This window comes from Stenotrophomonas aracearum (genome assembly GCF_031834615.1).
Taxonomy (GTDB): domain Bacteria; phylum Pseudomonadota; class Gammaproteobacteria; order Xanthomonadales; family Xanthomonadaceae; genus Stenotrophomonas; species Stenotrophomonas aracearum.
Map to the genome: position 1 here is coordinate 3,915,399 of NZ_CP115543.1, position 57,671 is coordinate 3,973,069.

Here is a 57,671-nt window from a genome sequence, read left to right on the forward strand (position 1 = left end):
CCCACCGCCGCCAGCGCAGCAACGGCGGGGCCTGCCGCACCGTACGGCGGTTCTGGCAGGCAAACATGAATGGGTGGCGGAAGCGCCGCGCCGGCTCAGGCCTCCGGCGGCAGCGGATCGTCGTTGCGGATCGTGGTGCGCACCTGGAACAGCTCCGGGAAGAAGGTCAGCTCCAACGCCTGGCGCAGGAAGCCCACCCCGCTGGAGCCACCGGTGCCGCGCTTGAAGCCGATCACCCGCATCACCGTACGCATGTGGCGGAAGCGCCAGAGCTGGAAGGCGGTTTCCAGGTCCACCAGGTCTTCGCACAGCGCGTACTCGCGCCAGTAGCGGTCGGTGTTCTGGTAGATCCGCTCGAACACCGGCAGCAGCGTGTCGTCGGACACATGCGGCGACTGCCATTCGCGCGCCTGGTAACCGGCCGGGATGTCGTGGCCGAAGCGTGCCAGGTAGCGCAGGAACTCCTCGTACAGGCTGGGCGCGTCCAGTACCTGCTGCAGCTGCGCCTGCCCCGCCGGGTCATGCGAGAACACCTGCAGCATCTGCGCGTTCTTGTTGCCCAGCAGGAACTCGATGTAGCGGTACTGCAGCGACTGGAAGCCCGACGACGGGCCCAGCACGTCGCGGAAGCCCATGTATTCGGACGGGGTCAGCGTTTCCAGCACCGACCACTGTTCGGTGAGCTGGCGCAGCACCTGCTTGCTGCGCGCCAACACCTTCTGGCACTGCCAGACCTGGTCGTTCTGCAGGAAGCCGATCGCCGCGCGCAGCTCGTGCCCCAGCAGCTTCAGCCACAGCTCCGAGGTCTGGTGCTGGATGATGAAGAGCATCTCGTCGTGGTGCGGCGGGTTGGACAGCGGCTGCTGCGCCGAGAGCAGCTGGTCCAGCCGCAGGTAGCCGCCGTAGGTCAGGCGGCCTTCCAGGTCGGTGTGGATGCCGGCTTCCAGATCGCGTTGGTTCTTGTCGACAGACATGGCGGGGACCGCTTGAGGGGCAGAAAGGGTAGCGCAGTGGCCGGGTCGCTGGGCAGGCCGCACCCTACGCTGGCGTGTGGAACCGGCGGTGTCCCGCGTTCAGCGCGGACGGCGGCCGGGACCGGCTTGGGCGGGGCCGCAGGCGGCGAACCGCTCATGCGCCGTTGATACAACTGAATACGTTGATGTTATTGGCGTTGGGGGTCCTTCCCGGGGTATACCGGGGTGCTGCCCGGAGCAGTTCTTGCTGCGCCGCAGGACGGCTTTTTCATACGCCTTCCTTAACATGGCAATTCATATCATTTGTAACTTCCTGTCGAAGGTGCAGTACGCAATGACGGTTGCCGCTGAGTTCAAGATCGAATACCTGCAGTACCTGGACACGGACGGCACGCTCGTCCGCGATGACCTGCCCGAAGCCCTGCGCGACCCGCGCGCGCTGCTGCCGATGTTCAAGCAGATGCTGTTCGTGCGCGTGTTCGACGGCAAGTCGATCGCGCTGCAGCGTACCGGCAAGCTGGGGACCTACGCCGCCTGCCTGGGCCATGAGGCCGCGCACGTGGGCATCGGCGCGGCCATGCAGAAAGACGACGTGTTCGCCCCCTCCTACCGCGAGTATGGCGCCATGTTCATGCGTGGCGTGCGCCCGCGCGACGTCCTGATGTACTGGGGCGGCGACGAGCGCGGCAACGACTACGGCGGCAATGCGGCCAAGGACTTCCCGTTCTGCGTGCCGATCTCCACCCAGTGCCTGCACGCCGCCGGCGCTGCGCTGAAGTTCAAGCTCAACCAGGAGAAGCAGATCGCCGTGGCCGTCTGCGGCGACGGTGGCAGCTCCAAGACCGACTTCTATGCTGCGCTGAACTCGGCCGGTGCCTACAAGCTGCCGCTGATCCTGTGCATCGTCAACAACGGTTGGGCGATCTCGGTGCCGCGTTCGGCCCAGACCGGTGCGGAAACGCTGGCCCAGAAGGGCCTGGCCGGTGGCCTGCACTGCCTGCAGGTGGACGGCAACGACCTGATCGCGGTGATGGCCGCCATGCTGCAGGCGCGCGAGCGCGCGCTGGCCGGCGACGGCGGCACCGTGCTGGAACTGATGACCTACCGCCTGTCCGACCACACAACCGCCGATGACGCGCGCCGCTACCGCGACGATGCCGAGGTGAAGGACGCCTGGCAGCGCGAACCGATGCTGCGCCTGCGCAAGTACCTGATCGGTGCCGGCGTGTGGAGCGATGAAGAAGAACAGGCGTGGACCGTCGAGTGCGGCAAGCGCGTGGACGAAGAAGTGAACCTGTACCTAAACACGCCGGTGCAGCCGGTCGAGGCGATGTTCGACTTCCTGTATGCCGATCCGCCGCAGGACCTGCTGGCCCAGCGCGCCCAGGCGATTGCCCTGGAGCAGCGCCATGGATGAGATCAAGAACGGCGCCTCCGGCGCGCAGACCAACGCCGCCGACAGCGCCGCCGTCGCGCGCGGAGAAGAAACGATGACCAGCACCCCCATCACCCTCATCGAAGCCATCACCCAGGCCCTGGCCTGGGAGCTGGAGCACGACAAGTCGGTGCTGGTGCTCGGCGAAGACGTCGGTGTCAACGGCGGCGTGTTCCGCGCCACCGCCGGCCTGCAGCAGCGCTTCGGCGCCGACCGCATCCTGGACACCCCGCTGGATGAAACCACTATTGCCGGCCTGACCATCGGCCTGGCCGCACAGGGCATGAAGCCGGTGGCCGAAGCCCAGTTCGACGGCTTCATGTACCCGATGGTGGACCACATCGTCTGCCACGCCGCGCGCCTGCGTTACCGCACCCGTGGCCGTCTGCACTGCCCGATGGTGCTGCGCGTGCCGTGGGGCGGCGGCATCCGCGCGCCGGAACACCACAGCGAAGCCAACGAAGCGATCTTCACCAACGTGCCGGGCCTGCGCGTGGTGCTGCCTTCTTCGCCGCAGCGCGCCTATGGCCTGCTGCTGGCCGCGATCCGCGAACCGGATCCGGTGATCTACATGGAACCCAAGCGCATCTACCGCCAGTACAAGGAAGTAGTGGTCAACGACGGCGAAGCGCTGCCGCTGGACGTGTGCTTCGTGCTGCGCGACGGCACCGACGTGACCCTGGTGACCTGGGGCGCGCAGGTGAAGGAAGCGCTGGAAGCGGCCGACAAGCTGGCCGGCGAAGGCATCAGTGCCGAGGTGATCGACGTGGCCACGCTGCGTCCGCTCGACTTCGCCACCATCGCCGAGTCGGTGGCCAAGACCGGCCGCTGCGTGATCGTGCAGGAGGCCCCGAAGACCGCGGGCTTCGGCGCTGAAATCGCCGCGCGCCTGGCCGAGGAATCGCTGTACGACCTGCTCGCGCCGGTCGAACGCGTGACCGGCTACGACACCCACATTCCGCTGTTCCGCCTGGAAATGAAGTACCTGCCGAGCGTGGACCGGATCGTCAGCGCGGCCAAACGCGCGGTGGCGGCAGGCTGACATGCGGGCCCGTCTCCTAGGCCCGTACCGCAGCCAGTACCCCAACCCGCTCCGGTTCCGCACCGGCCAGATCGTCGAACTGGGTGTTCGTGACGAGGAATGGCCGGCGTTTGCCTGGGTACGCACCGATGACGGGCGTGCCGGCTGGGCACCGGTAGCGTGGTTGCAGAGGTTGGACGAGGGTCGCGCGGAAGCACTGCGCGACTACGACGCCCGCGAACTGGACGTGGACAGTGGCGAAATGGTCAAGCTGCATCATGAACACGGCGGCTGGTGGTGGTCCGAACGCGCAAACGGCGCGACGGGCTGGCTGCCGGCCCGCGATCTCGAACTGCTGGAAGAGAACTGCACATGAGTGAGAACAAGAATTTCCACCTGCCCGACCTCGGCGAAGGCCTGCCCGACGCCACCATCGTCGAGTGGTTCGTCAAGGAAGGCGACGTGATCAAGCTGGACGAGCCGCTGGTCTCGATGGAGACCGCCAAGGCCGTGGTTGAAGTGCCCTCGCCGTTCTCCGGCACGGTGCTGAAGCTGGCCGGCGGCGCCGGCGACATCATTCCCACCGGCAGCGTGCTGGCCCAGTTCGTACTGGACCCGAACCTGCCGCAGCGCGCCGATGGCCAGGACACCGGCCACAGCCACAGCCACGGCCACGCGGCGCCGGCGCCGACACCGAGCACCGGCCAGACCGCCCCGGCGCAGCCGGACAAGGTGGTGGCTTCCGACGATGGCGGCGAGATCGCCAAGCCGGGCGCCGAGCGCGAAGACGAAGGCACCGTGGTCGGTGCGATGCAGAGCTCCAACGCCGTGCACGCCGAACAGGCGGTGGCGGTAGGCGGGGTCAAGGCCGTGCCGGCGGTGCGCGCCACCGCGCGCAAGCTGGGCGTGGACCTGACCCGCGTGCGGGCCACCGGCGCCGACGGCGCGGTGACCATGGCCGACGTCAAGCAGGCCGCTGCCGACGGCAGCGCCAAGGTCGGTGCGGCACCGGCACCTGCGGCGGCAGCCCCGGTGGCGGCAGCCGCCCCGGTCGCGCGCGCCGCTGAAGCCCGCGCGCCGTTGTCGGCCGCCGGCAAGCCGATGCGCACCCAGCCGCCGGGCGTGGTCGCCAAGGGCCAGCCGGAGCAGCTGAAGGGTGTCCGCCGCAACATGGCACGGGTGATGGCCGACGCACACAGCAAGGTCGTGCCGACCACGCTGAACGACGACGCCGATATCCACGCCTGGGCGCCGGGCAACGACATGACCGCCCGCCTGGTGCGTGCGATCGTGGTCGGTTGCCAGAAGGTCCCGGCGCTGAATGCCTGGTTCGACGGCGACGCCCTGACCCGCACCCTGCACGCACACGTGGACGTGGGCATCGCGGTGGACACCGACGACGGCCTGTTCGTGCCGGCCCTGCGCAATGCCGACGTGCTGGATGCACGCGGCATCCGCGAAGGCGTGAACCGCCTGCGTGAGCAGGTCGAAGCGCGCTCGATCGCGGCCTCGGAGCTGAGCGGCTACACCATCTCGCTCTCCAACTTCGGCATGTTCGCCGGTCGCTATGCCACCCCGGTGGTGGTACCGCCGTGCGTGGCCATCGTCGCCGCCGGCCGTGCCCGCCACCAGATGACCCCGGTCATGGGCGGCGTGGAAGCGCACAAGGTGATCCCGCTGTCGGTCACCTTCGACCACCGCGCGGCCACCGGTGGCGAAGCGGCCCGCTTCCTGCGCGCGATGCTGGACGACCTGGCCCTGGCCAACTGACCGGCTCCACGTGAGGAAGTGACGACGGCCACCGCAGGGTGGCCGTCGTCGTTTTGGGGGGGTTCAAGCCGGGCCCCGCCGCGCCGATACTGTTCCAACCTCACCCTGTCCCAAGACCGCCGCATGAAGGACCCGCAGGACGCCCTCCCCAGCCCCGGCCCCGGCACTGCCGTGGGGCGGCTGCTGTCGCGCCGCCTGGGCGCGGCCAAGGCGACCGGGGATACGGTGGACACGCCCGTCGCCAGGGGCGGCAGCAGCGCCCAGCTGCAACGCCTGTTCGCCGGCGCCGAGCAGCCCGAACCGCTGCTGGCGGCGTTCGCCGACGGCATGGCCACCCTTCCCGGCGAGCTGGGCGACATGGGCCAGCGCCTGCAGTCGGCCCAGCGCAGCGCCGACTGGGTCAGCTACGGCCGCGCCATGCGCCAGCTGATCGACAAGTACATCCGCACCATCGAGCAGGACAGCCCCGACGGCCCGCCCGACAGCCTGCGCCTGCGCGAACTGCTGCGCATGACCCTGGGCGTGACCGTAGCCAGCCTGCTGCAGAACATGCCCGAACTGAAGGACGAGCCGGTGCAGCTGGCCGCCGAGCTGCGCCACTGGCACCCCGGCCAGCCGCTGCAGCCGCTGGAGCTGCGCCTGCGCGAGCTCACCCACCAGATCGGCGTGCGCAGCGACGGCTGGCAGGAACAGCAGGAACTGCTGCTGAGCCTGTTCGACCTGCTGCTCGAGAACATCGGCGAACTGCTCGACGACAGCAGCTGGCTGCATGGTCAGCTGCATGCCGTACGTGCGCTGATCGGCGGCCCGCTGGACCGTGACTCGGTCGAGCAGGCGCGCGCCAACCTGCGCGAAGTGATCTACAAGCAGGGCCTGCTCAAGCAGGGAATCGTCGATTCCAAGGCCGCCATGAAGAGCCTGATGGGCGACTTCATCGAACAGCTGGATGGCATGGCGGTCAGCACCGGCGAGTACCACGATCGGATCAGCAGCTATGCGCTGGCGCTGAAGGAAGCGCGCAGCATTGCGGACCTCAACCAACTGCTGCAGGACGTGCTGCAGGACACCGGCCGCGTGCAGGAACAGGCGCTGCAGGCACGCGACCACCTGGGCAACGCCCGCCGCGACGTGGAACAGGCCGAAGCGCGCATTGCCGAGCTGGAACAGGAACTGCGAGACGTCTCCGGGCTGGTGCGTACCGACCCGCTGACCGGTGCATTGAACCGGCGCGGCTTCGACGAGCTGCTGGAACGTGAACTGACCCGCGCCGAACGGCACGGCCACCCGTTGGCGCTGGCGCTGCTGGACCTGGATGACTTCCACCAGACCAACAGCGACCACGGCCACCCCGGTGGCGACGCGATCCTGCGTCACCTGGTCACCGTGTGCCAGCTGCTGCTGCGCAGCTCGGACACCATCGCGCGCATCGGGGGCGACGAGTTCGTGCTGTTGATGCCCGAAACCCCGGGCGCCGACAGCATGTCCACCCTGCAGCGGCTGCAGCGATCGCTGGCGCAGCGGCCACTGCAGCTGGACGGCCAACGCGTACCGGTCCACTTCAGCGCAGGCCTGGCCCAGTGGCAGCCCGGCGAAAGCGGTGACGCCCTGCTCAAGCGCGCCGATGCGGCGCTATACGCCGCGAAACGGGTCGGTAAGAACAGGGTACAGGCGGGGTAGAGCCACGCCCTGCGTGGCTGTCGCGATGCCGCACCCCGCGTAGCGACACGCCACGCGTGTCCCAAGCAGTGCCGGATTCAGTGCGCGGTCTTGCCGCGCGCCTTCTGGATCCCGGTCACCACCGCCAGCACTACCGCGCCGGCAATCACGCCGACCACCACATTCCCCAGCGCGCTCACCAGCCAACCCCACTGCCCATCCCCGCCCAGCCCCTGGACGAAGTGATGCAGCGCCGGCACGTTGTGCACCAGGATCCCGCCACCGACCAGGAACATCGCGGCGGTACCGGCCACCGACAGGAACTTCATCAGCCACGGCGCCGATACCAGAAGACCGCGACCGAACGCCGCCAGCGCCCCACCCTTGCGCGACAGGTACAGCCCCGCGTCATCCAGCTTCACGATGCCCGCCACCAGCCCATAGACGAACACCGTCATGCCCAGCGCGATCACCACCAGCGCGGTCAACTGGTTGAGGAACGGCGCGGCCGATACCACGCCCAGCGACAGCACGATGATCTCGGCAGACAGGATGAAGTCGGTGCGCACCGCGCCTTTGATCTTGTCCTTCTCCCACGCCACCATGTCGACCTTCTCATCGGCCAGCGCAGCGACCCGTTCGGCCTTCTTCTGCGCGTCTTCTTCCTTCGAGTGCAGGAAGCGGTGCGCCAGCTTTTCCACACCCTCGTAGCAGAGGAAGGCGCCGCCGATCATCATCAGCGGCACCACGATCGGAATCGGATAGCCCTTGCCCTTCAGCCACGCTTCCAGCGCGCTGATCGCCAGCGCCGCCGGAACCAGGATCGCCTTGTTCACCAGCGAGCCCTTGGCCACCGCCCACACCACCGGCAGCTCGCGGTTGGCGCTGACCCCGGTGACCTGCTGAGCGTTCAGCGCCAGGTCGTCGCCCAGCACGCCGGCGGTCTTCTTCGCCGCCACCTTGGTCAGGATGGAGACGTCATCCAGCAGGGCGGCGATATCGTCGAGCAACGCAAACAGGCTGGCACCGGCCATGGTCATCCAGGAATCGAAGGGTGGCAGCGATTCTGCCCGATCCGGCCGCGTTCGTCGAAGATCGCCGGGATTCACCAGCCCACCACTTCCCGGCGGCGACACTGCGGGTCTGTATCGCCCCGGAGCCCTGCTTGACTACCACGCCCCTCGTCCCCGGCTCACCCTCGCTGGTCAAAGGCATGAACCGCCGCAGCCAGATCCTGCGCCTGCTGCTGCGCTACCGGCACTCGGGCGTGTTTTCGGGCATGAACCTGGACGCACGCGCCGTCCACGACCTGCCGCCGGAAGGAAATCCGGAGCAGTTCGTCACCGACCTGGAATCGCTGGGCCCCACCTTCGTCAAGCTGGGGCAGATGCTGTCCACCCGCCCGGACATGGTGCCGGTGGAATTCGCTACCGCGCTGGAGCGCATGCAGGAAAAGGTGGCGCCGATCCCGGTCGAGCGCGTCTACGGCATCATCGAGCAGGAACTGGGCGCGTCGGTATCCAAGCTGTTCGCCAGCTTCGACCCGGTGCCGCTGGGCTGCGCCTCCATCGCGCAGGTGCACCGCGCGCAGCTGCATGACGGCCGCGAGGTCGCGGTGAAGGTGCAGAAGCCGGAAGTGGCCGCACAGCTGCGTTCGGACCTGGAAGTGCTGCGCAGCTTCGCGCTGGCCGCCGACCACCTGACCCAGGTGGGCCGCCGGGTGCGCCTGCGCGACTGGCTCAACGAATTCGCCAAGACCCTGATGCAGGAGCTGGACTACCAGGCCGAAGCCGAGAACCTGCAGCGCTTCGGCCAGCACCTGCGTCCGTTCAAGCCGCTGTGGGTGCCGCAGCCGATCTGGGACTACTGCAGCCACCGCGTGCTGACCATGGAACTGGCGCAGGGCGTGCGCGTGGACATGATCCCCGACGTGCGCCGCACCGAAGAACCGATGGCACCGCTGGCCGCCGCCCTGATCCGGGGCTACATCGACCAGATCTTCGTGCACGGGGAGATCCACGCCGACCCGCATCCGGGCAACCTGCGGGTCACCCCCGACGGCCGCCTGGCGATCTTCGACCTGGGCATGGTCGCGCACATGCCGCCGCGCCTGCGCGAGCGCCTGCTCAAGCTGCTGTTCGCCGCCGTCGACGGACGCGGCGAGGAAGTGGCCGATGAGATCATCGGCATCAGCACGCGCCTGGAAGCCTTCGACGAGGAGCGTTACCTGCGCGAGACCGGCCAGGTCATCGCGCGCTATGCGGCCAGCGGCACGTTCTCCGAGGGCCGCGTGGTGCTGGACCTGGTGCGGATCGCCACCGCCAGCGGGTTGCGCACGCCGCCCGAACTGAGCCTGCTGGGGAAGGCGCTGCTCAACCTGGAAGCCGTATGCCGGCTGCTCTCGCCCGACCTGGACACCCGGCGCATCGTCGAACGGCAGCTGCAGCACGTGATGCGTGCTCGCCTGAAGAAATCGCTCTCTGCCGCCAACCTCGCCAGTGAGGCGATGGAAGTGCAGCAGCTGTTGCGCGAAGGCCCGCGCAAGATGTCCGACATCCTCGCCCTGCTGGCCGAGAACCGCCTGCAGATGAAGGTGACTGGGCTGGAAGAATCGCGCCTGATGGAGAACCTGCAGAAGATCGCCAACCGGGTGTCGGCGGGCATCGTCACTGCCGCGCTCATTCTTGCTGCGGCGTTGATGATGAAGGTGGATACCGGCTGGCATTTCTTCGGCTATCCCGCGATCGCATTCACCTTGATGCTGATCGGCGTGATCCTCGGGCTCGGCATCATCCTCAGCGCACTGTTGTTCGACCGACGTGCGCGCTCGCGGGAAGAACGCGGTCATCGCTGAGCTTTCACGCGCGCTTTACCCTTTGCAACACGATGCGGTGTAGGCATCCAGCGCGCGTTTTCAACAAACATTTCAGTCAGGTTCGTGCATGCATGATCGGGTCATCTGCCTGTCATGTGGGTGTGCTTGGCAGCCGGTTCGTCTCCGCTGCCGATGATGCCTATGCCCTGGATCCTGCTGCTGTCGCTGTTGCTGCTCACCTGGCTGCTGCTCGCCTCGGGTCGCTGGGCATGGTGGAAGGCCAGCTTGATGTCGGTGCTGTTGCTGGCGCTCAGCGCGTGGTGGCTGATCAACAAGTTGTCCGGGGACGGACTGAATGCAGCAACGCTGTACCACCTTGGCGCCGACATGGAAGGCGCCGGTGTATCGGACTTCAAGGGCTACATCGCCGGCTTCATCGCACTGGTCCTGCTTTCGCTGCTGCCGCTGCTCACCCCGCGGATCAAGCGCTGGCACCGCACCGCACACGGCCGCAGCGTGTTTGCCGGATTCCTTGCGCTGTGGGTGGTGGCGATCGGGGTCAGCCCGCTGTACCGCGACGGCCAGCGCCTCTACCAGCAGACGCGTCCGGTCGACTACAGCATGGTGGCGCCGGAGTATCGCGTCCTGCAGCAGGCGTTGCGTACGCCGCGCAACATTGTGTGGATCTACGGCGAAAGCCTGGAACGCACCTATCTGGATGAAACCGCATTTCCGGGGCTGATGCCCAACCTGAACCGCCTCGCCGGCCAGTCGCTGGACGTGCGCGGCCTGGTGTCGGCCGAAGGGGGCGGCTGGACCATCGCCGGACTGGTGTCGTCCATGTGCGGCGTGCCGCTGACCACCGCGCAGGGCGATGAGAACAGCATGGACCGCATGGGCAGCTTCCTGCCCGAAGCAGTGTGCCTGGGCGACTACCTCAAACAGCAGGGCTACACCAACCACTACATGGGCGGCGCCAACGGGCTGTTTGCCGGCAAGGGCCAGTTCCTGGCCACGCACGGTTTCGACGCAGTCGACGACCTGGCGTGGTTCAAGCAGCAGAAGATCGCGCGTTCGCACTTCTCGCCGTGGGGCGTGCACGACGATGTGCTGCTGGACAAGGCCTTCGACCGCTTCATGCAGCTGTCCAAGGCCGGCCAGCCGTTCATGCTGACCACCCTGACCATGGACACCCACCACCCGGCCGGCCACCTGCCGGTGGCGTGCAAGCGCACCCGCTACCAGAGCGAGTACGGCAACATCGGCATGCTCAATGCGCTCAAGTGCACCGACGTGCTGATCTCGAAGCTGGTCGACCGCATCCAGGCCAGCGCCTACGGGGATGACACCCTGATCGTGATCGCCTCCGACCACCTGGCCATGCCCAATGACCTGAGTCACATCCTGGCCAGGCAGACGCGCGAGAACCTGCTGCTGTTCCTGGGCAAGGACATCGCGCCGCGCCAGTTGGCCGCGCGCAATGGTTCGACCCTGGATTCGGGCGCTACCCTGCTCAGCCTGGTCGACCCCGGGATCGGCGAGATCGGCTTTGGCCGTTCGCTGCTGCACCCGGAGCAGTCCAACAGCGCCAGTGCCGCCGCGTTCCGCGAGGGTGGCAAGGACTTCCCGCGCTACCTGGCCTTCTCGCGCTCGCTGTGGCTGGGCGACAAGACCCGCCAGCTGCGCATCGACGAGGACAACCAGGTGGTGATCGGCCTGCAGCACGTGCAGCCGCCGGTGCTGCTGGAGTACGACAAGACCTGGGACCTCAAGTCGGTCTACCTGGAAAACACCTCCAAGCAGTTCGACCTGGCCGACCCGGCCAACACACTGGCGTACGTGGATCGCTGCACCGCCTTCGAGGACGGCTCGGCCGACGGCGACTGGTGCGCAATGCTGGTCAATCGCGACAAGGGCATCAAGCTGTATCGCGACGACCAGCTGCGCCAGGGCTTCGCCGTGGACGCGCCGCTGGACCCGTTCAACGGCCCGCGCCCGAGCATCCGCCAGGCGCACATGATTACCCAGAAGGGCCGCCGCACCCGCGCCGGCCAGTACATGCTGCAGCTGGTCGCGAAACAGTCGCCCGACCGCGGCTTCTGGATCGAAGCGGTGTCGTCCAAGCGCAAGGTGGTGGTGGCCCAGCAGTGGGTACAGCCCGATGCCGACGGCCGCATCACGGTGCCGGTCGGGCTGGACCACGAAGTGGATGACCTGGAAATCCGCGCCTGGTTGAACCATGCCGAGAAGCTGGCGGTGGACACGTTTGCGCTGATCCCGTCACGACGTGGCAATCGCGGCTGAAAGTGGCGCTGCGGGCTGTACAGCGCGCCCGTTCTGCGATGACACGCACAGCCTGATCGACGCTGGATCGGCAGAATCGGCGCCCGCCGCTGTCGATCCGGGGAGCACATCATGCTGGGCACACTGCAGGGCGCGGGCCGCACCTCGGCGCCGCCGCCCGTTGCTGTTCCTGCACCGATGGAACCGACACCCGGCGTTGCGCCCGTCAGCCTGCGCAATGGGGCGTGGGGTCATGGCAATGACACGACCGACGTCCCACTGTCCCCTGCGCTGACGCGCCTGTTGCGACGCTGCCCGCTGCTTCCTTCCGAGCTCGCCCGGGTCGAAGCGCGGCTCAATGAAGCGCTTGCCGCCACGTCGCCAGACGCGCTGGGCACGCTGTTGGCAGCCGCGCTGAGAGATGCGCCGCTGCCAGCCCGACCCACGGCGCTCGACAACGCGCTTGCCGCCCAGCCCACCGTGCCGATGCCGGTGGCGGACGCGTGGCAGCGGGAATGTGCCCGGGTCGTAGCGGCCCTGCTCAGCGGGCTGGGCCAGCTGCAGTGCAGGCGCGCGGCCGGCATGGCGCTGTATGCCGTCAGCAATGCAGCTTTGGGGCCGGAGGGCGCGCGCCTGCTGGCGTGGTCGCAGCAGGCAGCGGCGCTGCCACAGGTGCTGCAGGCGCGGCGCGTGCTGCCCTGGCTGGAGTGGCTGTGCCAGCTGCCGCTGCCCTCGTTGCGCGGTGGCGCGTGGGTCGAACCGCTGATCGCGTTGCTGCCGCACTGGCTGGAGGGCGTGCTGCAGCAGGCCGCTTCCGGACATCGCATGCTGCACCGGACACTGGAACTGCCGTCCACGCCGTTGCGCCTGCTGCTGCTCGGCACGGCGTGGGCCCTATGGTTCCGGCAGCAGCCGACCGCAGCGCCGGCCACGACGACCGGGCAGCGCCTGGCGCGATTGCCCGCGGCGCTCGACCAGCTGGACCGGGTCGGCACCGGCGCACGCGCGCTGTTCGAGCCTGCCAGGTCCGAACTCCCGGATGCCGCGTCGGCGCCCCGGCACTGCACGGCGCTCGCCGCCACGGGTGCATCTGCCTCCACGAAGCTGCTGCACCCTGCGCTGCCTGTGGCCATGGCCGGCGCAGCCACCGTGCCTGCGTTGGCGCGGCAGTTCGGGCCGCGACGGGGTGTAGCCCTGGCGGCCGGCGTGGCCACCGCCACGGCCGGTGCCGGCCTGGCTGTGTGGGCGTTCAATGCTGCGGCCACGTCGGCGCCCCGCACCGGCAGCGCGCGGTTCGAACCGTTGATGCGGGCTGGAGAACCACGCGACGTCGACACTCGGCGCGAAGCGCCCCGACGACCGACGCGTTCGCTGGATCCGTGGGCAACGGGGCAGAACGAAGCGGCGGCACAGGACCAGGTCGCCTTGATCGAGTCGCTCTGGACGCTGCGCGATGCCGCCGTCACCCAAGGCAGCGTAACCATTCCGCATACCGCGTTCAGTCCCGCGATCGGATCACCGTTCGCGGTGGCGCTGCTGGCCATACGGGAGCAGCTGGGCTGGCTCTACCGCCAGGACGACTTCCAGCAACGTCTGTACGCCGAGCGCACGCCGCCCTCGACGATACGGGTGGCCGACGGCCAGGTGCATGCCGCACGGGCGACCTCGGGCACGGTGATCCAGCTGCATCCGCAGTTCGATGCGGACGGTATCAACACCTGGTCGACGCCCACCGAAGTGCTGCTGTTGGACCTGCAGCGCAGCGTGCGCACGGCTGGCGGCTGTTTCGACAATGCCGTTCCCGGCCGCCTCGACTGTGCGCTGGGGTTCTACCTGGGCCACCCCATGTCCACCAGCACGCAGCGACCGCTCGCGATCGACAGCGCCATCCAGCAGCTGGAGCGGCGCCTGCAGTTGCCCGACGGGCAGACCGCCACGACCAACGAAACCACGATGCTTCGGGAGCTTCAGCACCAGGTCCGGCAGCTCAAAGCAGCGCCGATCCGCGGGCTGGAACCGATCTGGCGCAGCTGGCGGCCCGATCCGCGCTCGCACCTGGGCCACAACATGGCACTGGCGCGCAGCCTGCTGCTGCAGGTGTCCCAGCACGCCGAGGTCATCGCGCTGTGCTGGCACCACCACGCCGACCCGGCCCAACTGGAGTATCCCGCGCACGGTCCAGTGCTGGCCCGCGGCCTGCAGGACACGCGCGCCGTACCGCTGTTCGACGCCGGCCAACCGCCTGCGGCGTTGGCCGCCATCGACAGCCTGCTGCGCGGCCTCTCCACCCTGCTGCATGCCCCGGTGCGCTCGGATGGTCGGCTGCGGATGCCGGAGATGCTGGCCTACTACGCCGCACCGCTGCCTGCGGCGCCGATCGACGACGCACCGTTCGACGCCTGCCTGGCCGCGCTCGACCGGCAACTGGCGCCACCTCCGCCACCGATGCCGCAACCCCGTCGCGTGGAGGTCGAGTGGGACGAACGCACCGACGCTTTGGCGCAGCAGGATCACCAGCGGCTGCTGAACCACCTGTGGGAGCGCTTCGATGCACGGCCCCACAGCTGGGAGGAAGCGCTTGAACAGCAGAGCCTGGCGCCCACCGCGTCCTCGCCGCTGCTGGCAGCATGGCGCAAGGCACAGCAGCAGCTTCGCCAGGTCTACGAGCAGCCTGTGATCTGGCTGGACATGCGCCGCCAGAACGCCACCTTCCCTACCCTGCGGGTAGGGACCGACGGGCTCACCGCACAGGTGCGCGGCGGCGGGCGCAGCGTGATCATCGCCGACGGCCTGGCCAGCCGCATGGCGCCTCCGCTGTCGGACTGGCTGGAAGCGCTTTACCGCATGACCGACCGGTTCGGCCGGTTCTCGCCCGGTACATCGGTACCGCTGGCAAATGCCCTCCAGTTCCACGGCGCGTTGCCGCCGCTCTCGACAGCACCCTGCGCGATGCCCGTACTCTGCACACAGGCCCGCCTGCTGCTGGCCATCGCGCGGGTGCACGAGCGCTGGCTGCGGCAAACCCCGATGCAACCGGCCTGGCGCCAGGCGAGCAATGAGCTGCAGGATCTCGCCCAGCTGCTCACGCATCACCCCGACGCAACCGGCGAGGACCATCGTGCCGCACTGGGCACCGCTACTACGACAAACCTGCATCCGGCACTCCATGCCTTCGCCGGACTGCTGGCCTCGCCTGGGCTGCAGGCCACGCTGCAGCGTCGGCAGCTGGTGCCGCGCTGGCTGGGCGTGGATGTCGAAGGCAACGTGGCTGTGCAGGATGCGGCAGGCGTGCTGCATCCGCTCGACCGCAACGACACCTGGCAGCACGACCCTGACGCCATACCGCAGCTGGCCACCCTGCGCGCGGTCGCGTACCAGCTGGGTAGCCAGGTCCGTTCCGACGGTCGGGTCAATGTATCGGACATCCTGACCGCGCATGGCGGCTGCGGGCCCGAAGAGGAAACCCACTACGACGGTGCGGCACGCTGCGTGGAGCGCCTGCTGGCGGAACTGCGGCTGGGTATGCGCGCGGACCTGCTGCATGCGTGGGATGTACTGGATGCCAGCGACCTTGCCCAGGTTCGCGCCACCACTTCTGACTTCCTTGCGCAGCGCGCTCCTGGCGACCAGACCCTGCTGGAGTATCTCGCCCGGCCGCTGGTCGAACGCGGCGAGATGGCCTGGGACCAGGTGCACCGTGCCAGCCATTTTGTCGCCGCCATGGCGCGTACGCCGCGCGCGGAGGTGCTGCAGACCGCGTTGCTGCGCGCGCTCGGCTGGTACCAGGGCAGCCTCCATGCGCCCACCTCGCCGACGCTGCTGGCCAGCCTGATGCGGGTGGCGATCGTGCTGGACCTGGGTCCACCCTCAAACCGCGATGCGCGGGTGCTGCTGGGCTACCGCCTGCACAAGCCGTCCAACTGGGGGCGCACCTTCGCCGAGATCCGGCTGGACTTCCTCGATTACCTGCGCAGCATGGGGCGCGTTCCCACCTCGATGCTCGGCATGGCGACGACACTGGCCCTGCAGGACGCGGCGCCGGAACTGCTGACGCGCGATGTGCCGCCCAATCTGGTGTATGCCAACACCATCGCTTCGATCCATTTCGTCGCGGGGGTGCACCTGGCCGAGCGCATCCGTCGCGGACTGTCGCAGCAGATGCGGTTCAGTGAACTGCTGACCCTTTCGGCCGACCTGATGGAGGGCAAGGACGTGCCCGAGCTGGTCAAACGGCTGACCCTGCAGGCACGACGCCTGCCAACCCACGACTGGTACGTGTTCCGCCAGCTGGACCGGGGATCTTCGCGACCGATGCGCCGCGCCGAGCGCATCGAGGCGGCCCTGCTGGCCTTCGACCATCGAGTGGCCGACATCGAGCGCGCGGTAGCCGACGTACTGGCCCCGCTGCCTTACCGCATGCCGTTGGTGGAGGCGGAAATCCGCCGGCTGTTTCCGCGGTTCCCCGGGGTGCTCGCCGAACATGCATGGAATTCCACCGGCTTCCTGCTCTGCCACGACGACAACCACTTCGGCCGCAGCTTCCCGTTCTTCGAGCTGGTGGCTGGCGGTGCGCTGCGCAACAGCAGCGACCGTTGGCGGCCGTGCCGCACCTTCGTTCCCGACACGCCGCTCAACCACGCACAGGGTAATCCCCGCTACGAGGCCGCACTGCAGAACGCTTATGCGCGCATGAAGCCGACGCTGCCACGCCTGGCAGACATCAACGCGCGCTATCAGCGTCGCTTCGACGCGTACTTCCGCAACGCGCAGCGTGGCTACGGCGTGCTGATCGAAGAGGCGCTGTACCAGCGACCCGAAGAAGAGCGCGATGCGTTGCGGCGCGGCGATGTCCAGGTGTTCACCCTGCGCACGCATGAGCCCGACCTGGAAGCCCGGCAGGAAACCCGCAACGACACCGACCCGTATCGTGGCCGCTTCGGCGTGGTGTATACCCTGAACATGACCGGCCAGCTGCGCCACTTCCAGCTGTTCCCGCTGCAGAGCCGGATCGTGCCGTTGCCGTTGGACGGGGCCCTGCCGCTCGGCGGCGAACTGCAGAAGCGCAAGGTTCGCCTGCGCAGCGGCAACATGGCCACCGTGCACGTCCGCCGCGGCACGCCGCTGCCAGTGGACTGGGACGCGTATGCCAGCGACAAGGCACCTGCCGCCGGCAGGCTCTCCAACGTGATCGTCGAGCCGCTGCTGGTGCCTCCCCGCACGGGCGACCGCGACAATGTCACCCGCTCACCGTTCCATGCGCTGATCGAACCGGTCCAGTACGGGTTCTTCTGGCTGGACAGGGAAAGCTTCGAAGGCGAGGGCATGGCCCTGACCGGTTACGAGATCTACCTGGGTGGCGCGCCCTTCTGGCTCAGCGCCGTGGACTTCATCGTGCCGTTCGTGGAGAACCTGCGCCGGATCTCGTCGAAGAACCGCAACGAGTTCGCCATGGCCGCCTTCGGGCTATACCTGGAAGCGATCATCGTGGTCGGGCCGGTGGCCAGCGGCATGGTGAAGGTGCTGGCCAGGCCCGGGATGAAGCTCACCGTGCCGCGCCTTGCCGAGCTCTCCAAGGTGCTTGGCCGCGGCACCGTGGACGCGCTCAACCCGGCCGCCGGCAGCGTGGCACTGCTTCGCGTGGGCGTCAGCGTGGTCCAGCGCACCGCGCGCGGCAGGCTGCGCTTCCTGTGGAAGGTGATGGGTCGGCAACCCCCGCCCGCCCGCGCCCTGGGCATGCGCTGGGCGATGCGCGAAGGCATGGCCATTGCAAAGGAAGGCAGCTCGCTCGCTTCGCCGTTGTATGAGATCAAGGTGCGCACCGTGGATGGCATTCCCGGCGCAATGGTGTCGCCCCCGCCCATCGCCAGCGGCAGTCGCACCCTGCACCTGGTCGACCCTGCCACGCTGACCCTGTACGGGCCGGCATTGCAGGAACGGCTGGGCGAAGGCGGCAACGCGGCCGGCATGCTGATCAAGGTAGGCGGCAGCCCGCGCACCCCGCACGTGTCGCCGGGCAAGGCGCTCAAGCCGATCAAGCAGGGCGGCAAGGCCTCCGACGAAGACGCCGACGACGAACAGGGCGAGCTGCAGCCGCCTGTGGTGATCCTGCCCGACCACCGCGCACTGGGCGTGCCGGCGGCCCATCGCTGAGACCGGCCGCCGGCGCTGGTCAGGGTGTTTCCGGAGGTGGCGCCGGATCCCGGACCAGGTGGATGTCGGTCGGGGCCGACAGCGCGATGCCTGCTGCCGCGAACTTCTGCAGCATGGTGAAGTACAGGTCGCTGCGCACGCCGTAAACCGCACGCGGTCCCGAGGTGTAAGCGAAGCTGTTGATCGCCACCTGGCCGTTGGCGATCGAATCGATGAACACCGACGGCGCCGGGTCGGCCAGCACGCCCACGTGGTCGGTGTACGCATCGAGCAGGATCTGCCGCACCAGCGCCACGTCTGCGCTGAGCGGTACCGTGAACTGGATCTGGATCCGGCCCTGCGCGTTGCCCATGGTCATGTTGCGCACGGTCTTGGTGATCAGCTCGGAATTCGGCACGATCAGGGTCGACTTGTCGCCGACCTGGATCTCGGTGGAGCGCACGTTGATCCGCTTGATGTCACCTTCCTGGTCGCCCAGCTTGACCCAGTCGCCGATCTTCACCGGCCGCTCGGCCAGCAGGATCAGGCCCGATACGAAGTTCTGGGTGATCGCCTGCAGGCCGAAACCGATACCCACCGACAGCGCGCTGACCACCAGCGCCAGGCGTTCGAAGCCGATCCCCAGCGCGGTCAGCGCCCACAGCACCGCCGCGATGATGCCCAGGTAGCGGGTCACGGTGCTGATCGAATTGCGCGCACCGGCGTCCAGCTCGGTCTTGGGCAGGTAGGTGTCGCTCAGCCAGCGCTGGAACGCCTGCATCACCCCCCACACCAGCAGGAAGGCGAGCACCGCATAGAGGATGTTGCTGGGTTTGAGGGTGATGTTGTCGCCGATGCTGATGCCCTTGGACAGGGTATCCAGGCCACCGTACAGCGCGCTGAGGTTGCCGAACGGCGCAGTCAATGCAATCACGGCCAGCAGGATCACGCCGATGCGCAGTGCTGCCGACAGCAGCACGCCGGCCTGCACGACGCGCGATTCACTGAGCCCGGTGGTCAGCAGTACGGTGCGGCCCACGCGGCTGGTGGGGCACAACAGCCACGTGGCCAGGTCGTCGACGAACTTCATCAACAGCGATGCGGCCATCAGCACCACTGCGCCCCAGACCAGCTGCTGGCCCACGAACAGAGCCAGGTTGAGATACCCCAGCAGCGTGGCAATAACCGCCGCGGCCACCACCAGGTGGCCGGCCAGCCGCGCCACCACGATCCAGCCACTGCGGCGCGGCGGACCCTTGGGCTTGGCATTCGGGTCGGCCTGCGCCTGCGCTTCCAGCTTGGCTTCGGCCTCGTCGGTCTGGCGGCGGTGCAGGCGTGCCAGCGACACCAGGATGGCGATGATCAGCGCCATGTAGGTGATCGCGATCAGGCCATCGACCGCCACGGTGGTGATGGTGCTGGTGCGCGCGGCGCGGTTCAGTGCGACCAGCACGATGCTGATCCAGGTCAGCCCGGCCGCACCCCAGGCGTATTTGCGCAGGCGCCAGGCAGCGGCGTCGTCCAGGTTCAGCAGGCGCCACGACGGGCGCTTGGGTACCAGCAGTGCAGCGCTCAATGCGGTGATGAAGGCCGCGATGAAGGTCGCCACCTGCAACATGAGGGCCACGTTCTGGAGTCGCGGCGGAATGGCCCCGATGGCGTCCAGCGAGCCCACCACCACCACCCCCGCCAGCCCGGGCAGCAGCGTACCCACCGCCAGCAGCCACACCGCCAGGCCCGAGCGGCGCAGGCGACCGTCCGGCGCCCGCTCGGACGCCGCGTAGCGGCGACCCGCCGCACGCAACCACAGCCGCTGCGGGAAGAACATCAACAGCGCCACAGCCAGCCCGGTCAATGGCGCGCTCCAGCCGTGCTGGGCAATGGCCTTGCGCGCGGTGCTTTCGCCCTGCCGGTACAGCGCGCCCAAGCGCGTCAGGTCAGCCGGCACGTCCTTGGCGAACTGCCGCCACAACGTGGGCGACAGCGGCGAATTGACCTTGCGGGCCAGCTCTTCGCTGAACTGGGTGACGCGCATCTTTTCGATGTCCGCGCCCAGCTGCTTGGCATCCACCGCCAGCAACTTGGCGCGCGCGATCGCGGCGGCGATATCGGCGCGCTGCTGGGTCAGCGACTTTCGCTGCTGGGCCAGCTCGCGCGCCTCCACGGTGCCTTCCGGAACGGTGCCCAGCTGGGTCAGGCGATTGTCGAGCTGGTCCAGCTCGGGCTGCAGGCCGCCCTGGGCGGCGTCGGCGTCGCGCTGCACCTTCATGGCGCGGTCGAACAGCGAGCTCAGGGTCTCGCGGGTTTCGGCGTCGGCCAGCGCGTCGCGGATCGCGTCCAGTTCCTTGCCGGCCTGGGACAGCTGCGCCTTGGGCTGTGCGGTGGGATCGTCGGGGGCCTGCGCCCAGGCCCCGGGGGCCATGCACAGCCAGACACTCAGCAGCATCGCGGCCAGCGGCCGCAGCAGGGAATTACGAGGACGGAAAGACAAACCTGCACCTGGAGTTCACGCGGACCACCGCGCCTGCCGGGACTATAAACCGAGCCCTGTTCACACGGAGTATGCGTGTGTAAATCGCATCGTTCAGGCTTCACCCGGCCATGGCGGCAGCCCCGGCATCGTGGCGTCCACTTCCACTACGGGGCCCGCGATGACCACCCATGCCGAACTGAAAACCGTTGCCGATCTGCAGCTGCCGCGCTACGTCGGCACCTGGTACGAACTGGCCCGGCTGCCGATCAGGCACGAGCCTGAAGACTGCACCGACGTCACCGCCCATTATTCGGTGAAGGACAATGGCAACGTCAAAGTGGTCAACCGCTGCATCGTCAATGGGGAAGTGGAGGAAGCAGAGGGCGAGGCCCGCCGGGTAGACAACGATCCCGCACGCCTGGAAGTGAGCTTCCTGCCGGCGGGCCTGCGCTGGATCCCCTTCACCAAGGGCGACTACTGGGTAATCCACGTAGCGCCGGACTACAGCGTCGCCCTGGTCGGCAGCCCGGACCGCAAGTATCTGTGGTTGCTGGGGCGCGAGCCCACGCTGGATGCCACCACGGCCGAGCACTACCTGGAAGTGGCGCGCCTGCAGGGCTTCGACCTGACCCCGCTGATCCGCACTCCGCACACCGGCCATCCCACTGCCTGATCGCGCATGGACCTCAAGAGCGGCTATCCCTTCTGGGCGGTCAGCAACGGGCTGATGCATGCCTTCCCGCCGCTGCGCGAGGACCGCAGCTGCGACGTGCTGGTGGTGGGCGGTGGCATCAGTGGCGCGTTGATCGCCAATGAACTGTGTGCGCACGGCCATGACGTGGTGCTGGTGGAGCAGCGCGACATCGGCTGGGGCAGCACCGCCGCCAGTACCGCGCTGCTGCAGTATGAAATCGATACGCATCTGATCGACCTGGCCAAGCGCTTCGGCGAAGCCGATGCGGTATTGGCCTACCGCGCCTGCGCAGAGGCGATTCCTGCGCTGCGCGCGGTGGCCGCCGGCTTCCGCAGCGTGGATTGCCACCCCATGCAGAGCCTGTACTACGCCAGCAAGCGCCGGCACGGGCCGGTGCTGCAGGACGAGTACGACCTGCGCCGGAAGCACGGCTTCGACGTACGTTGGCTGGACGCGGAAACGGTTCGGGCGGAGTACGGCGTGCCCGCACCGGGCGCCATCCTCAGCGCGCTGGCCGCGCGGGTCGATCCCTACCAGCTCACCTACCGCCTGCTGATGCGCCTGGCCAAGGCCGGCTGCGCGGTACACGACCGCACGGTGCTGCACCGCCTGGAACCGACGGCGCGCGGGGTCACCGCCACCACCCCGGAAGGGATGCGCATCCGCAGCCGGCACGTCGTGCTGGCCACCGGCTATGCGGGACAGCGCTGGCTGAAGCAGAAGGTGGCGCGCAACCGCAGCAGCTACGCCTTCATCACCGACCCGATCGACCCGGACCTGCTCGGCCCGCTGGCCGACACCATGGTCTGGGAGTCGGCGCGCCCGTATCTGTACATGCGCAGCACCAGCGACCACCGGCTGCTGGTCGGCGGCGAAGACGACGCGGTGGACATTCCCGCCCGGCGCGACCGCCGCATCGCGGGCAAGACCGGCACCCTGCTCAAGCAGGTGGGAAAACTGTTCCCGCACCTGCCGCTGCAACCCGCCTTCTCATGGGCGGGCACCTTCGCCGAGACCGAAGACGGGCTGCCGTTCTTCGGCCCGCACCCGCAGTGGGGACCGCGGATCCTGTTCGCCATGGCTTACGGCGGCAACGGCATCACCTATTCGATGATCGGTGCCGAACTGCTGCGGGCCCGGATCGAGCGCCGCCGCCACCCGCTGGCCGGCCTGTTCGGGTTCGAGCGCCTGGATCGCTGACCCAAACGGCGCCACTACAGGCATCATTCAAGCAACGGCTGCTAGCGTCAGCGCTGTCGGCCGCCTTGCCTTGCCCCGGAGCCCACCATGATCCGCCCGCTTTCCCTGCTGCTGTTGCTGATGGCCCCCGGCGTCGTGCTGGCACAGTCCGCGGCCGGTGCCACCGGCCCGCAGTCGGCCACCGACCTGGACCTGTCGCTGCCGCAGCAGCCACTGCAGTACCTGAACGACCCCAGCCTGCGCGGCGACCCGCCGGGCACCTTCTATGGCGACAAGAGCGGTCGCCGTGCGGTCCAGCGCGATGCCGCCGGCAACCGCATCGCCGACGTGGTCGACGACAAGCTGCGGGTCAACGGCAGCATCACCACCGGCATCGGCTATGCCAAGAACTTCGGCAACACGCACTACAACGCGGCCGAGTTGAACCTCAACAAGAACTACACCAACGACGAAGGCAAGACCCGCAACATGAACCTCAACATCCAGATCAGCGAGGGCAAGGGCCCTGGCTTCTATGGACCGTATGGGGCGGGTTACGGCGGCTACGGCCCCGGTTTCTGGGGCGGTCCGCCGCCGGTTGGCTGGTAAGCCGGCTCAATCCCACCAGTTGTCGCGCTGGGTGGAAATGATCCGCCCGTCATGCCCGCTCATGCGCACGTCCACGCGCTGGTTGCGGGCATTGCGCGCTTCCAGGGTCCAGGTGGCGCCGTCGCGTTCCACCGACTCGATCTTCGTCAATCCGGCCTTGCCTGCCAGGCTCAGGATCTGCCCGGCCTCCAGCATCGGACGGCCGCTGAGCGGATCGAAGATCTCGCCGTTGGCCGGGTCGACGATCACTTCGGCCAGGCGGCCGTCGGCGCGGATGACATCGGCCTCCCACACGCCATCGTCGCGCTCGAGCTCCATGACCTGGGTGTAGCCGGCGGCGCTCAGCTTGGCCTGCACCTCGGCGGCGTTCAGGGAGGCGGCAAATGCCGGGGCGGTGGTGAAGGTGGCCGCCAGCGCGGCGGCAAGGATCAGCTTGTTCATGGGGGTGTTCCTGAAGGTGACCGGATCATCCCGGCGCCGCCAGTCTGGCAAGCGCCCTTAAGCGGAGCATGAGGCCCGCTGTTAGGACCCGTTTAAAGGCCCCGCGTATACCGTATGGCCATGAATACCCTCTCGCTGCTGCTGCCCCTGTTGTTGAGCGCCTCGGCCCAGGACCCCATGCGGGTGCTGGACGGCGGCGCACGCCAGCAGGACGCCGTGCGCCAGGCGGTCAAACAGGGCCGCTATGTCCCGCTGGAAACCGTGGTGCGCGACGCCCTGCGCCGCTACCCCGGGCAGCTGCTGGAAGTGGAGCTGGACGACGGCGAGTATGAGATCGAGATCCTCGGCCCCAACGGCGTGGTAATGGAGCTGGACTATGATGCGACCAGCGGCCGCCTGCTCAAGATGGAAGAGGACTGATGCGACTCCTGCTTGCCGAGGACGATGCCCTGCTCGCCAGCCAGCTGCAGCTGCTGCTGGAAGACGCCGGGTACGTGGTGGTGCACAGCGGTGAGGGCGTGGATGCCGAGTACCAGGGCCAGGTGGAAGACATCGCCGCGGCGGTGGTCGACCTTGGCCTGCCGGGGCTGGATGGCCTGAGCGTGATCGAGCGCTGGCGCCAGGCCGGGCGCGATTTCCCGGTGCTGGTGCTGACCGCGCGGACGCGCTGGCACGACAAACTGGCCGGCTTCGACGCCGGTGCCGACGACTTCCTGACCAAGCCGTTCCAGCCCGAGGAGCTGCTGCTGCGGCTGCGCGCGCTGATCCGGCGCAGTGCCGGCCATGCCAGCCCGCGCCTGCAGTGCGGCCCGCTGCGGCTGGACGTCAACGCCGGCCGCTTCGAACTGGACGGCGTGCTGCTGCCCCTGAGCCCGCAGGAACACCGCATCCTGAGTTACTTCATGCACCACCCGGACGTGGTGATCAGCCGTTCGCGGCTGGGCGAGCATGTCTACGAGTCCGGCTTCGATCCCGACTCCAACACCCTGGACGTGCTGATCGGCCGCATCCGCCGCAAACTCGGCAGCACGCTCATCCACACCCATCGCGGCCAGGGCTTCCGCCTGTCGGCGCACCCATGAACACCCGTTCGTTGCGCAGCCGCCTGCTGCTGGCCGGTGGATGGGGCATGGTGCTGGTCTCGGCACTGGCCACCTGGTGGCTGGGCGCGATGTACGAGCGCTCCGCGCAGGCCACCCTGGACCAGCAGCTCAACGCGGACCTGCTCGCGGTGCTGGCCCTGCTGGAGGTGGACGCGCAGGGGGCCGTGCAGGTGCGCGACGAGCTGCGCGGCGAGCGTTACCGGCGGGTGTTTTCCGGTGCGTACTGGCAGTTGCTGGATGCGCAGGGGCAGCCACTGGGACAGTCGCGCTCGCTGTGGGACGAAACGCTGCCTGCGCCGGCCACGCTGCGTACCGGCCCGGCCCGGTCCTTCGATACCACCGGCCCGCTGCAGCAGCCGCTGCGTGCGATGGCGCAGCAGGTCACCCTGCCCCGTGCGGCCCTGCCGCTGCGGGTGATCGTGGCCACCGACCGCAGCCAGCTGGATGCCCAGGTCACGGCCTTCCGGCAACGTACCGCGCTGGCGCTGATGGTGCTGATCGCGTTGTGGTTTGCGGTGCTGGTCGCCCAGGTGCATTACGGGCTGCGTCCACTGAAGCAGCTCGGGCGCATTGCCGAGCAGGTGCGCAACGGCGAGGACGTGCGTTTTCCGCAGCAGGGCCTGGTCCGCGAAGTCGCGCCGCTGGCCGCCGAGCTCAACGCATTGCTCGACCACCACGGCCGCATGGTGCTGCGCGCACGGCGCAGTGCCGAAGACCTGGCACATGCCCTGAAGACGCCGCTGACGGTGCTCTCCACCGAAGCCGCAGGTGCCGGCACCGACTGGCGGCAGACGCTGCGCAGCGAAACCGCACGCATGCAGGCCAGTATCGACCGCTACCTGGCACTGGGCGTGGCCGCCGACCATCAGCAGCGCACGCCGGTGGCGCCGGTGGTCAGCGCGCTGTGCGGGTTGATGCAACGCGTGCACGACGAGCGTGGCGTGGTGTTCACCTGCGCCGCCGACGCACCGGGCGTGTTCGCAGGTGCGCGCGAGGACCTGGAAGAAATGCTGGGCAACCTGCTGGACAACGCCGGCAAGTGGGCGGCGCAGCGGGTGGAGGTGGGCGTTGCGCTGGCCGACAAGCGGCTGCGGATCACCGTCAGCGACGACGGCGACGGCCTGCCCGAAGAAGACCTGTCGCGGGTACTCGGTCGTGGCGTGCGGCTGGACCAGCGCGCGCCGGGCAGCGGGCTGGGCTTGGCGATCGTGGCCGATATCGCCGAGAGTTACGGCGGCGGGTTGGTGTTGCGGAATGGGACGCGCGGGTTGGTGGCGGAGCTGGTGTTACCCGCGGGCTGATCCCGCGTGCATGAGCCAGCAATCCATCGCATCCAGCACGATGTGGATCATCAACCCGATCCCGAACAACCGCGTCTTCTTCGGAACGCACAACCCTGCATACACCGCGATCGCCGGCGCCGTATGCAGCGGATGGAAACCGATGCTGCAGCGGTTCGGCGCATAGATCGGATCGGCCAGCAGGTGATCCAGGTCGATGATCCAACCGAGCAGCATCAGCGCCCACGCCGACAGGAAGCGCTTGCGCCAGAACATCCACGCCAGCAACGCCGGTATGGCGGCGTGCAGGAACAGGTGGACGATGGCGCGACTGCTCAGACCAGCGGCTCGTCAGACAGGTACGTGTAACCGGTCAACCCGGCTTCCAGTGCCTCGGACAGCTCCTGCGCGCGCTCCGGCGACAGGTTCGCCGCGGCCACGCGCTCGGCGTAGCTGGCACGCAGATCGGCCAGGCTGTAGCCCACGTAGTCCAGCATCACGTCGGTGGTGTCGCCGCGGCGTTGCTGGGTGATGGCGTAGCCATCGGCATCGGCCAGCACTTCCACCGCGTCGGTGTCGCCGAACAGGTTGTGGATGTCGCCCAGGATTTCCTGGTACGCCCCGACCATGAAGAACGCGATGCGATAGCTTTCACCCGGGCGCACCGGATGCAGCGGCAGCGAGGTATCCAGGCTCTCGTTCTCGACATAGGTCTTCACCATGCCGTCCGAATCGCAGGTCATGTCGGCGATGATGCCGCGACGCTGCGGCACTTCGTCCAGGCGCTCGATCGGCACGATCGGGAACACCTGGTCGATCGCCCACGCATCCGGGATCGACTCGAACACGCTGAAGTTGACGAAGTACTTGTCCACCAGGCGTTCGTTCAACTCGTCCAGCGCCGGGCGGTGGCTCTTTTCGTCATAGCTCAGGCGCGCCCGCACCGCATGGGCGATGGCGTAGAACAGGTCGTCGATGCGCGCACGCTGCGGCAGGTCGATCTGGCCCAGCGCGTAGCTGGCCAGGCCTTCGGCATGGAAGTGCTGCGCTTCCTGGAACAGCTCCACCGCCGGGCGCTGGTCCAGCTCGCCATGGATCTCGCGCAGGTGGCGGATCGCCGCCGGCTCGTCGTCGTGCTGGTCCGGCACGCGGCCTTCCTGCGCTTCTTCGACCTCGGAGACGTTGGCGATCAGCACCGCGTGGTGCGCGGTCATCGCGCGGCCGCACTCGGTGACGATGCGCGGCGGGGTCAGGCCGTGCTCTTCACAGGCATTGGCCAGCGGCTGCACGATGTTGCCGGCGTACGAATCCAGCCCGTAGTTGATCGAGCAGAAGCTGCGCGAACGGGTGCCTTCGTAGTCCACGCCCAGCCCGCCACCCACGTCGACGTGGGTGATCTTCGCGCCCAGGCGCGACAGCTCCACGAAGTAACGGGTGGCTTCGCGCATGCCGTTGGCGATGTCGCGCACGTTGGAGATCTGCGAGCCCATGTGGAAATGCAGCAGGCTCAGGCAGTCGGCGTACTCGGTGTCGCGCAGCGACTTCCACAGGTCAAGCAGCTGGCGCGGGGAGAGGCCGAACTTGGCCTTGTCGCCGCCGCTGTTCTGCCACTTGCCCGCGCCCAGCGAGGCCAGGCGCATGCGCACGCCCAGGCCCGGCTTCACGTCCAGCGCCTTCGCTTCCTCCAGCACCAGCTTCAGCTCGGACGGCTTCTCGATCACGATGAAGGTCTGCAGGCCCAGCTTGCGGCCGATCAGGGCCAGCCGGATGTACTCGCGGTCCTTGTAGCCGTTGCAGACGATCAGCCCGCCCGGGCGCGACAGCGCCAGCACGGCCATCAGTTCCGGCTTGCTGCCCGCTTCCAGGCCGAAGCCCTCGCCATGGTGGCTGGCCAGGGTGCCGGCCACGCCCCGGTGCTGGTTGACCTTGATCGGGTACACGGCGGTATAGCCGCCCGGGTAGTCCCAGTCGGCCTGGGCCCGGCCGAACGCGGCCTGCAGCTTGCCCAGACGCTGCCCCAGGATGTCCGGAAAACGCACCAGCAGCGGCAGCTTGGCCCCGCCCGCGCGCGCGGCGTCCACGATGTTGGGCAACGACACCACCGGGCCGTCCTGGCCAGTCGGTCTCACCACCATGTGTCCAGCCTGATCCACGTCGAAGTAGCCATCCGCCCAATGCGGAATCGAGTAGGTCTTGCGGGCTTGGTCGAGGGACCAATCGGTCATTTCAGTGGGCCTGGTTGGTAAAAAAGGGGGTGCATGATAACGCCTAACAGGCGACAGCTCCGTTATCATGCGCGCCCGCGCCCGACCCCGGGGATTGAACCTGAACAGGCGCGGACCCCGGCTCCACCTTCTCCGAACAGGACTGTTACACCATGACTGACAACACCAACTGGTACATCGAGCATTTCGAGCGCACCGGCTCGGCCATCGGCTATCGCCTGAAGGGCAAGCTGGACGAGGTCCAGTCCCCGTTCCAGAAGATCGAGATCTTCGCGACCACCGACTGGGGCAACCTGATGACCATCGATGGCGCCATCATGCTGACCAGCAAGGACAACTTCTTCTACCACGAGATGATCAGCCACCCGGTGCTGTTCACCCACGCCGCGCCCAAGCGCGTGGTGATCATCGGCGGCGGCGACTGCGGCACCCTGCGCGAAGTGCTCAAGCACAAGGGCGTGGAGAGCGTGACCCAGTGCGACATCGACGAGCAGGTCACCCGCATGGCCGAGAAGCACTTCCCGGAGCTGTGCGATTCCAACAACGACCCGCGCGCCGAGCTGATGTTCGACGACGGCGTGGCCTACATGGCCAACTGCCCGGCCGGCAGCGTGGACGTGGTGATCGTGGACTCGACCGACCCGGTCGGCCCGGGTGAGGGCCTGTTCAACAAGGCCTTCTACGAGAGCTGCTTCAAGGCGCTGAAGGAAGACGGCATCCTGGTGCAGCAGTCCGAGTCGCCGCTGATGCAGCTGGACCTGATCAACGAAATGCGCACGGAAATGGGCAAGGCCGGCTTCCAGTCGTTCAAGACCCTGCCGTTCCCGCAGCCGTGCTACCCCACCGGCTGGTGGAGCGTGACCCTGGCGCGCAAGGGCCAGAGCAGCTTCGACTTCCGCCAGGCGGATTCTGCCTCGAAGGGCTTCGAGACGCTGTACTACACCGCTGCGCTGCATACCGGCGTGCTCGTCACCCCGCCGTTCGTGCAGGCTGCGCTGAAGAGCTGAGGTTACGGAGGAGCCGGCCGGCGGCCGGCACTACAAGAAAAAACCCGCGCCGGTGACGGCGCGGGTTTTTTTGGCTCCGGTAGTGCCGGCCGGCGCCGGCTCCAAGCGGTCCTAGATCGCCCAGATCCCCGCAATCACCAGCACCACCAACCCCCACTTGATCGCGTGGTAGGCGAACGCACTGCGCGCACGCAGGGCCTTGGCCTTCAGCCGCACCTTGTACAACCCACCAAACGCCTTGTTCACCCCGCCGGTCGGGTCGCCGGGGAAGTTCGGCGAAGCGCCGCCGGCCAGCAGCGTGGCGGCCACGGCGCGGTTGAACAGGCCCGGCAGGCCGAAGCGCAGCGGGCGGGCGATGTCGCAGAACAGGATCACCCGGTCCTCTTCGGTTTCATTGTGCGCGTGGTGCACATAGGTTTCGTCGAACATCATCCACTCGCCGTCGCGCCAGCTTTTGCGGATGCCGTCGACCTCGATATAGCAGCGGTCGTCATTCGGCGTGGCCAGGCCCAGGTGCAGGCGCAGCGAACCGGCGAACGGATCGCGGTGCGGGCGCAGCTCGCTGCCCGGCGGCAGCTGCGCGAACATCGCCGCGCGCACGTCCGGAATCGACTCCAGCAGCGCGGTGGTCTGCGGGCACAGCGACCTGGCCGACGGGTGCGACGGTCCGTACCACTTCAGGTAGAAGCGCTTCCAGCCACGACGGAAGAACGAATTGAAGCCGGCGTCGTTGTACGAGCTGGACGCCGCGATCTTCTCCGCATCGCGCAGCGCCAGCGCCTCATCGCGGATCATCTTCCAGTTCGCCCGCAGCGGTTCCAGCTGCGGGAACTCCTTGCCCGGGTCCAGGAACGGCGTGGTCGGCACCTTGGAGAACAGGTACATGACCACGTTGATCGGCGCCATGAAGCTGGAATGGTCGAGCAACTGGCGCGACCAGCGCGCCCGGACCTTGCCGCGGTAGTGCACGTACAGCACGCAGGCCACGAACAGGGCCACCACAATAATCTTGATCATCAAGCATCCACCGGCCACTGCCGGAACCCGAAGGTGTAAGGGGGAGAGCCGGGCGCGACGGAGACGTGCCGTCAGGTGCGGGACTGCCGCGCGGGCGCATTCAAGCCCGCTATGGTCCGGGCCAGCCGGTCCCGGGTCAAGCCAGTCCCCACGGGACATTCAGACGCGCGACGCTCTGTTCCACCCCCGGCTACGACATTTTTCCGACAAACACTGGTTTCATGTACTCCCGAGTACTAAAATTAACGAAACCTTCATCCATCCCCCATTCAGTAGCACCGGTACGCCTGACGCTTTGCGCCGACCGCCGGGTCGCCTTGGAACGTCATGACTACCCCTGTTGCTGCGTGTGTCGACGACACCGCCCCCGCCGAGCTGCTCAAGCGCGGCGAACGCCTGTTGGAACCCGATGTCTACCGCACCTGCCTGAACGGGCAACCGGCCGTGGTCAAGGACTACACCCGTTACCGCGGCACCCCGCTGTCCCCGGTGGCCCGCCTGCTGGTCCGTCGTGAGGCCCGCATCCTGCAGCGGCTCAGCGGCTGGAAGCACGCCCCGGCCCTGCTCGGCACCATCGGCGGCCTCGCGCTGGGCATGGAATTCATTCCTGGCCAGACCCTGAGCGCGGCCCAGTCGGTCGGCATCGAGGTGTTCGAACAGCTGCAGCATGCGCTGAGCCGCCTGCACGCGGCCGGCATCACCCACAACGACCTGCATGGCACCAATGTGATGGTGAGCGGCGGCGTGCCGGTGCTGGTGGATTTCACCTCGGCCTGGCGCAGCCCCCGCTGGCTGCCGGTGCACCCGGTATCGCGGCAGCTGCGCCGCAGCGACATGAAGAACCTGCTGAAGATGCGCCAGCGCCTGACCGGCGCCCGCCCCAGCCCCGCCGAAGCAGCGCAGGTGGCCGACCCGCGCTGGGTAGCCGGGGTGCGGGTGGCGTGGAAGCGGTTCTATCGGTGGTTCAAGGGCTAGAGCGCGTCCGCGTCCAACTCGCCCGTACGAATCCGCACCACGCTGCCGAGGTCGTACACGAACACCTTGCCGTCGCCGATCTTGCCGGTGCCGGCCGCCTTGACGATGGCTTCCACCACCTCCTCGACCTGCTCGTCGGTCACCGCCACCTCGATCTTCACCTTCGGCAGGAAGTCGACCACGTACTCGGCGCCGCGGTAGAGCTCGGTATGCCCCTTCTGGCGGCCGAAGCCCTTCACCTCGGTCACCGTGATCCCGGTGACACCGCGCTCGGCCAGCGCCTCGCGCACATCGTCGAGTTTGAACGGCTTGACCACCGCCATGACCATCTTCATCTATCGGCTCCTTTGATCTGCGGCGCAAGGATAACGCTATCCTAGTGCCTGGCCAGCCCCACCCGCAGAGATCCCCATGATTGACCTCAACCAGCTCGATGACCTTGCACGCCGCCTGAGCGACATGGTCCCGCCGGGCCTGCGTCAATCCCGCGAGGAGCTGCAGGCCACCTTCAAGAGCGCCTTGCAGGCCGGCCTGGGCAAGCTGGACCTGGTGACCCGCGAAGAATTCGACGTGCAGCGTGCGGTGCTGCTGCGTACGCGGGAGAAGCTGGAAGCGCTGGAGAAGACCGTGGCGGCGCTGGAAGCCAGCGCTGCCGCTCCGGAGCGTCCGGCGCCCTGATCCTCGGTGAAGCGTCGCCACTGAGGTAGCGCTGCGGCTTCTTCTGAATTGCCCGCGCGGCTCCAACCGACAGGCATCTCAAGCGCCACCGGGCAAGCTCGCAGATTGTTGAGTCAACCCGGAAACCTGCATGAGCCTTGCGCTGGTGCACAGCCGCGCGCGCGTTGGCATCGCTGCGCCGGCGGTACGTATTGAAGTGATGTTGAGCGGTGGCCTGCCGCATACCACCATGGTCGGCCTGCCCGAGGCCGCTGTGCGCGAATCGCGCGACCGCGTGCGTGCCGCGCTGTTGTGCGCGCACTTCGACTACCCGCAGCAGCGCATCCTGATCAACCTGGCGCCGGCCGACCTGCCCAAGGAGGGCGGGCGCTTCGACCTGGCCATCGCGCTCGGCATCCTGGCCGCCAGCGACCAGATCGACCGGCACCTGCTGGCCAATTACGAGTTTCTTGGCGAGCTCGCCCTCACCGGCGAACTGCGCGGTGTGGATGGCGCCCTCCCCGCTGCCATTGCCGCCGCCCAGCAGGGGCGTACGCTGATACTCGCGGCCGGCAATGGTGAAGAGGCGGCACTGGCCCAGCATGCGGACGTACGCGTAGCCCGCACCCTGCTGGAGGTCTGCGCCTCCCTGGCCAGCCGCTCGCTGCCGCATGCAGTACCCGCACCTGTCACGCCGTTGGCGGTCGCCGACCTGCGCGACGTGCGCGGACAGCTGCAGGCGCGTCGCGCGCTTGAAGTGGCAGCGGCCGGCGGGCATCACCTGCTGCTGCTCGGTACGCCGGGCTGCGGCAAGACACTGTTGGCGTCACGCCTGCCCGGCATCCTCCCCGATGCAACTGAAGACGAGGCGCTGGAAACGGCGACCATCGCCTCGTGCAGCGGCGCAGGTATCGACGCAGCGCGCTGGCGACACAGGCCTTATCGCGCCCCGCACCACACCGCCAGCGCGGTGTCGCTGGTCGGCGGGGGCACGCATCCACGACCGGGTGAGATCTCTCTTGCGCACAACGGTGTGCTGTTCCTGGACGAACTGCCCGAGTGGAGTCGCCACACCCTTGAAGTACTGCGCGAACCGCTGGAGTCCGGCACGGTGATGGTCGCGCGCGCCGCGCGCACCGATCAGTTCCCTTCCCGCTTCCAGCTGGTGGCGGCGCTGGAAAGTAGTATATAGACATGTTCCAGATGCAAAAGCTCCCGCTGTATAGGCCAAAGACCGATTGATATCAGGAACGCGAACCGAATAGGATCAGACGTGACCACTTACTCGTTCAATGTCTACAGGAGTCATCTAGGAACAACGCGAACATACGTGACGCACATTCTCTATGCGTCGCCGCCCTCGAGCCTAATATCTCGGTCGTTGAGCGAGATGGCCAAGTCAACCCGCAGACGCAAGATGTCCAGTACAACTATCAGCCAGTTGCGTCGCCTCTTGGCCTCAGCTTCGCTGGATACGAAGCGGTTACTAGCTTACGAACCCAACGTATTTGATGACAAACAACTGTTGCGCTTGCTTAGCTCGACCTTCAACGACCTGGAGGATCGCAAAAACATAAGCCTAAGCGCAAAGCAACAGCTTTTCAGAGCACTGCTAACGTGCCTTTCAAACAGCAACCCACCCTTGCTCAATGGAAGATTTCTCGCTTGGTCCGAACAGAACCTGCCGCGATTTAGGAGGACCGCGCGTGCGCGCCCCTCCCCGCTCCTTGATCTCATCCCACAACAAGCCGCGCAAGGCCTCACGCCTGACTTCAGCCCTGCAGCCGCGCTTGACCACGTCCACGATCAAATCGAAAACGCTTGCCGAGCAGAAATAGAAGAATATCGCCAGATGCTACTAGATCAGCACGCCCTGCTGAACAGCGTTAAGTGCAACGACATCAGTGAGGATAGCTCTCATGATGGCTACCTAGAAAATCCGCGATTACGCAAGGCTCACAGGGACGCGCTGGAGCAGTTCGTAGGCTGCGTAGAGAACAACGAGCCGCTCCCAGACCCGCCCCTCAACCTGCTGCCGGCCTTGCGGAAAAGGTACCAATTACCGAGCAAGAACGCACGACCTTGGCTGCTTGCGCAGTACCGGCTCCCAAACCAAACGCTGCATGCGATATTCATACTTGTCGCGCTCAGAACTGGCTGGAACCCCCAGAGCGTCGCGTCGCTGACGATAGACAATCTGGGCGGCGAGCCAGGTGGAAGTCTTTTGCTTCAGTCGTTCAAGCTAAAGACAGACGACAAGACGCCGGCGGTTGCCATATCGCGCAAAGACAAGCTAGCACAAGATGCAATAGGTCTACTTCGATCCAACCTTTACTGGGCCAAGAAGCTAAAGATGGTGCCGGCGAATGAGAATCGTCTCTGGATTGGCTGGAGCTCCAAGCCAGATGCCCGGCAGATAGTTGCAGACGGGCATCTCCTGCGCAGATTCATAGATAGGCACAATCTCACTCCTTTTCGACTGAAGGATCTCCGCAGCCTTCGTGTCTCCATTGCGTACGTTAAGCACCGAGACCTAGATCAGGTACGTCTGATTCTAGGACACCAGTCCTTCTCCAGCATCGATACTTACCTCCGATCCACCGTAATATTCAAGCTAAACGAGTCTAATATCCTCAGATTTCAGCATCTTCTTGAGAAGGAGTTGCTCTCCAGCAATCAGCCTCCGCCACAAACCTTCTCCACGGGTGACGGCGGACACTGCCGCGATTCTTCAAAAAGCCGCTTTGCAGGAGGTATGACCCCGTGCGACGGAATGGGATGCCACATCGGGACGACCTGTGAAAACTATACCCTTCGCCCTACGAAAGAGTCCGTGGCAGATGCGCTAAGAACTCTCCACTCTTACAGAGAATGCTGGCAGGCACTCGCAGATCAGCAACCCGACCGATTTTGGGATATCCACCTGCCACGGATCGTGCATATTCACGTCATGCTTGAAGCAATCCGAGACCTGCGTCCAGATCTTCTGCCCGAAGGGATGTGGAAATGAACTCCACCAAAGCGAACCGCTCCGCACCAGCCTCTTGTGAAGAGACAAGTGACTATGATCTCGACCAAGCACGTCAACTGCGTCTGCAAGGATCACTGCTCTTGCACCAATCAGGCGCAGATTTGTGGTCCTTAGATTTGAGCCAGATCCATTTTAGATCTGCCAGAGACCCGGCGGCGGCCACATCCCTGTATAACGAAGAGCCAGCCCGTCGAGCCGCACTCTGCTTCACGCAGAACGTCATCTCCAGCCGCCGCAGCTTCATACCAGACAGGCGATCGATCACGCGACAGATCTACCTACTAAGAAACGTCTATGACTGGCTAGCACCCCAGGGCACCGATAGGCTTAGCCGAGCGACGCAAGATCAACTCAGTGAGATGATGGCGAGCTTTGCAGAGCTCGGGTGGCCGCACTCGCTGGGGATAGTATCGCGATGGACAAGCGCGGCATCTCTTTTCAACGAGGATGACACGGAACTGGCGTTTCACTTTCACTCTGAGGGCGGCGCACGCTGCATCAATGCGATCAATCAAGGCTACTGGCGACCCCGATTGGGTTGGGGAGGTGGTGTTCCTGTGCCCAGGGAAGTTCGCATGATGCTGCAGGACATAGTTGGCGCACGATACAGCCGAAAGTGGGCATCAACGGACGGAAATTATCTTCCACCAAGCAAAAACGTGCTACGAAACACGATTGCATTCATTAATCAGTGGCATTCAGTCCAAGAGGATTGTGATAAACCCAGTTTTCGCATTTCCCGGAACTCAAATCGTATGGCAAGCCGTCTCGCCAGACGTAGTTCCGCAAAGACTGGTGTTCTCACTGTGACCGACGCAGGATCATTGATGAAGTCCGCGACATTCGTCATTGATGAAGTTCTGCCGCTGCTAATCGAGCTCCTCAATGAACCATTCACAGCTAACCGTCGCTCGCGGCATCGGAGGGTTGCCCAACGCGCTCTGGAGACCAGCTCCGCAAGAGAAGCGATCGAGACTCTGCTCTCACGGCCTATCGTCCGATGGCTTTGGTCCGGATCACACGGACGAAACCCAGAGGAGCTATGTGTAGACCAGCTAATTGCAGCAGTACAAGGCGCAGCCTTCATTATCATCTGCGCAATGAATGGACGTCGGTCTGGAGAGGTCTGTCATCCGACGACCGGATTGCGGACAGACTCGCTCATCGTTCTGGACGAAGACTTGCTCATAGCTAAGATGTCATTCTACATAGAGAAGACGCGCTTCTGCAGAGAGGATTTCTATGTCAACGCGCTTACTGTCCGCGCGTACCAAGCTCTGCTTAGCCTCAGAGCGCACCTAGGCCAAGGAGAGAGTGTCAGCGAGACGCCTGAGAGCATCTTCGCACTAGCTCGTAGAAGCGAGTCGAGCCTTCCAGACAGCAAGAGGCCGCACTTCTCACCCACATCGGACACAAAACGAACGCGCACCCTGAACAGCTTTTTCGAGGTCGCCGGAGAGCGTTGCACGGTTGCCAACTTGGCACCGCATAGCCTGCGGCGATGCTTCGCACTCCTTTACTACTACAGGTTTGAGCAGTCAGATCTACTCAGTCTCCAACAGCACCTCCGCCACACCACAATCTCAAACACAATCCACTACGTCACGGGGGACACTGGCTACTTCTTCCCAGATGTTGAGAGGCGGCTATTCCATCCAATAGACAAATCTGCGTTTCCCTGCCGCGAACTTCAAGACGTTTCGTACGAAATCCTTGTGGAATCTATCCACTCTATTCTGGCCGGCACGGGCGCGGCGGGCGGATTTGTGAAGTTCGTCCGGGCACTCTACCGACAAATGGTAGACGCATTGACGGAAGGAGATAATGCAGCTGCTCTGATCGCCGATCGGCTAAGGTCAAATGAGCATGTACTGAGGCCCATGCCATTCGGACAGTGCCATTCGACCCGGCGGCGATCATCTATAGGGAACTGTAGAGAACGAGGGAGACTACATCATGAGCACGCCTCGCCCGCCTTGTGCTTCTCTTGCCCGTTCCACTTCACATCTCCGGCCTATTACAAGTCGGTCTCGCTGATCAAGACGTCTATGGAGGCCGCCAGGAGCCAGGCCGCAGAGGGCTCGGTCCAGGCGGGTTACCTGAACCGGCAGATTGAGCACCTTCAATGGCTATTGCGGCATGTCTCACCACAAGGGGAATCGGCCCAATGACTCATATTTCAATCCAGCGAAGAGATCGCGCTAGGCACAACATTCAAATAAAGATCAACATTCTGAGTGGCTGGATCATGCACGGAGTGCCGAAGCACCCCACAACAGGACTCGCAGAGTACTTCCCAACTACTCTGCGGCAGTTCAAAGCGTGGGACGGCTTACTCAACAGCGAGGACCTCAGGCTACAGCTACCGTCGATAGCGAGAATCGGAAACGACACCCTTGACGCCAATCAGGATCTGAAGGCCTCAGCCAGCTCCATAATCGCGCTCCTAAAGGCCCGCTCCGTATGTGCTTCGAAAGTTAAGCAAGCAAGTGCAAGCAACAAAGAGCAGGCTCAAGTTCTTCTTAAATTGTTAAATATCCGAAACTCTGAACTGGTAAGCCAGCAGCGCGAAATCCGGCGACTGAAAAGCCAGATCCAGTTGCTTGAGCGACGTCTGGAGGTCCGATGACACTCATTACAAATGGACCGAGACTCTCTCGATCTGATGCGTACTGGCATCTGTCAGGGTCCGATGGCCGAACTAGTTGGCCTTGCTTGGATTACCTCATCGACTGTGTCGACAGGCAGCGCCTTCGGCCTGCAACAGTAGAGCTTAGAGCGTATGCACTGAAGATGTGGATTTCATACCTAGAGCAGCAGAATGTGAACCTACTGCACGCTTCGGATGCAGAACTCATTGACTTTGCAAGTCACAAATACTTGCGCCAAAGTGGAGGCGCATTCGGCGACTCCCAAGCGAGGAAGAGGAGCATAAATCAGATCGTCAGGTCCATCTACCGGCTCTACGCGTGGCTCCAGTGTTCGAGTTACGGAGAGGGCCTAGCGTTGCTAGGACCGTCTAGATGCCAGTTTATAAGCACTCTGAACGAACCGGGCAAGCAGCGGTCACGATCAGACTTTCCATGTACGTTTCGCTTCGCTGGAGAGCGTAGTAAGCACAACCGCTATCACATCCCGGATGATGCGGACCGTGCAAGGATGGTCGAGCATTTCTACAGCAAGTACTCTCAAGGTGTCGCACTAAGGAACGCTCTGCTTTTGGATATCGCCTTGAGCACCGGCTGGAGGCGCGGCTCAATCGCGTCACTTTCTGTCGACCAGTTCTCTGCAGAAGTGCTCGATTCCGAACATATCTTGGTCACTCCTCCAGAGCAGAAGTTTGGGTACACACTTTCATTCAGTATAAGCAGCACGTTAGCGACTAGGATCGGCGCATACATACGAGGCCCGCGTTCGGAGATCGTTCGCCGCACTGGCACAAGCTCAGTGAAGGTCTTCTTGAGCGCAAAGCGCGGCACTCCGCTGACCGCCGCTGGTATCACTAAGGTTTTTTCAAATGCACGCAAGGCGTTAGGGCTCCCGCCAGGAGTCGGCATTCACTCTTGGAGACGCGCATTTGCGAATCGGGCAATGGCTCGGGAAGTCGAGCGGCGGCGACGAATAGGGGTCAATGGCACGTTCAGCGATGTAGCAGCGGTGGTTGCAAGCCAACTCGGCCATGAATCGTTAAAGAGTCAAGAGGCGTACATTAGAGGGCATGGCTCGCTCGAGGCCAACGATGGGGCCGGCCACGGGAACACCTAAGATGTTGCGCCTCGAAGCAGCGTTTGGCGTGAGCTGACGACCACATTCATCTTCAGGAAGTGTTGTCGAGTAGACCGAATCATGTGTCACGTCCATTCTTTTGCTCCCGGCGACGATGTTGACCGGCGTGCCCGACGTTTCCCTCTGCGCCACCTAAGTCGAGTTCACGGGGGCGCGCGTAAAGTGGGATGCCCTGAGCAGCGAATTCTCGATCGAGCTGCATGCGCACTTCTTTGCTGAAGGCTGTCATTGTCTACACCACCGACTGAAATCAGGATCTAGATTGCAACACGCCTTGGTTCCACGGCGCAATTCCGCATCGCCGCTCAGCCTGGGAACCGACAAGCAGCGCAAGGCCAGAAGGTGCCGCCGCCCTGGCTCTTAGGACGCTCAAGGACGAAAGAGGTGCGTTCAACCTAGCTTAGTAGTCAGGTAGTCTGGGACTGCCTGCAGCTTCATTACATCCGCTCTGCGCAGACGGTTGAGCTAGGCTGTAGCAAACCCCGTGAGTGGGAGTGGCCACGGAGGCAGTACTCAATCTCCTGCACGGTGTACGGGCTGCACCGATCTAGACGTCAGCGGCGATGTCAACGGTGGCCGCCGTGAAGTCTGATCTCCTCTGCCTGCTGGAGGATAGCTTCGGTGTGGCTGACCAAAAACAATCAAAGTAAGAACGGTGTCGTAAGAATGTTGAACTCGAGCGTACGTAACCCCTCGTTCAGAGCCGCCAGACAGACCCTGTGTGCGAAAAATGTCATAAATAAGTGAGGATGGACGGATAGCTGAACGACAAGGACCACAGACCTTGGTGTTTTTTTATTTCTTATCGTAGACAATGCGCACACACGGACGGCCGCCAAGGTCCGTCTCCCGCCAACGGCTGATCATTTAGCTAATGCATCGACGTCTTGCTTCTATCATTCGGTTCTTGGCTGCACTGCTTCTTGCGGTGTGCCTAGTGGTGCCGACGGTCGAGGCCATGACATGCAGCGACCAGATGGATGAGGGCTCCTCGCAGGAAGTGCCGAAGCCGTCTGATCAGAAGAAGGATCAGCTTTCGGCACACGGACACTGTCATCATGGTGGCGCGCTTCATCCGCCTTTCCTCTTTCCGCTAAGAGATGTTGTGGTGGCGGATGAGCCAATGACACTTGTGACCGCCGGAAACCTTCCGTCGGATAGGCTCGACGGTTTGATCCGTCCCCCCAGGGGCTGACAGCGATTCCTTTGCTCATTTTGTGAGCGAATGAACCGCCGCGTCTCCCCGCATGACTGGCAGCTCGTCTGCTGCTCTTCGAATCGTGCGTTGCGACCATTGGAGTCGCTGGGTGACCAGGCACTCTTGCTCCGGATCCGCCTGCGCGCGGTACCCGCTGCTGCACCTTTGATATTCCGGGTATATCCATGTCCACGTTCATGGCCTGTGCGTATAGTGCGCTCGGGGCCGGTCTTCCTGCTCTTCAGGTTCCTCCTGCGCAGCCAACTGGAGGCCTCGAATGAAGAGCGCTTCATGGTGGCGCAATCGCCCAGAAGTCGGTCAGACATGGCTGATCATCGCCGTCTCTCTCTACTTCACGGTGGTCTTCAACAACGCGTTCGTTCGGTTCATTCTTGGAGCCTCGAACCACGAAGGAACTGCGCAGGCGCTGGTAATGAGCACCGCGCTAGTGTTCATCACCGGACTCCATGTGTTGCTCTTGTCCTTGCTCGGGTGGCGTTGGACGCTCAAGCCTATCCTGCTGGTGATGATTCCGGCATCCGCCGCCGCCGCCTACTATTCGGACAACTACGGCATCTTCTTTGATGCGAGCATGGTGCGTAACGTCTTCAGGACGGACACTGCGGAAGCAGGCGAGCTAATGACTTGGGGGTTTGCAGGCGCGATGCTCTTAAAGAGCGCGCCGCCGTTACTCGTAGTTGTCTGGATTCGAATTCGTAAGGAGAGCAGCATCCTTCGCCTGCTGGTGAAGAGGGTGCTACTGGTTGTCGCCACCTTGGTCATCACTAGTGGCGCAGTTATGTCGCAGTTCGACGATCTCTCATCGCTGATGCGCAACAATAAGTCCGCGCGGTACTTGATTACGCCTGAGAACTACATCGTATCCAGCATCCGCGTCCTACAACAGGATCGGCGCGCACCACGCGGACCGCTGTCCAAAGTGGCCGAGGATGCCCGATTGGACCCTCATCCGATTGGTTCCAAGCCTCATCTACTTGTGATCGTTGTAGGCGAGACTGTCCGCGCGCAGAACTGGGGCCTGAGTGGGTATGCGCGTCAGACGACGCCAATGTTGGCCAGGCGTGATGTGGTCAATTACGTGGACGTGACCGCCTGCGGATCTAATACCGAGGTTTCCGTCCCTTGCATGTTTTCCGTGTATGGGAGGCGCAGTTATGACCGGGACAAGATCAAGCGGTCCGAGTCGCTTCTGCATGTGCTGGAGCGGGCGGGCGTTAAGACTCTCTGGCGCGACAATCAGTCCGGCTGCAAAGGCGTCTGCGCGGATCTTGCATTCGAATCGTATAGGGAGCCGCCTGATCATCCCTTGTGCACGAACCAAGCGTGCCGTGACGAAGTGATGTTGAGTGGACTTCATGGCGCCATTGACGACAACCCCGGTGATGTCGTGGTAGTCCTGCACCAGCTGGGGAACCATGGACCGGCCTACTTCAAGCGATACGGCGAAGAGTTCAGGACGTTCACCCCCGACTGCCGCAGTGCTGATCTTGGCAAGTGCACTCGAGAGGAGATCGTCAACGCATACGACAACGCAATTGTCGCCACTGATGACTTCCTCGCTAAAGCTATTGACATGCTGGCTGCGGACACTTCACACGACACCGCGATGATCTACGTATCAGACCATGGCGAATCGCTGGGAGAAGGAAATCTATATCTTCACGGACTCCCTTATGCGATCGCCCCGGCAACTCAGGTCAAAGTCCCAATGGTGGTGTGGTTGTCCGAGGGCATTCAGCGCGAACGCGGAATCGACCCGTCCTGTCTACGGGCGCAAGCCGGCAGCTCCATTAGTCACGACAACCTGTTTCATTCGGTGCTTGGCCTTATGGAGGTTCAGACAGAGGTCCGGGACGAAGGTCTAAACCTGTTCGGGAGATGCGAGAAGCCGAATGCGGAGACCGAGACGCCCACATCCGGCCAGTCGAAGAGGTCCGGAACGTCAAAGATTGCTGAAGTTCTGGGAGATGAACATGGCTGACATTTACGGCCACAAACCTCGCGGCCCTCTGGGGGTTATGAAGGCTTTTCGGTGGTCTCTTCTTGGAATACGGGCAGCTTGGCTGCATGAGTCCTCGTTTCGGCTAGAGGCGGTCATGGCGCTGCTGCTCGCTCCGGCAGCCTTCTGGATTGCCGATTCGCCAGTTGAGCTCGTACTGCTTATAGGCTCGCTGTTGATCGTTTTGGCAGCAGAACTGCTTAACTCAGCCGTCGAGGCGGTCATAGAGCGGTACGGGCCTGAGTACCATGAGCTGGCCGGGCGAGCCAAAGACATGGGTTCGGCTGCCGTATTCATGACGCTCACCAACGCAGGGGTGACCTGGATCGCCATAGCGGCCATGTGATGGGTCTCACGCCACAGCCGCTTAAACCGCGGCGGTAGAGCACGGAAGCTGTCCCAGAAGTGAATAGCTCCGTGCTAATGGCGTATCGCCGCCGATTGTTATTGTATCCCCTCTCAAGTGGTTGATAGCCTTTGAAAATGCGCCACGTCTCCCGGAAAATTGGGTTCGTTCTACTGATGCTGCTGATGGCGGCGTTCGTGGTCGTTCCTATTTCCGACGCGTTGGCGTGCTCGGCTGAGCCGCATTCAGCGGCCAGTGCCCCGCAGGATGCGGCTGGGGACTTGGATGGGAAGTCGGACCATGAGGTCCCGGGGGCCGGATGTAGCCACGGCCACTGCCACCATGCCAGTGCCAGCCTTCCTTTGGAAGCCGCGACCCCGCCGCAGTTGACGCTTCCGGCGGTTTGGAACGCTCATACCGGCGCTAATGGCGATGCGGTTGTTCTAGACGGGCTAACGCGCCCACCCCAGGGCTGATCAGAGCTTGACCCGCACATTGCGGGATCTGGTTTCTTTTCATCTCTGGAAAACTCTACATGTCGACCTCCACACGTCGGCCGCTGCATGCGGCCGGGCTGTTCGTGGCTGTCCTGCTGGCGCTCGCGCCGGCGGGGCCTGCCGCCGCGCAAGCTTCTCCCTCCTATGACGACCTGCTGGGTCGTCTTGATCAGTTGTCTGGCACCATTCAAGGCGTCGCATTGTCTGAAGCCGCCGATGCGCGTGTTCAACAGGCCCGTGCGCTTAAGAACCCCACGGTTTCTTACGACCTTGAGAATGCCCAAGGTACTGGCGCGTACCGTGGTACCAGCAACGCTGATTCGATCATCACCCTTTCTCAGCCGCTGGAGTTGTTTGGCCAGCGCGGTGCACGTGTGCGTGCGGCACAAAGCGAAGCCCAGGCTGCGGGACTGCGTAGCGAGCTGAGTCGGAGCGAAGTGGCCGCACTGCTCGCAACGACCTACGCACAGGCCGAAAGCGCACTGCGACGCTATGATCTAGCCAACGAGGCACTCCAGCTGATTCAGGAAGATGCCGCCGCCACGAGCGCCATGGTCCAGCAAGGTCGCGAGCCTCAGCTCCGGGCAGTGCAGGCGCAGAGTGAAGTGTCCAACGCCAAAGCGGCTCTGGATGAAGCCTTGGCGTTCCGGGACGCGGCCCTTGCTCGGTTGGCCGGTGCAGCACAGCTGGATGCGTCGGTTGACGCAATAAGTGAAAGCCTCCTGGATCGCGCCCCGCCCATGCCTACCGGCGACGCTCGTGCGGCATTGGCGGTCCGGATCGCAGAGGCAGAAGCGGCGACGGCGGGCAGGCTCGTGGACGTGGAGCGCAAGCGCGCGCTTCCCGACCTGAGCGCAACCGTGGCGCAGACAAACTTCCGCCAGGCAGGCGAGCGTGCGTACAACATCGGCGTGAGTCTCTCAATCCCACTCTTCGACCGGAACAGCGGCGGCATTCGTGCGGCATACGCCGAGCAGCGAGCCGCTGATGCTCGTCTTGAACAGCAGAAGCGCGAGAGTGAAGCAAATCGGGTTTCCGCGATTGCGTCATTGAAGGCATCCAACAGCCGAACGCGTGCCGCTGACGAAAGCGTCACGGCCGGTGAAGAGGCCTACCGCCTTGCTCGCATCGGCTTTGAAGCCGGCCGGATATCCCAATTGGAACTGCGCAGCACGCGTTCGACGTTGATCGCCGCGCGGGCCTCCGCCGTTGACGCAAGGCTCGCGCGCGTGGCCGCCGAAATTGAACTTGCCCGTCTCGAAGGACGCGCCCCCTTTCTGGAGCAGAAATGAACAAGCCTCGTAATCCCATTCTCGTCGGCGCGCTGCTGCTGTCTGCCCTGGTCCTTACTGGTGGCTTGACCGCCTGCCAAGGTTCTAGTGAAGCCCCCACCACAGAGAAGGACGCGTCGGCCAATGAAGACGGCCACGGTCATGCGGAGGGTGAAGGTGAAGGCGAGGACGGTGCCAAGCCCGCCGATGACCATGCCGGGGAAGCCCCTGGCGCGCACGCAGAAGAAGAGGCACCGGAGGGTGTGGTCCAACTGACGGCCGACCAGATCAAGGCATCAGGAGTGGGCGTAATCGCCGTGGGGCGTGGTGGCGGCGCTTCCACGCGCATTGCCGGACGCGTAGAGCCCTCGATCGGGGCGCGCGCATCGGTGGCCGCGACGGTGACCGGCCGCGTGGAGCGAGTGCTGGTTGCGCCGGGCTCACAGGTCAAGGCCAACCAGACACTTGCTGTCGTGGTCAGCGGCGACGCCGCCACCTTCCGCGCGGCGGCCGTCTCGGCGGGCGCGGAGGCCGAAGTCGCCCGCCTGGTGTACGGCCGCGACAAGGCACTGGTTGAGCAAGGTGTCGTTGCACGCCAAGAGATGGAGACGTCTCGCGCGCGCTCGATTGCTGCGGAGGCAGCCGCTGCAGCGGCCCGTGCCCAAGCCGCAGCCAACGGCTCGCCCGACAGTTCCGGCCGGGTGAGCATTACCAGCCCGGTTTCGGGGGTGGTCGGCAACGTGCAGGTCACGCCGGGTGGAGTGGTGTCGGCGGGCAGCGTGGTGGCAGACGTCTCGAACCCGGACATGAACGAACTGGTGTTTACCGCACCTCCCGCATTGGCCTCACAGGTCGCCGCCGGCATGAAGCTGGAAGTGACCGCACCGACCGGGGCATTCCAGGCAGAAGTCACTGGCGTGGCCGCTGACATTCGCCAGCAGGGTGGTACCACGGTCATCCGCGCGAAGCCCCTGACGGCGGCGTTGCCGCCTGCCGGATCACCGATTTCGGCGCTCGTGGTGGCTGACGGAGACGCAGATTCGCTGAGCGTCCCGGCCGACGCCGTGCAGACGGTGGACGGCAACAGCGTGGTGTTCGTCGAAACCCCGGAAGGCTTCAAGGCTACCCCGGTCATGGTCGGGCGTCGTGCCGGCGGCAGCGTCGAAATCGTCAACGGCCTCAATGGCACCGAGCGCATCGTCGGTACCAATGCCTTCCTGCTCAAGGCCGAACTGGCCAAGGGTGAAGCCGAGCACGGCCACTAAGGAATCCATATATGTTCACTATCATCATAGAATCAGCGGTCCGTTTCCGCTGGTTGGTGGTGTTCCTTGCCGCGATGGTGGCCAGCTGGGGCTTGTTCCAGCTGAGCAAATTGCCCATTGACGCGGTACCGGACATAACCAACAGACAGGTGCAGATCAACTCGATCGCGCCGGCGCTCACCCCTGAGCAGATCGAGCGGCAGGTGACGTACCCGCTTGAGACCGCGTTGGCCGGCATCCCGGGGCTGAACACCACACGCTCGCTGTCGCGCAACGGCTTCTCGCAGGTCACGGCGATCTTCACCGACCAGACCGACATCTACTTCGCGCGCCAGCAGGTGGCCGAACGCATGCGCGAAGCGGCGGACAGCCTGCCCGAAGGTGTGTCCCCGGTCCTGTCACCGGTGACCACCGGCCTGGGTGAGGTTCTCATGTGGACGGTGGACTTCACCGACTACGATCCGAAGAACCTGGCACCCAAGGGGCAGGCAGGCTGGCAGGAGGGCGAGGTCTACCTCACGCCGGAGGGTAACAGGCTCACTACCGCCGAAGAGCGTGCCACCTACCTGCGTACCGTGCAGGACTGGATCATCGCCCCGCAGATGCGTTCCAGCCCCGGCCTTGCCGGCGTGGATACCGTGGGCGGCTACGTGAAGGAGTACGGGGTCCATCCGGACAGCGCACGCCTGGCGGCTTACGGATTGGGGTTGAACGACCTCGTCCAGGCACTGGAGCGGTCGAACGTGCAGGCCGGTGCAGGCTTCGTCCAGCGTGCAGGCGAAGGCCTCGTGGTCCGCGCCGATGGTCTGGCGTTGACGACCAGCGACCTGGCGCAGTCACCCGTGGCGACCAAGGACGGGGTGGTGATCCGCGTCGCCGACGTTGCCGACGTCGAACTCAGCCGCGCACCGCGACTGGGTGCCGCAAGCCGCAACGGACATGAGGCCGTGCTGGGCACGGCGCTGATGATCGCCGGCGGCAACAGCCGCACGGTGGCGCAGTCCGCAGCGGACCGATTGGTCGAGGTGAACAAGTCGCTTCCGCCCAACATCTTTGCGGTGCCAGTGCTCGACCGTAGCCAGCTCGTCAATTCGACCATCAAGACCGTTGCCAAGAACCTGACCGAAGGTGCGCTGCTGGTCGTGGTGGTGCTGTTCCTGCTGCTGGGCAACCTGCGCGCGGCGACTATTACGGCGCTCGTCATTCCGCTGTCGTTCCTGTTTGCCGTGATCGGCATGAACCGGTTCGGGATCAGCGGCAACCTGATGAGCCTGGGTGCGTTGGACTTCGGTATCCTCGTGGATGGCGCAGTGATTGTTATTGAATCCACGCTTCTGATGCTGGGGCAGCGCCGCGCCGAACTGGGCAGGCCGCTGACGGCCATGGAACGGATGAAGATAGCCACGGAATCGGCCAAGAAGATGGCGCGACCGGCGGCTTTTGGTCAGTTGATCATTCTGTTGGTCTTCCTGCCGATCATGACCCTCGAAGGCGTCGAAGGAAAAACCTTCCAGCCGATGGCGGCCACCTTCATGCTGGCGCTCTTGGGTGCCTTCATCTTCTCCTTTACCCTGGTGCCGGCCTTGACCGCCCTGTGGGTGCGCGAGCCGAAGATGAAGCCCGGCGAAGAGCTCCATCACGGCGAGCACGAGACCAAGCTAATCAAGGTGCTGCGCACCCGAATCGAGCCTGTGATCGAGCGTGCTGTCGCCATGCCGCGCGTGGTGCTCGGAGGCGCGGTACTGACACTAGCGGTAGGCGTGACCTCGTTCATGATGCTGGGGCGCGAGTTCATGCCCACGCTGGATGAGGGCAACTTGGCCATGCAGGCGCTGCGGGTTCCCTCCACCTCGTTGGAGCAGTCCCTGGCCATGCAGTTGGCACTAGAGAAGGCCATTGCGAAGGAGCCGGAAGTGGAGACGGTGTTCTCCCGGACTGGTACTGCGGAGGCGGCCATCGACCCGATGCCCACCAACATTTCCGACAGCGTGATTGTGCTGAAGCCCAGAAGCGCATGGCCGGATCCGAAGCTTTCCAAGGATGAGCTGGTGGGGCGGTTCGAGTCCGTGGCGTCGAAGCAGCTCGGCAACAGTTTCGAGTTCAGTCAACCCATTGAGCTGCGCTTCAACGAGCTCATCTCCGGTGTGCGTACCGATCTTGCCGTGATGATCTACGGTGATGACTTCGGTGAGTTGCAGAAGGTCGCAGACCAGGTGGCGCTCAAACTGCGTGGCGTCCAAGGCTCCGCGGACGTGCGGGTCGAGCAGATCTCCGGCCTGCCAACCCTGAACGTCAAGATCGACCATCTGGCAGCCGCGCAATACGGGTTGACCGCAGCGGACGTGAGCGATGCTCTGTCGACTGGCATCGGCGGCACTGCTGCGGGAAAGATCTTCGAGGGTGATCGCCGCTTTGACGTGGTGGTGCGTCTGGATGACGCGGCACGCAATGATCCGGACCAGCTTAGCTCGTTGCCCATTGCCACACCCTCTGGTGCGGTGATACCGCTTTCGTCCGTCGCTCGGATCACCATAAGCGAAGGACCAAATCAGATCAGTCGAAACAACGGCAGCCGTCGAGTCGTGGTGCAAGCCAACGTCCGTGGGCGTGACCTGGGTGGGTTTGTTGGCGAAGCGCAGACGGCGGTAGCGGACGTGAAGCTTCCTGCAGGTTCCTATCTCACCTGGGGCGGGCAGTTCGAGAACCTGCAGCGGGCAGAGAAGCGACTGGCGGCAGTGGTTCCTGTCGTGTTCCTGTTGATTGGTGCTCTGCTGTTCATGGCACTGCGCAGCGCCAAAGAAGCCATTCTTGTGTTCAGCTGCGTACCGCTGGCGCTGGTGGGCGGAATCCTGGCTTTGCTGCTGAGGGGCATGCCGTTCTCGGTGTCCGCAGCCGTGGGGTTCATTGCGGTGTCCGGCGTCGCCACGCTGAACGGCCTGGTGCTGATGCAAGCCATCCGGGAGCGGCTTGATGCAGGCGATGCACCGTTGGTGGCGTCCCTCAATGGCGCAGCGAGTCGTATCCGCGCCGTGCTCACCACTGCGCTGGTGGCCATTGTCGGCTTCATCCCCATGGCGATCGCCAGCGGTTCGGGTGCAGAAGTCCAGAAGCCGCTCGCTACCGTCGTTATCGGTGGCTTGCTCACCGCGACCATCCTCACGTTGCTGGTGCTTCCCACCTTTGCTGGCCGCATAGCCAAGCCAAGCACCGTCGCAGTAGGAAAGGACGAAGATCACTGATTAGCTGACACCGAGCTCGGGCGCAGAATTTGCTGCGCTCGAGCCTTGAATGATCAGATCAAAATCGGAGAATAGAGATGAGCCAAGCAACAGAAGCTGGCGCATCCCCGAATCAGGGGGATGCCCATTCCCATGGCGGCCTGTTTGGAGTCAATGCCGAGCTGCTGTTCGCCATAGTCTGCGGGCTGCTCCTCGTGACCGGCTTCATCATTGAGAAGTCGGGTGCGTTCGGTATCGCATGGTTGCCCACGGCGTTCTACATGCTAGCCTACGTATTCGGTGGATGGTTCACCCTGCGCGAAGCAATTGAAAACATTCGAAAGAAGCGCTTCGAGATCGATACGCTCATGCTGGTTGCGGCAGCAGGGGCCGCCACCCTCGGAGCCTGGGCTGAGGGCGCATTGCTGTTGTTCCTCTTCAGCCTGGGTCATTCGTTGGAAAACTACGCTATGGGTCGGGCCAAGCGCGCCATCGAGGCACTCGCCAAGCTGGCACCCGAGACTGCCCTGGTGGTTAAGCAAGGCGGGCCGGTGGAGGTGCCTGTTTCGGCGCTGGAGCCCGGCGACGTCGTTCTGGTGAGAGCGAATGATCGGTTGCCCGCCGATGGCTTCGTGGTCAAGGGATCCAGCAACGTCAACCAGGCACCGGTGACAGGTGAGAGCATTCCGGTGGACAAACATCCGGTGCCTGACGCCGAAGAAGCGAGGCGTCGTCCCGATGCAGTTGACATGGCGTCTAGAGTGTTTGCAGGCACCATCAACGGTTCCGGAGCGTTGGAGGTGGAGGTTAGCCGGCGCTCTACGGAATCCGCGCTTGCACGCGTGGTCAAGATGGTCAGCGAGGCCGAGACACGAAAATCACCCACTCAACGTCTTACGGACAAGTTTGAGCGCATCTTCGTTCCCTGTGTTCTCGCCCTCTCTGGCATTCTGCTGTTCTCGTGGGTGGTGATTGACGAGCCGTTCCGTGACAGCTTTTACCGGTCCATGGCCGTGCTGGTTGCAGCCAGTCCGTGCGCATTGGCCATTGCCACCCCAAGCGCTGTTCTAGCCGGCATTGCCCGGGCCGCGCGTAGCGGAGTACTGATCAAGGGCGGTGCCCCGCTGGAGGAGCTCGGCATGGTCACGGCAATTGCCTTTGACAAGACCGGGACCCTGACCGAGGGCAAGCCCCGCGTAACCGACATTGTCGTGGCGGAGGGCGTAACCGAGAAGGAGTTACTAGAGATCAGCGTCGCCGTGGAAGCGCTGAGCGACCACCCATTGGCGGCCGCCATCGTTGCAGACGGTAGGACGCGCCTTTCCGGCCAGGTCGCAGTGGTAGCCAGTGGATTTGAGAATCTCGCCGGACGAGGAGTACGAGCGGAGGTTGATGGCCAGCCTGCCTGGATCGGGAAGGCTGAAATGTTTGGGGCTGACGGGGTTCCGGCTTTAGGCTCGTCCGCCAAAGAAGGTATCGCAACGCTGCGCAATCGCGGCCGAACGACAATGGCGGTGAGACTGGGCGACAGGGATCTTGGCGTCATCGGCTTGATGGACACACCGCGGTCCGAGGCGCGCGATGCGCTGGACAGATTGCGTGGACTAGGCGTGAGCAGGATGATCATGATCTCTGGTGATCACCAGTTGGTCGCGCAATCTGTAGGCAGCGACGTCGGTGTCGATGAAGCGTGGGGCAACCTCATGCCAGACGACAAGGTTTCCGCGATACGTGAGATCAAGGCTAGCCAAAGGATCGCGATGGTTGGCGATGGCGTCAATGACGCACCTGCCATGGCCAGCGCCAACGTTGGTATCGCAATGGGCGCGGCGTCCTCGGACGTCGCTCTGGAGACTGCGGACGTTGCACTCATGTCGGAAGATCTGCGGCAGGTGGCCTTCTCGGTAGCCCTCAGCCGGCGCACTAAGAAGGTCATTCGTCAGAATCTGTACGTTAGCCTTGGCGTGGTCGCTTTGCTGGTTCCTGCCACGGTTCTGGGCTTAGGTATCGGCCCTGCGGTTGCAGTCCATGAAGGAACTACTCTTCTGGTCGTCATCAACGCGCTGCGGCTGCTCGGGTTTCGGGCACCCTGATCGTGGACATCCTGCTAATTGACAGCGATCGGTATCTCGTTCGCACGCTACTTGACGAATTGGAAGCCAAGCATCACACCGTGGACGTTGCCCTGGATGGGATCACAGGCTTACATCTTTCTGTGTCAAACAGCTATGACGCGATAATTGTCGACTGGGACCTTCCGCGGATGAGCGGATTGGACGTGGTACGCAGATTGCGACGTGAACACAATTCTTCCGTTCCATTGCTGATGCTTGCGTCCATGGCAGATATCGCCAGCAAAGTAGAGGCCTTTCGGACAGGCACTGACGACTTTGTCACAAAGCCGTTCGATCCACTGGAGCTGGAGGTTCGCCTAGAAGCACTAGTGGCCCGTTCTCGCGGCAGAGTCGGGATGCGCCGCCTTTCCGTTGGCAACTTGACTATGGACTTGGCCACTCTCGAGGCATTCCGCGCGGGAAACCGCCTTCACCTCTATCCTGCGTCTTGGAAGCTTCTAGAGGTCCTGATGCGCGAGAGCCCTGGAGCCGTTCCCAGGGAGCATCTCGAACGCGCGGTGTGGGGTCATCAGACACCTGACCATGACTTATTGCGCTCACAAATGTCTAGCCTTCGCAAGACCGTGGACGGGCCATTCAAGGACAAATTGATCCACACACTTCCGCGGTTTGGATACAGGCTTTCTATTCAGACCTCGATGGAGATGCGCGCAGCAGTGATGGAGGGCTCTGGAAGCTATGATTGAACGAAATGGCTTCTGCATTGATACCGGCCGTGCCTGGTTGGTGAAAGTTGATCGAGGTCAGTCATGAAAGGTGGTTGGCTTGCCGGCGTGCCGGCTGCAGTGTTCGCTTCAGCCTCGCTTTGGGGAATCTTGGCAATGCAGCCGTATGCGCCCAAGCCACACGAGTGGATGATGTGGATCCCGGCCACGGTTACTGCGTCCAGCATGACCATGGCTTGGGTCAGTGCCGCGATTGTGGATCAGATGCCGGCCATGTCGAACACGCGCGCTAGAAATCGTGCGGTTTTTTCGCGATGGACTCTCATGGTTGCGCTACTGGCAGCCATCGCCGTCTTCATTGCGTGCGTGACATCGAGCGAGCTTGATAGAGTGTTGGCATTGTTTGTTGGCGCGTCCCTAGTTCTATATTCCTCAGTAGAATCGCTTGTTGCGGCGGCACGTTGTCGCGCGAAGTTCGCCCCTACAATATTCGTCATGCTTCTACAATCGGCGGCGTTGGTGCTCACCGCGTTCCTGGTAGCCCACGATGAGCCGTCGCTCGACAGAGTAAGTGAAAGTTGGTTTACGGCGTGCATCTTGGCCTCGGGACTCTCTGCGCTCGCTGTCGCCAGATACTGGCAGGCGCTGTTGAACGACCCATTAGTCTCCTTTTCGCCAATGATTCGCTCAGTTTTGCGATTCTTTGCCGGCGACATGGCGTTGAGTACTTGGCATAGCAGGAGCCTGGTGAACGGTGACCCAGGGGAAGTGGCTGCCAAGGGGCCAGTCCGAAGGCGGCAGAAGCGTGGAAGAGAAAGCCGGCGGAGGCGATAAAGCGAATAGTCGGAAAATGGACTTGGAAAGTGATGAGGTGGGTCGGGACATGTTGGAGAGAAGAACTCCCGGGAGGGATAAGCGGGTAGAGGCTATCCTGATAGAACGCTACAAGAAGTATTTCATGAGCGAGAATTCGTTCAAACGCGGACTGGGTGTTCCTTGGCCAGCATTACGTAGCGCTATCATCAGCGAGGCAATGCGCTGTCACAGCGAAGTAGCTGGTACGCTCCCGCTCACTCTACAGCAGGCGGCCGCTGTGCTGAGTGTCCCACCCAGAGCACTGTTGGCGCTGAGCAAAAAGCATGCCGGTGAAAATGCAATATTTGCCTCCCTTTCAGGTAGTCGGGGGCTGGTACGAAGGGGGGTGGTATGCCCATGCAGGTTATTGCAGTGGGCATCAGAAGTGGACGCTGTCAGTGGATGGCGGGAAAGGCGGAGTGAGGTGGCGAGCATCGGTGCTACCGCGAAAGCTGCCGAGATTGTTGATCAGATTGGACTGCTGGAGTCGACCTTGGTTGAAGCAAGGATGGTTGATGTATCGAGAGGCGATCCTAAAGTGATCTCGCTTCGGCTGGATGAACGTGCACTGCCGATGAACATGGACGACATTCGCATGTGGCAGCAGCAGGAAGAGCGAGCATTGCTCGAAAGCCGCGATCGAGGGGTACGTGCTGTCTCAATTCCTGAGGCGCTATCGCTCCGGTGGCAGGACGAGGGCCTGCGTAGAGTGTGGCTGGACAGATTTCGTGTCACTCTGGTTCGCCTTGAGGCGCTACTGAATTACCATCGCAGTGATCTCAGGCAGGTTGCGATCCAGACAAAAGCTCAACTTCGAACGGTCGAACACGGACGACGAAGGCTGAGGCTTGTTATTTCGAGTGTTCGTTGACTGGGACCGCGGAAGCGAGCGTATGCAACTGGGCCGGTACTCTAATGGCCATAGTCGCCAGCTAGACGCGTCTTCATCCAATAAAAAGAAGGCGACCCTTGTGCATTGGGAAGGAGACCGTTGTCCTATGCAGGTCTGGGGGCCTAGGTCGCTTGTCTGGAAAGCCTTTGAACTGTGGGCCTAATGGCCGGCAGGTGGTTGGCCGCCGATAACTGTCGCTTGACGTGTACCAGAAAGAGTATTCTCGGACCAGACTTAAGGAGGGTATCGGGCCATGTCTCAGCCACCTGTTTGTCAAGTCTTAGACCTGAAAGCTGCCGCGATTCGGACCTTCGTACGAATCGCGCAGGCTTGGCGGTTGTCTGAGGATGAGCAAAGTCAGATACTGACCCTGTCCGAGCTGCCGCGCTCAGATGAAGATGTGAACCGAATGGTCGATGACACGGTGCTTCTCCGGATCGTGAACGCGATATCGATCTACGGAGCCTTGCACAGCCTGTTCCCGGATGCAGCTCAGGCTGATACATGGATTCATCGCGCCAATTCGGCCCCTCGGTTCGGTGGTGACCCAGCCATTCGGCTGATGTGTAGCGGGTCTGCGCGTGCCCTTGAGACAGTGCGGGACCATCTTGAAGCTCAGCTGCGTTGATTCCAAGCTAGCTGATACTTAGGTGAGATTGCGCAGATGGCCGCGTCGAGTTGGAGGAACCAAGCAGCTGTAGTTGCTCTTGCGAGCTTGGTCCCGACACTCGCGCATGCCGAAGGGAAGCGCGCGATGAGGTTTCGAGAAGATTTTCGCTCTGCGTCATCATTGTTTCAAAGGGGAAGGTAGGAGCATTCCTCGAATCAGATCGCGCGCACCAATGCGTTTAGATCAATGACTGTGGTTAGCCGACTATAGGCAAAACAGTGGCCATCGTGTCTCACCCTGGGCGACCGGGCCCGGTTATTGTGAAAGGGTCATCCGGAGGACACGCCCCTGAGACCGACCATACGTGCGGAGCTGATTCGAGATGCAACGAAGGCACTTGCGGCCCTCGCTGAGGGAAAAAGCGAAACCTTGGCAAGCAGCGCCTTCGCAATTTAGGCAGCGCGTAAGTCACACCGGCAGGCATCTGCGGAAGCGCACGATATCGACTCCGCTTTTGCTGAAGGGCCTGGAGTTTGAACGGGTATCTATCCCAAAGGCAGCCCACTTTTATCAAGAGAGGGACGAAGGGACCCGCGCTAGGCTCTTCTACGTTGCACTTTCGCGTGCCAGATCTTCCTTGATTATTTCATCCTCTAGCCCTGCGATGCGGCTTCCCGTTCCAAGTTGGCGTCAACCCAGTCTCCGCGTGACCATCGATGCTAAGCTCAGTGTCCTGAAACACTGAGCAGACGAGGTTTCGTCGCCCTGGAGAATGCTGACAGCCCACCGCGGCTAGCAAACATCGGCGTCCGCAAGCTTCGGCAGCAAGTGCGCCAAGAAGGAGGCGCTTGTATACGCCGCATAGGCTTGCCAACCATCGGACTTTTCCGAGTCAGCAAAGTCGCATACAGATTTAATGACGAGCGGTGTGGCCCCACATAATTCTGCAGCCGCCATGACTGCATATGCCTCCATCTCAACGCCAATAACCTCGCGGTGGCCTTCAGTGATCGGAGCAATTGCTCCGTCGTGCGCCAGCACCGATGCGCCCGAAGCCATCGGCCCGATATGCACGGATAGGCGGCCAGCCGGCACCGATTCTCGCCAACCCGCAGAGACCTCGGCGCATAGCCTCGCATCTCGACACTCTGCTTGAACTAGGGCGGCAATATCGCCCCTGAGCGCGCTTTGGTAGGGGGCCGCCCGAAACACCGGCAGTGGATCTGGCCCTTGAACGTGCTTTCCACTTCCCCAATCCCAGGTGGGGTCGGCAACAATGATATCGCCGATCTCAACCTTACCTCGGACACCTGCGCAAATCCCAACCATCGAAAGAACTCTTGGCTTGAACACTTGGGCTATCTTCGCCGCAAGTGCGGCGGACATAGGCATGCCCTTGCGAGGCGCGCACGCGGCCACTACCTTCAGTCTACGCGAGCCAGCCGTAGTCGTGCCGAGATAGTAACGAGTGGGATCACCAGCTACACTGTGCGGATTCCAGCCGAAGTTTAGGCCTAGGACAGCGTCAAGCTCCGGCGAACTAAGTGCCGTGATGATGGCGACATCGACAGGAGGCGTCCTATGCCGTGCGTTGCGGCTGATGATGTACCCCACTCGACCAGTAAGTACATCGATCCAGCTGTTCTCGTCTTCTCTGTAAAACTGCAAGGACGCGCCGCGGGCTGTCGCCTTAGTGATGGCTTCCTGCTCCAGCTCCTCTCGCGCGGTCACGAAGATGATCTCATCCGGGAGGATCGCTTTAGAGTCAACCGTCAACAGGTCCAACAGCGCGAATCCAGATTCCGGACTGGGACGGTCCCCAATGCTTTCCGGAAGATTCACGTCGATAAGGGCGATGTCGAACCGACACTCACGCATCCGCCTCCTGGCGTCAACAGCGTTGCTAACATGCACGATGTCCACAGCATCACCGTAGCTGCTCTTCAGCGGCGAAACAATCGCTGCAGCTTTGTCCACTTGATCATCAACAAGAATGATTCTTACGCCGGTCAATTGAGAATTCCTTTCAATAGTTCGGTGAGTCTACCTTTCCAAGCGTCTTCTGTCTGGCTGTAGTAGACATGGCCTAAATAGAAGTTTGGGAACGTCCTTTTCATCTCTGAGGCTATGTCTTCGATAGACACGCGACTCTGTCCTTCGCCGAACCCGTCAAACATAGTGACGATTATGGTTGGCATTGTTCTCTGACGCATCTTCATCTGCATCAGCAGATCTCGTCCCGCAAAGTTCTCCTGCGCCCCACCAGATGGTTCATCCGCCCCCACGTCAAAGTTTGGCATACTCATGTCGAGTAGCACAGCGTCATAGGTAACACTGCGATTGCAGATTGCCTTCAGCGCTGAGTTAAACGATCGCGCCTCATCCACGTCAACACCTTGCACAAGCTCCATAACAAAGGCCCTTATCTCAGCGGACTTGTCAGCATCATCTTCAATTAGGAGAATTTTCATCCGGAGCCTGAATATTGTAGGAAATTTCTACATAGAACTTGCGGTCATCAGAAAAGCCAAATTCGAGGCGGGGCTCCTCATAGAAAGGGGAATTGATCGAGCGCCAGAGCTTACGCAGGCCGCTACCACCTTCAACTTGAGCAAGTTTCAGAGAATCGCTCTTGCTTAGGCCTTCGCGAATCCCCGCTACACTGTCTCGCTGGCTCTGCGTCGGGACGCTAGGAGCCAAGGAACTCTCAACTCTAGCCGAGTACCTAGTCGGGGTTATGTCGAACGAGACAGAGACGTTGAGTGCGTCACCCTCAAGTCCAGAGTGCTCCACCGCATTCGACAGCACCACGTAGAATGCATCCACCATTCCGTCCAAGGTCCGCCCTGGCAATCTAACACTTCTATCGTATGAACCCACGTCAATCGTGGGCACGTGCGAGGACTCAGATGCTGTCTTTGCGATCATGTTATGCGCAATGTCTACGGGCAGGCCCGGCTGGTAGTCTTGTCGATCATAGACTTGACTGCGATGGAACCACGACGACACTTCATCAAGCCGCATGCGAAGTTGTGTTTTAGCGCGTGCGATACCATTTCTTAAATCTCCAACCGCCTGACTGTATGGCAATGAGTGGATACTATCGGTGAGCTGCTCGAAAGCGGAAGTAAAAGCAGGCTTAATCGTCCTGTCCAGAAGCTCTCTCACTTCGAGCAAGTTCTCATCCGTTTTATCCCAAAGGTTGTCAATACATACATCGATGAACTCGTCCATGGATCTGGATCGAATTGCAGAGCGCTGCATGAACCTTCGTTCTAAATTGGAAGACCTATAGATGAAAGCTGCCTTCGTGTCTTGCCTAACGTCCTTGACGCCGTGAGATATGGATATTTGCAGCCGTTCGTCGCGGAGCTCGTGCAGGATTCGGTCGAACTCCGCAGAGAAGGCGGCTAAGGAAGTCGCTACCCGTTGCCGAGCGGCACCGTCATACACCTCAAATCTGTCGTCCCAGTAGACGTTCGGCTTGTATCCCGAACCGGAGGCATTGCGTGAGCTAATTAGGCGCTCGTCCGCCAAAGGCTTCCTCAGCGTGTTCGCGAGGACACCGTGTCTGACCCGGGTACTCAGGTAAGCATTCAGCCCATGGTCCCCACGCAGAAACTCGTGGGTTACTTCGGTGAAGATCGAATCGAACTGGCTATCCGTCTCGGTTTCCGCCTCATCGACCAAGTGAACACTGGAGAGCGCCCTTCCAATCGAGATGCTCTCGGTCATGGGAATGTCCATCAGGGCATCCGCAATTCTTTCAACCACGGCATGTGAAGGGTCGCTGATTGCACCGGCGTTGGCTTTGTATCGCGAATACTGCCCCCCAATCTTTGACTTCAGACTTCGTTTGATCGCGGCTATGTCTACGTAGACCTTGCTTTGCTCAAGCAGCGATGTCCCCTTGGCGATCTCTTGTTTCTTAACTCGGTCGCGAATTTCATCCAAATAGCGCGAAGCGTCGTCGGGGTCAAGGGACGCAAGTTGTCTACAGACACTGATTCGCGCCTCCACGATCTCCTCAGTCCCATTGTAAAGAAGTGTCTGCCGCATGACTTCCGGCGTCCAAACCCGGTCCAAATACAGGATCGCTCTAGACGTGTTGGAAGGCCCTAGAATCTGGACAACGTCCG

The 57,671-nt window shown here is 63.6% G+C and carries 41 protein-coding genes and 1 pseudogene (1 of these 42 only partly in view); 30 read left to right on the forward strand and 12 right to left on the reverse strand.

Annotation, left to right across the window (positions count from 1 at the left end):
- Positions 1-95 precede the first annotated feature (95 nt).
- Positions 96-974: a tryptophan 2,3-dioxygenase gene (locus PDM28_RS17645; protein ID WP_311183040.1), complete on the reverse strand. Its 879-nt coding sequence runs from the start codon at positions 972-974 to the stop codon at positions 96-98.
- Between the two features lie 334 nt (positions 975-1,308).
- Between PDM28_RS17645 and pdhA the strand changes: the two genes are divergently transcribed.
- The 5 genes from pdhA (at position 1,309) to PDM28_RS17670 (ending at position 6,877) form a co-directional block, all read left to right on the forward strand.
- Complete coding sequence (pdhA, locus tag PDM28_RS17650; protein ID WP_311183041.1) at positions 1,309-2,391, forward strand: pyruvate dehydrogenase (acetyl-transferring) E1 component subunit alpha; 1,083 nt, start codon at positions 1,309-1,311, stop codon at positions 2,389-2,391.
- A complete protein-coding gene (locus PDM28_RS17655; protein WP_102946116.1) occupies positions 2,384-3,451 on the forward strand; it encodes an alpha-ketoacid dehydrogenase subunit beta in 1,068 nt (355 codons plus the stop codon). The genes pdhA and PDM28_RS17655 overlap by 8 nt, the downstream gene beginning before the upstream one ends.
- 1 nt (position 3,452) lies before the next feature.
- The gene (locus PDM28_RS17660) at positions 3,453-3,806 is read left to right on the forward strand and encodes an SH3 domain-containing protein (protein ID WP_311183042.1); all 354 of its coding nucleotides are present in this window, start codon (positions 3,453-3,455) and stop codon (positions 3,804-3,806) included.
- Positions 3,803-5,200 (forward strand): dihydrolipoamide acetyltransferase family protein, encoded by a 1,398-nt coding sequence (locus tag PDM28_RS17665; RefSeq protein ID WP_311183043.1) that lies wholly within the window; start codon positions 3,803-3,805, stop codon positions 5,198-5,200. The genes PDM28_RS17660 and PDM28_RS17665 overlap by 4 nt, the downstream gene beginning before the upstream one ends.
- A 123-nt stretch (positions 5,201-5,323) precedes the next feature.
- Positions 5,324-6,877, forward strand: a complete 1,554-nt coding sequence (locus PDM28_RS17670; protein ID WP_311183044.1) for a GGDEF domain-containing protein — start codon at positions 5,324-5,326, stop codon at positions 6,875-6,877.
- A gap of 77 nt (positions 6,878-6,954) precedes the next feature.
- On the opposite strand, the gene PDM28_RS17675 is transcribed toward PDM28_RS17670, so the two are convergent.
- Positions 6,955-7,890 carry a DUF808 domain-containing protein gene (locus PDM28_RS17675; RefSeq protein ID WP_102946148.1) on the reverse strand — a complete coding sequence of 312 codons (936 nt, stop codon included), beginning with the start codon at positions 7,888-7,890 and terminating at the stop codon, positions 6,955-6,957.
- 179 nt (positions 7,891-8,069) lie between these two features.
- On the opposite strand from PDM28_RS17675, the gene PDM28_RS17680 reads away from it, so the two are divergent.
- The 3 genes from PDM28_RS17680 to PDM28_RS17690 all read left to right on the forward strand — a co-directional run bounded on the left by PDM28_RS17680 (position 8,070) and on the right by PDM28_RS17690 (position 18,104).
- Positions 8,070-9,710, forward strand: a complete 1,641-nt coding sequence (locus PDM28_RS17680) for an ABC1 kinase family protein (protein ID WP_311184727.1) — start codon at positions 8,070-8,072, stop codon at positions 9,708-9,710.
- 162 nt (positions 9,711-9,872) lie between these two features.
- Positions 9,873-11,975 carry a phosphoglycerol transferase I gene (locus PDM28_RS17685; protein WP_311183046.1) on the forward strand — a complete coding sequence of 701 codons (2,103 nt, stop codon included), beginning with the start codon at positions 9,873-9,875 and terminating at the stop codon, positions 11,973-11,975.
- Positions 11,976-12,086: 111 nt separating this feature from the next.
- Entirely contained in the window at positions 12,087-18,104 is a 6,018-nt protein-coding gene (locus PDM28_RS17690) for a hypothetical protein (RefSeq protein ID WP_311183048.1), read from the forward strand.
- A 19-nt stretch (positions 18,105-18,123) separates the two neighbouring features.
- On the opposite strand, the gene PDM28_RS17695 is transcribed toward PDM28_RS17690, so the two are convergent.
- Positions 18,124-20,529, reverse strand: coding sequence for a DUF3772 domain-containing protein (locus tag PDM28_RS17695; protein ID WP_311184728.1), 2,406 nt, complete (start codon positions 20,527-20,529; stop codon positions 18,124-18,126).
- A gap of 205 nt (positions 20,530-20,734) precedes the next feature.
- Between PDM28_RS17695 and PDM28_RS17700 the strand changes: the two genes are divergently transcribed.
- From PDM28_RS17700 to PDM28_RS17710, 3 genes are all read left to right on the forward strand, one after another.
- Positions 20,735-21,229, forward strand: a complete 495-nt coding sequence (locus tag PDM28_RS17700) for a lipocalin family protein (protein ID WP_311183049.1) — start codon at positions 20,735-20,737, stop codon at positions 21,227-21,229.
- Between the two features lie 6 nt (positions 21,230-21,235).
- Complete coding sequence (locus tag PDM28_RS17705; RefSeq protein WP_311183051.1) at positions 21,236-22,450, forward strand: NAD(P)/FAD-dependent oxidoreductase; 1,215 nt, start codon at positions 21,236-21,238, stop codon at positions 22,448-22,450.
- 87 nt (positions 22,451-22,537) lie between these two features.
- The gene (locus PDM28_RS17710) at positions 22,538-23,038 is read left to right on the forward strand and encodes a hypothetical protein (protein ID WP_102946125.1); all 501 of its coding nucleotides are present in this window, start codon (positions 22,538-22,540) and stop codon (positions 23,036-23,038) included.
- A 6-nt stretch (positions 23,039-23,044) separates the two neighbouring features.
- Here PDM28_RS17710 and PDM28_RS17715 read toward each other — a convergent pair whose 3' ends face one another.
- Entirely contained in the window at positions 23,045-23,479 is a 435-nt protein-coding gene (locus tag PDM28_RS17715; RefSeq protein ID WP_311183052.1) for a PepSY domain-containing protein, read from the reverse strand.
- Positions 23,480-23,599: 120 nt separating this feature from the next.
- Between PDM28_RS17715 and PDM28_RS17720 the strand changes: the two genes are divergently transcribed.
- Genes PDM28_RS17720 through PDM28_RS17730 form a run of 3 tightly spaced genes read left to right on the forward strand, consistent with a single transcriptional unit; the run spans position 23,600 to position 25,883 of the window.
- Positions 23,600-23,899: a PepSY domain-containing protein gene (locus tag PDM28_RS17720; RefSeq protein ID WP_102946149.1), complete on the forward strand. Its 300-nt coding sequence runs from the start codon at positions 23,600-23,602 to the stop codon at positions 23,897-23,899.
- A complete protein-coding gene (locus PDM28_RS17725; protein WP_311183053.1) occupies positions 23,899-24,561 on the forward strand; it encodes a response regulator transcription factor in 663 nt (220 codons plus the stop codon). The genes PDM28_RS17720 and PDM28_RS17725 overlap by 1 nt, the downstream gene beginning before the upstream one ends.
- Entirely contained in the window at positions 24,558-25,883 is a 1,326-nt protein-coding gene (locus PDM28_RS17730) for a sensor histidine kinase (RefSeq protein WP_102946128.1), read from the forward strand. The genes PDM28_RS17725 and PDM28_RS17730 overlap by 4 nt, the downstream gene beginning before the upstream one ends.
- Here PDM28_RS17730 and PDM28_RS17735 read toward each other — a convergent pair.
- Both PDM28_RS17735 and speA read right to left on the reverse strand, forming a co-directional pair.
- The gene (locus PDM28_RS17735) at positions 25,869-26,201 is read right to left on the reverse strand and encodes a DUF6122 family protein (protein ID WP_311184729.1); all 333 of its coding nucleotides are present in this window, start codon (positions 26,199-26,201) and stop codon (positions 25,869-25,871) included. The genes PDM28_RS17730 and PDM28_RS17735 overlap by 15 nt on opposite strands.
- Positions 26,198-28,087 (reverse strand): arginine decarboxylase, encoded by a 1,890-nt coding sequence (speA, locus tag PDM28_RS17740; RefSeq protein ID WP_311183055.1) that lies wholly within the window; start codon positions 28,085-28,087, stop codon positions 26,198-26,200. The genes PDM28_RS17735 and speA overlap by 4 nt, the downstream gene beginning before the upstream one ends.
- Positions 28,088-28,239: 152 nt before the next feature.
- Here speA and speE point away from each other — a divergent pair, with 152 nt between their 5' ends.
- The gene (speE, locus tag PDM28_RS17745; protein ID WP_070207084.1) at positions 28,240-29,094 is read left to right on the forward strand and encodes a polyamine aminopropyltransferase; all 855 of its coding nucleotides are present in this window, start codon (positions 28,240-28,242) and stop codon (positions 29,092-29,094) included.
- Positions 29,095-29,205: 111 nt separating this feature from the next.
- Here the strand turns inward: speE and PDM28_RS17750 are convergent, their stop codons facing one another.
- Complete coding sequence (locus PDM28_RS17750) at positions 29,206-30,111, reverse strand: aspartyl/asparaginyl beta-hydroxylase domain-containing protein (protein ID WP_172448136.1); 906 nt, start codon at positions 30,109-30,111, stop codon at positions 29,206-29,208.
- 327 nt (positions 30,112-30,438) lie between these two features.
- Between PDM28_RS17750 and PDM28_RS17755 the strand changes: the two genes are divergently transcribed.
- Positions 30,439-31,086 (forward strand): RIO1 family regulatory kinase/ATPase domain-containing protein, encoded by a 648-nt coding sequence (locus PDM28_RS17755; RefSeq protein ID WP_311183056.1) that lies wholly within the window; start codon positions 30,439-30,441, stop codon positions 31,084-31,086.
- On the opposite strand, the gene PDM28_RS17760 is transcribed toward PDM28_RS17755, so the two are convergent.
- Entirely contained in the window at positions 31,083-31,421 is a 339-nt protein-coding gene (locus PDM28_RS17760; RefSeq protein ID WP_070207081.1) for a P-II family nitrogen regulator, read from the reverse strand. The two genes, PDM28_RS17755 and PDM28_RS17760, sit on opposite strands and share 4 nt — an antisense overlap.
- A gap of 76 nt (positions 31,422-31,497) precedes the next feature.
- Here PDM28_RS17760 and ubiK point away from each other — a divergent pair, with 76 nt between their 5' ends.
- The 12 genes and pseudogenes from ubiK to PDM28_RS17810 all read left to right on the forward strand — a co-directional run bounded on the left by ubiK (position 31,498) and on the right by PDM28_RS17810 (position 51,196).
- Positions 31,498-31,764 carry a ubiquinone biosynthesis accessory factor UbiK gene (gene ubiK / locus PDM28_RS17765; RefSeq protein ID WP_311183057.1) on the forward strand — a complete coding sequence of 89 codons (267 nt, stop codon included), beginning with the start codon at positions 31,498-31,500 and terminating at the stop codon, positions 31,762-31,764.
- A gap of 130 nt (positions 31,765-31,894) precedes the next feature.
- Positions 31,895-32,920 (forward strand): annotated as a pseudogene (locus PDM28_RS17770) (YifB family Mg chelatase-like AAA ATPase); the annotation flags it as partial.
- Positions 32,921-33,160: 240 nt separating this feature from the next.
- Positions 33,161-34,753: a hypothetical protein gene (locus tag PDM28_RS19315; protein WP_282295853.1), complete on the forward strand. Its 1,593-nt coding sequence runs from the start codon at positions 33,161-33,163 to the stop codon at positions 34,751-34,753.
- A 2,188-nt stretch (positions 34,754-36,941) separates the two neighbouring features.
- On the forward strand, positions 36,942-37,403 hold the full coding sequence (locus tag PDM28_RS17775; RefSeq protein ID WP_125359986.1) for a hypothetical protein: 462 nt from the start codon (positions 36,942-36,944) through the stop codon (positions 37,401-37,403).
- A 530-nt stretch (positions 37,404-37,933) separates the two neighbouring features.
- Complete coding sequence (locus tag PDM28_RS19320; protein ID WP_425507677.1) at positions 37,934-38,539, forward strand: tyrosine-type recombinase/integrase; 606 nt, start codon at positions 37,934-37,936, stop codon at positions 38,537-38,539.
- 1,496 nt (positions 38,540-40,035) lie between these two features.
- A complete protein-coding gene (locus PDM28_RS17780) occupies positions 40,036-41,760 on the forward strand; it encodes a phosphoethanolamine transferase (RefSeq protein WP_125359988.1) in 1,725 nt (574 codons plus the stop codon).
- Positions 41,753-42,124 carry a diacylglycerol kinase gene (locus tag PDM28_RS17785; protein WP_125359989.1) on the forward strand — a complete coding sequence of 124 codons (372 nt, stop codon included), beginning with the start codon at positions 41,753-41,755 and terminating at the stop codon, positions 42,122-42,124. The genes PDM28_RS17780 and PDM28_RS17785 overlap by 8 nt, the downstream gene beginning before the upstream one ends.
- A 535-nt stretch (positions 42,125-42,659) precedes the next feature.
- A complete protein-coding gene (locus PDM28_RS17790; protein ID WP_125359990.1) occupies positions 42,660-43,913 on the forward strand; it encodes a TolC family protein in 1,254 nt (417 codons plus the stop codon).
- Positions 43,910-45,157 (forward strand): efflux RND transporter periplasmic adaptor subunit, encoded by a 1,248-nt coding sequence (locus PDM28_RS17795; protein ID WP_125359991.1) that lies wholly within the window; start codon positions 43,910-43,912, stop codon positions 45,155-45,157. The genes PDM28_RS17790 and PDM28_RS17795 overlap by 4 nt, the downstream gene beginning before the upstream one ends.
- Positions 45,158-45,168: 11 nt before the next feature.
- Positions 45,169-48,396, forward strand: a complete 3,228-nt coding sequence (locus tag PDM28_RS17800) for an efflux RND transporter permease subunit (RefSeq protein ID WP_125359992.1) — start codon at positions 45,169-45,171, stop codon at positions 48,394-48,396.
- A gap of 77 nt (positions 48,397-48,473) precedes the next feature.
- Positions 48,474-50,468, forward strand: a complete 1,995-nt coding sequence (locus PDM28_RS17805; RefSeq protein WP_311183058.1) for a heavy metal translocating P-type ATPase — start codon at positions 48,474-48,476, stop codon at positions 50,466-50,468.
- 2 nt (positions 50,469-50,470) lie between these two features.
- A complete protein-coding gene (locus PDM28_RS17810) occupies positions 50,471-51,196 on the forward strand; it encodes a response regulator transcription factor (protein WP_125359994.1) in 726 nt (241 codons plus the stop codon).
- Positions 51,197-51,435: 239 nt separating this feature from the next.
- Here the strand turns inward: PDM28_RS17810 and PDM28_RS17815 are convergent, their stop codons facing one another.
- A complete protein-coding gene (locus PDM28_RS17815; protein ID WP_311183059.1) occupies positions 51,436-51,891 on the reverse strand; it encodes a hypothetical protein in 456 nt (151 codons plus the stop codon).
- Between the two features lie 89 nt (positions 51,892-51,980).
- Between PDM28_RS17815 and PDM28_RS17820 the strand changes: the two genes are divergently transcribed.
- Together PDM28_RS17820 and PDM28_RS19325 are read left to right on the forward strand one after the other, a co-directional pair.
- Complete coding sequence (locus PDM28_RS17820) at positions 51,981-52,901, forward strand: hypothetical protein (protein ID WP_125359996.1); 921 nt, start codon at positions 51,981-51,983, stop codon at positions 52,899-52,901.
- A 1,013-nt stretch (positions 52,902-53,914) separates the two neighbouring features.
- Entirely contained in the window at positions 53,915-54,277 is a 363-nt protein-coding gene (locus PDM28_RS19325; protein WP_125359998.1) for a 3'-5' exonuclease, read from the forward strand.
- A 47-nt stretch (positions 54,278-54,324) separates the two neighbouring features.
- Here the strand turns inward: PDM28_RS19325 and PDM28_RS17825 are convergent, their stop codons facing one another.
- The 3 genes in view from PDM28_RS17825 to PDM28_RS17835 are tightly spaced (each overlapping or abutting the next) and all read right to left on the reverse strand, a layout consistent with a single transcriptional unit that may run on beyond the window.
- Positions 54,325-55,545 (reverse strand): phosphorylase family protein, encoded by a 1,221-nt coding sequence (locus tag PDM28_RS17825; protein WP_125359999.1) that lies wholly within the window; start codon positions 55,543-55,545, stop codon positions 54,325-54,327.
- Positions 55,542-56,003 (reverse strand): DNA-binding transcriptional response regulator, encoded by a 462-nt coding sequence (locus PDM28_RS17830; RefSeq protein ID WP_125360000.1) that lies wholly within the window; start codon positions 56,001-56,003, stop codon positions 55,542-55,544. Before PDM28_RS17830 ends, PDM28_RS17825 begins: the two co-directional genes overlap by 4 nt.
- On the reverse strand, positions 55,984-57,671 hold the 3' portion of the coding sequence (locus tag PDM28_RS17835) for a hypothetical protein (RefSeq protein ID WP_311183060.1). Its footprint extends 1,489 nt past the window's final position; only the last 1,688 of its 3,177 coding nucleotides appear in the window; its start codon lies beyond the right edge, outside the window; its stop codon occupies positions 55,984-55,986. The genes PDM28_RS17830 and PDM28_RS17835 overlap by 20 nt, the downstream gene beginning before the upstream one ends.

Excerpts from the sequence above, each read along its gene's own strand:
- PDM28_RS17815 (WP_311183059.1), bottom strand. The coding sequence starts at position 51,891 with ATGTCGCCGGCAAAGAATCGCAAAACTGAGCGAATCATTGGCGAAAAG.
- PDM28_RS17655 (WP_102946116.1), top strand. The coding sequence starts at position 2,384 with ATGGATGAGATCAAGAACGGCGCCTCCGGCGCGCAGACCAACGCCGCC.
- PDM28_RS17675 (WP_102946148.1), bottom strand. The coding sequence starts at position 7,890 with ATGGCCGGTGCCAGCCTGTTTGCGTTGCTCGACGATATCGCCGCCCTG.
- PDM28_RS17800 (WP_125359992.1), top strand. The coding sequence starts at position 45,169 with ATGTTCACTATCATCATAGAATCAGCGGTCCGTTTCCGCTGGTTGGTG.
- PDM28_RS17705 (WP_311183051.1), top strand. The coding sequence starts at position 21,236 with ATGGACCTCAAGAGCGGCTATCCCTTCTGGGCGGTCAGCAACGGGCTG.
- PDM28_RS17710 (WP_102946125.1), top strand. The coding sequence starts at position 22,538 with ATGATCCGCCCGCTTTCCCTGCTGCTGTTGCTGATGGCCCCCGGCGTC.
- PDM28_RS17805 (WP_311183058.1), top strand. The coding sequence starts at position 48,474 with ATGAGCCAAGCAACAGAAGCTGGCGCATCCCCGAATCAGGGGGATGCC.
- PDM28_RS17830 (WP_125360000.1), bottom strand. The coding sequence starts at position 56,003 with ATGAAAATTCTCCTAATTGAAGATGATGCTGACAAGTCCGCTGAGATA.
- PDM28_RS17775 (WP_125359986.1), top strand. The coding sequence starts at position 36,942 with ATGACTCATATTTCAATCCAGCGAAGAGATCGCGCTAGGCACAACATT.
- ubiK (WP_311183057.1), top strand. The coding sequence starts at position 31,498 with ATGATTGACCTCAACCAGCTCGATGACCTTGCACGCCGCCTGAGCGAC.
- PDM28_RS17755 (WP_311183056.1), top strand. The coding sequence starts at position 30,439 with ATGACTACCCCTGTTGCTGCGTGTGTCGACGACACCGCCCCCGCCGAG.
- PDM28_RS17730 (WP_102946128.1), top strand. The coding sequence starts at position 24,558 with ATGAACACCCGTTCGTTGCGCAGCCGCCTGCTGCTGGCCGGTGGATGG.
- PDM28_RS17760 (WP_070207081.1), bottom strand. The coding sequence starts at position 31,421 with ATGAAGATGGTCATGGCGGTGGTCAAGCCGTTCAAACTCGACGATGTG.
- PDM28_RS17645 (WP_311183040.1), bottom strand. The coding sequence starts at position 974 with ATGTCTGTCGACAAGAACCAACGCGATCTGGAAGCCGGCATCCACACC.
- PDM28_RS17790 (WP_125359990.1), top strand. The coding sequence starts at position 42,660 with ATGTCGACCTCCACACGTCGGCCGCTGCATGCGGCCGGGCTGTTCGTG.
- pdhA (WP_311183041.1), top strand. The coding sequence starts at position 1,309 with ATGACGGTTGCCGCTGAGTTCAAGATCGAATACCTGCAGTACCTGGAC.
- PDM28_RS17720 (WP_102946149.1), top strand. The coding sequence starts at position 23,600 with ATGAATACCCTCTCGCTGCTGCTGCCCCTGTTGTTGAGCGCCTCGGCC.
- PDM28_RS17700 (WP_311183049.1), top strand. The coding sequence starts at position 20,735 with ATGACCACCCATGCCGAACTGAAAACCGTTGCCGATCTGCAGCTGCCG.
- PDM28_RS17685 (WP_311183046.1), top strand. The coding sequence starts at position 9,873 with ATGCCCTGGATCCTGCTGCTGTCGCTGTTGCTGCTCACCTGGCTGCTG.
- PDM28_RS19315 (WP_282295853.1), top strand. The coding sequence starts at position 33,161 with ATGTCCAGTACAACTATCAGCCAGTTGCGTCGCCTCTTGGCCTCAGCT.
- PDM28_RS17795 (WP_125359991.1), top strand. The coding sequence starts at position 43,910 with ATGAACAAGCCTCGTAATCCCATTCTCGTCGGCGCGCTGCTGCTGTCT.
- PDM28_RS17715 (WP_311183052.1), bottom strand. The coding sequence starts at position 23,479 with ATGAACAAGCTGATCCTTGCCGCCGCGCTGGCGGCCACCTTCACCACC.
- speE (WP_070207084.1), top strand. The coding sequence starts at position 28,240 with ATGACTGACAACACCAACTGGTACATCGAGCATTTCGAGCGCACCGGC.
- PDM28_RS17660 (WP_311183042.1), top strand. The coding sequence starts at position 3,453 with ATGCGGGCCCGTCTCCTAGGCCCGTACCGCAGCCAGTACCCCAACCCG.
- PDM28_RS19320 (WP_425507677.1), top strand. The coding sequence starts at position 37,934 with ATGGTCGAGCATTTCTACAGCAAGTACTCTCAAGGTGTCGCACTAAGG.
- PDM28_RS17785 (WP_125359989.1), top strand. The coding sequence starts at position 41,753 with ATGGCTGACATTTACGGCCACAAACCTCGCGGCCCTCTGGGGGTTATG.
- PDM28_RS17750 (WP_172448136.1), bottom strand. The coding sequence starts at position 30,111 with ATGATCAAGATTATTGTGGTGGCCCTGTTCGTGGCCTGCGTGCTGTAC.
- PDM28_RS19325 (WP_125359998.1), top strand. The coding sequence starts at position 53,915 with ATGCAACGAAGGCACTTGCGGCCCTCGCTGAGGGAAAAAGCGAAACCT.
- speA (WP_311183055.1), bottom strand. The coding sequence starts at position 28,087 with ATGACCGATTGGTCCCTCGACCAAGCCCGCAAGACCTACTCGATTCCG.
- PDM28_RS17670 (WP_311183044.1), top strand. The coding sequence starts at position 5,324 with ATGAAGGACCCGCAGGACGCCCTCCCCAGCCCCGGCCCCGGCACTGCC.
- PDM28_RS17695 (WP_311184728.1), bottom strand. The coding sequence starts at position 20,529 with ATGCTGCTGAGTGTCTGGCTGTGCATGGCCCCCGGGGCCTGGGCGCAG.
- PDM28_RS17680 (WP_311184727.1), top strand. The coding sequence starts at position 8,070 with ATGAACCGCCGCAGCCAGATCCTGCGCCTGCTGCTGCGCTACCGGCAC.
- PDM28_RS17665 (WP_311183043.1), top strand. The coding sequence starts at position 3,803 with ATGAGTGAGAACAAGAATTTCCACCTGCCCGACCTCGGCGAAGGCCTG.
- PDM28_RS17780 (WP_125359988.1), top strand. The coding sequence starts at position 40,036 with ATGAAGAGCGCTTCATGGTGGCGCAATCGCCCAGAAGTCGGTCAGACA.
- PDM28_RS17690 (WP_311183048.1), top strand. The coding sequence starts at position 12,087 with ATGCTGGGCACACTGCAGGGCGCGGGCCGCACCTCGGCGCCGCCGCCC.
- PDM28_RS17725 (WP_311183053.1), top strand. The coding sequence starts at position 23,899 with ATGCGACTCCTGCTTGCCGAGGACGATGCCCTGCTCGCCAGCCAGCTG.